The organism is Bacillus sp. SD088, assembly GCF_017355205.1.
Lineage (GTDB): Bacteria > Bacillota > Bacilli > Bacillales > Bacillaceae_C > Lederbergia.
On record NZ_JADIJK010000033.1, the window covers coordinates 1 to 55470 of the forward strand.

Consider the following 55470-nt stretch of genomic DNA (forward strand, 5'->3'; position numbering starts at 1 on the left):
GCCACACTACTCGCCGTCACCCTTTTTCCGCTTTTCCATCAAAAAGGGCACAGCCACACTACTCGCCGTCACCCTTTTTTCGCTTTTCCATCAAAAAGGGTACGGCCACACTACTCGCCGTCACCCTTTTTCGCTTTTTCATCAAAAAGGGTACGGCCACACTACTCGCCGTCACCCTTTTTCGCTTTTTCACGAAAACGGGCACGGTCAACCTGCTCACCGTTACCAAGTTGATTCACTCTCCAACTCCTTATAAATATTAATCCCCGAGGCTGGGACAAAAGTATTTTCACCAAAGAAAAAACGAACTAGTATGGTGCATGTACTCGCTCCGGAAATATACTTCGCTAAGAAAATATATCGTTCGTTCTTGGAGCTTAACATTTTAATTATGTCCAAGCCTCTGCAACTTCTAGCAACTCCCTGCCTGATTTATTATCGAAGGTCATCAATAACAATCCAGTGGAGACACATTGCAAAAATCCCCATTCCCAAATGGCTTGTTTATCCACTCCTGTTAAAAGACTCAACTGTTCACAACGTTCGATACCTTTTGTCACGGGATTGTGCTGATATTCTTCACGCCACTCTCGCATTAGCACACCTAGATCATAAGCTTTTTCATAAAAGGTACCGTCTGGATCAATCAATTTGTATTGATTGTTTGCGGATAAATCTTGTAAAATATTTGCGTTATGGGCATCACCATGAATGAGCACATGCTTTTCTGGCTGCTCATTCGCTTGCCTTGATTGGAGAAAACGATAGGCTTGTTTGATCGTTTTTTCAGAACATGGCCGATCTAACGATTTCCAAGTAGGTTCGATAAACCCAGCAAACCAGGAGAAAACCTCTTTGCTATTGTGCAATGTGGAATGGCTGTCAGGAATAAACCATGTTTTTTGTAAGGTCGAACAAATAATATTGATCTGCTCGGGAATAGCAATACTGGTCTCTTTTAAAGGCTTTCCAAGACGTTCTAACAGAGCAGCCTTCTTCTCATGGTCGCTGGCAAACAGTTTTACATACCCATTGCCGTTTACCAATTCTAAAGCCTTGATCGCCATGGTAAAATCAATTTGCCCAACGCTATCAGGCATCTCCAGTTTTAGCGCATACTTTTTCCCTTGCTTATCGCTTGCGTTTGCTACAAAAGCAGTCGAACCGCCAAATAAGGATTGGCCCACCGTAATTTCCCACTGCTTTTCAATTTCCAAAATAGTATCATCCAGTTTCGCCAGCCACTCTTTCCCTGCTTCACCAGCGGCAGTGGCTCTACTTATAACAAATGGTGGAACCTCTCTTTTATACATCATATTGGTTTATTTAATGTAGATGATAAAACGCTATAGAAAGCTTCTTTATCCACTGTTCTTGCAATGTCTACATTTCCTTTTCTATTTGTTGTAAAGGTGGTGGCTCCCATTAAAGATTTCTCATTTGTTTCAACCGTTACAAATCCTTTTTCAAATTGGCATATTTCCGGGTGGAAAGTGGAAAAGCCCACTAAAGGATCATGTAACGTTAATTGATTCGAGCTTTCTAACCAAGCATTTCCAAAGTCGAGGACTGCTCTGTTTAGCTTTGATTTTGTGTGAAACAATTCGTTTGCTCTCTCTGCATCAATCGTCAGCAGCTCGGTAACCTCAAGCGGTATTGCTTTGTGAACGTTCACATCAGAAGCAAATACCATTTTTGAAGCCAGTGGATCTGCCCAAGCGTTGCAATTATACCAAGGCTCTGGCAGTGGTTCCTTTGCAAAATAACCATTCATCACATAAAGGCCTTTTAATAGATTAGGTGTGTCTGGATATTCGCGAAATAAGGTAGCAATATTCGTCATATTGCCAATACCGATTAAGACAATTTCGTGAGGGTGCTCTTTAATCATTTGATACATGAATGCTGGTGCGTCCGATTTTTGGTAGATGTCATGCTCCCAAGCTTGTAATCCCGCAGCTCCGTCTGGGGTCGGATATACGGGCACAGGTTGTAACGTTGTATCTAAGCCCGCAACAATTGGCACTTTCCGACCAACCGTTTTGCAGATCGCATCAGCAACCTCAGCCCTTTTTTCTGGTTCCCCGCACACCGCTGTAATTTCCATTAAGTTACACTGAGGTTCCTTTAGTAAGTACGCCAAACAGATTGCATCATCAATGTCGCCACCAATATCCTTATCAAGTAATATCTTTTCCATTCCTTTTACCTCCTGTAATTTACAAGAGTTCTTTGCAAATTCCCATGCTGCACCTCCTTTATATGGTCAAGAACACTTTTTTCAGTGAGGAATATATTATCCTTTTACATCGAAAAATGTATATGTTTCTTTCAAAACGGCTGCTAAATTGTCTAACAATAAAGTGTGTTCAGCATTTATTGCTGTATAGCGAAAGTCAATTCCAGCCTGCTTTAAATCCTCCACTATTTCTAACGTCATCTCTTCCGATACAACCAAATCATTTTTTCCCCAGATTACTAGAATAGGAACATTAAGATTACGTATTTCCCCAGTCCCATCAACCACACCATTTGACACGGTACTTATATTAAACACATTCGCAGCATACGCCACGTCTAAGATATTCCTTTGCTGCGCTGCACTTGTTAAATACTTTTGATACTGTTCTTTATTTGGCTGGTTAGTGGAATAAAGCGTTTGGTCCATCTAGTAGCATGTTTAATCCAGCATCTTCTACTAATTGCTCTCTTGAATGAATCCTTTCACTATCGATACTCAAAGCTGGATAACCTCGCGTAGACATAGATGAGAGTAAAACAATTTTATTGACATGTTCTGGATAATCAGCAGCAAATTGCATGGCTACACCACCACCATTGGACCAGCCTATTAAATAAACCTTCTTCAAATCTAGTTGATCAACAAATTGTTTTATATCATCTGAAAAATCTTTGATTGAATTTATCGGCTGATGGTAGGTCGACTGTCCATATCCACGTAAATCAACTGCATAAACTGTAAAGACTGGATCTATTTCTTCAAGCAGCAAATCCCATTGAGTGGAAGATGCCATATTTCCATGAATTAATAATAAAACATGCTCTCCACCGTCTTTTTTCACATAAAAAAGGTTCTCGCCATTCCTTAAAGTAATATTCATAGACATCCTCCTTTTTGTTCAAACTTGCTATGGCATATTGTGTTTCCGCTTTCTGAATCCTCATGTTAGGCTTAACCATTTGAAATAGCTCCATCATGTTTTGAAAGTTCTCTCATATGTTGTCCCCTTCATACAATGCATAATAAATTCAAACCATTCAATCTTTTTGTTAACTTTTATAATAAATGATATTAATTATCTTTGCCATATACATTCTCTGGATGATCCAAGTTGATTCACTTCCCCAACTCCCTATAAATATTAATAATGTTATTAATCCCCGCCAATAGTCATATGGGAAATTCTACTAAATGAATACTTTAAAGAGAGAAAAGAGAGTATTAAATAGGCTTGAAGTTATTATGTATGTAAAAAAATGATTCACTCCTTTCCCTTTAATCTCTCTACCTTACAGCGGAAATTGGACCATGTAAGATGATTGGACAAGGAGGTATACGTTAATGACAAGTCAGATGAAGCGTTTCGAAGGGAGAGTAGCATTGGTGACAGGAGGGCGCTCGGGGATCGGGAAGGCCATCGCTCGACGTCTGCACGAAGAGGGGGCGACCGTCATTACTGCACAGCGTGGCAATCTTTGTCAGTCCCAACATAGAAGTTAGCACAAACATGCGCAAGTATACTGATCAAAACTATGCTTCTCCAACCGTCGATGTACAGGACATCAGCGCCTTTTAGCCGACTTAGTCCTTTTTATCCTCCTTTTCGAACACACACTACAAATATTTCTCTTCGTTATTTGATATTCCCTCCAGGAACCATCTGCTTGTTTTTTATAACTTGAATATATGCCTGTACAGGTATTTTTGGAGAAGAAAGGTCATCCGGCAACACCACAAGATTTTCTAAATCAGACAGAGCTTTTTATTGTTGACGACTTCCATAGAAACATGCTTGAACAATGGCAAGTGGGTTACGTTTTTATTTTCTAAACAAGGTTGTTGGGCATTATTTGGAAAATATTAATTAGTGAATAGACATTCTTCAGAGTTTCAAACATTGACTTTTATCCCTGCCCTTGAAAATGGGAATCTAGCTAAGAAAAGCGCAAGCGCCTTGCTCAGCCCCGACAAGCAAATGTTCTGAGACAAGAAAAGTCCGGTTTTGACTTTTATTGGCTCAGGTTATTTGACCTCGAGGGGCTAGGCGCTGGAGCTAGATCAAAACACTAGCCAAAATTTTATACTTTCTTATCTAAATAAAAACAGAACATGATTTAAAACTCAGGCTCTGCTTTTCCTTCCATTTAATGGCTATGACTATGATGGTGATGATGATCTTCTGCCATATACTCTTTTTGACACATAATCGAGTCTTCATGAGGGTGTTCCTCTGTCTCTACTTGAATGGTAACATGACCGATGTTTTTATGTTCTAGGTCATGTTCAATCGTGCGAAGCAATTGTTGACTTTCTTCTATTGTCATCTGACCATCGACAATAATATGGCAGGAAAGTACATTCTGTCCGCTCGTAACACTCCATACATGTAGGTCATGGATATTCTGAACGCCTTCTACATTTTTCATCGTTTTAATCACTTCATCCAGATTCACATTAGCAGGTGTTCCCTCCATCAAAACATGAATGGAAGCTTTGGTTACGCGCCATCCACTGACCAAAATAAGCACTGCTACAAGAACACTTGCCACCGTATCTGCCCATGCCCAGTTAAAGAGAATCATAAGAAGCGCCGCAATAATTGCTCCGACAGATCCCAATAAGTCTCCTAAAACATGCAGAAATGCTGCACGCATATTCAAATTATTTTCTGTGTCTCCCCCACGTAACATGATAAATGCGACAATAATATTTACGAGCAGGCCAATAGCAGCTATAATGAGCATTCCAGTTGAAGCCACTTCTGGTGGGTCAAACAATCGTTGATAAGCCTCATAAAAGATGTATATAGATACAACCAGTAATGTTGCTCCATTAATGACTGCTGCCAGTATTTCAAACCGCTTATATCCATAAGTCTTCCCGTAGTTTGCAGCTCTCTCTCCCAGTTTAAAAGCAATCAATGCAATACATAACGAAATCGAATCACTCAGCATATGTCCTGCATCTGCCAAGAGAGCTAAGCTATTTGTAAGCAATCCCCCCACTACTTCTACAATCATAAATACCGTAATAACAAGAAAACTAATAAACAATACTTTTTTGTTTGCTCCATGTGTATGGTCATGGCCGTGATGATCGTGTCCCATGTGAAACCTCCCCTTTATGTTTATATTTATATGTACGCATATAATAAACTGCAAACATCCATTCACAACATACAGCAAGTATGTCAATTTTTTATACTGCTTACGATGGGTCCTAAATTCCACTTTATTTATGCTTATATTCACATGTACGCATATAAAATTTGTTCGAAAATCACCTACATACTATAAGTGATTTTCAACTAACTATGACATGCATGATCGATCATTTGTTTCAATATAAGCATCACATGCTCATCATCATGGGAATAATAAAGTGTTGTGCCGGCACGACGATATTTCACCAAACGTAAATTCTTTAGAAAACGCAATTGGTGCGACACCGTAGATTGGCGGATATCCAATGTTTCTGCAATCTCATTAACGGAGCATTCTTTTTTAAAAAGCAAATGGAGAATTCGCACCCTTGTTGGATCACCTAACGCTTTAAATGTTTGTGTAACAATAAATAGTGTTTCCTCGTCAATTTCATCTGAAGGACCATTTTCAAATTCAAATTCTTCCAATGTTTTCCCTCCTTTATTCACACCTGTCAAACCCTTATATGAATAAATTAACATATACGCATTTATATTACAATATTTATTTTTGCTAATCTATAATAACATGTCCCAACAAACCCTCAGCTAATTAATAAATAAAAAAGCATTCCGTAGGAGGAAATCAAAACTCCCATGGAATGCAGTTTCGGGTTAGAGTATTTTTACCATCCTGTTATTCTGGCTTTGTGGCAAAAACAGGCATGTCACTTGCCTCTCCATAATCTTCAATCCGTTCAACATTTTTCAAGAATTCCATATCCTCATCTGAAATGGTAAAGTCCACTTCAGCATTATTTTTCATATGTTCCGGATTTGCCGTTTTAGGTAATGGAAGTAAATCAAGCTGCAAAGTATAGCGAATACTTAATTGCGGAATGGAAACACCATATTTCTCCACGATAGCTTTCACTTTTTGATTTTTAAACAATTCTCCATGAGCAATTGGTGAATATGCCTCAACGAGAACACCATGCTCTTGAGTATATGCAATCAAATCAAATGGCGTATTGCTAATATGTGCTAAAATCTGATTTACCATTGGTTTGACTGTGCAATGATCAAAAATATTTTCCAAATCCTCTTTTTGATAATTAGATACACCAATTGCACGAAGTTTTCCTGCTTGATAGGCCTCTTCAAGAGCGCGCCATGCTTCCCTGTTTCCTTCAAAAAAGCGATCCTCTTCCGCAAACTCTGCCCATGGTTGTGGACTGTGAATAATCATCAAATCAAGATATTCAAGCCCCATTGTCTCCAAGGATTGATCAATCGAGGAAACAGCTTCTTCATATGACTTCACTTCTGCAGCAAGTTTTGTCGTAATAAATAAATCTTCCCTGTTCACTCCACACTTTTTAATTCCTTGACCAACCCCACTTTCATTTCCATATGCCTGTGCCGTATCAATGTGGCGATACCCAATTTTCACAGCCTCTACTACTGCTTATGCGACATCTCCATTATCTATGAACCATGTTCCCAGACCTAATTTAGGAATTTCCACTCCATTGGCCAACCGGAAATTTTCAGTTAAAATCATTTGAGCATCTCCTTTTGATAAAATGAATAAACTATTATTTTGTGCAGCTCCATTTTGAAATTCATTATAATACCTAGAGTTAACTCTAAGTCAACAGCTTTTGCTTAAATTGAATTACATATTTTTTCAATTTCTTGCCAGAAATCCAGTTTTCCCTATTCCAAGCTTTTTCATCCCATTCATATAAACGCTATATTCATAAAGAATTTATCCCAGAGATTAATTTCTTATAGTTATATTTGAATTTATGTATCTTCTAATACCTTTTAGCTAAAGAAATAAGACGTATTTTATTTTCCCTGCTATAAAATCGATGAAACCTCATATGGCTAATATAAGTGTTCTTCTGACAGTACAATCTTCTCCTAGTAGCTTTATCAAACATTCATATCATTTAACTAGCATACAAAAATACCAAGTCACATTTTTTTATAGTGACTTGGTATTTTTGAGAAATTCTATAGATAGTAATGAGGCTCTCATCTTGTATTGTGCAGCAATCAACTTATAATCATCATGATAACTACAATAAACAAGAGAATTAAGTAGATTTTTGAAAAGAGTTTGTCAGATAACTTTTGAGCCCAGGACCTTCCAATTGGTACACCAATAAATCCTCCGGCTGTAAACCCAATAAGCGCTGGTATGTATATAAACCCTAGAGTGGACGAAGGCATTGCATCGATCTGCATCCCTGTAATTAAATAAGCAAAAGCTCCTACAATAGCAATTGGCAGACCTAATGGAGTAGCTAGAGCTACAGCATGTATCATGCGCATACCTCTATTTCTCAGGTAAGGAATTGTCATAGTACTTCCGCCAATACCTAATAAAGTTGAAAGAAATCCAATGCCTATCCCAATAAAAGATGCGGAACTTTGCTTAGGCAGACGAAATGCTTGTTCTTCCATTTCTGTAGTGAATGTTTTCTTGAATATGTTCGTGATCAAAATGTAAGCTAATAGTCCAATAAAGGCAAACCTAAGAAAATCACTCTCTATGTAGACTGCAAGCACGCCGCCTATTAAAGAACCAATTGCAATATACCCTACGAATATCTTAAAAACTGACCATGTTACATTGCCTTTTTTCGCATGATTATAGGTTGAATTAAATGAATTTATAATCATAACTGCTAATGATGTACCAATAGCGGTATGCATTAGATATTCACTTGGAATAGAATCTGGTAAAAATGCGAATAAGATCGGTACGACTACGATACCGCCCCCGAAACCAAACATGCTTGATAGAACGCCAATAATAATACCGATTAATAAAAACATAACAAAAGAAAATCCCACTCAAAACATCTCTCTTTACTAAAATTAATTAAGAATCATTTCCTAGATCTATTAAATCATATATTGAACAGTGTTGCCATAAAGCATAGTGTCGTTTGACTAGTTCAAACGATACGGATTGAGTTTGTACTAGAAATACAGAATCAAAAATTGTGGGGTACTAGCATACATAAAAACCCTTTGGGACAAAGTTGTTAGTCACTGGTCCAAAGGGGTTTTATGTATGCTGTTTTTACAAAAGAAAACCGAATTAATAGGGGATATACTCCTTAATCTCAATAAATAGGGAAACCCCAAAATTAAAAACTTTAGCTAACTTAAGGTTCCATAAGTAAGCTTCTTAATTTCTGTTTCACTTAGCCCTTTAATTGAAATGGTATCTCCCTTTTCTTTTTGATAGGAAATAAAACTTAATACCTTTTCACCGGAATTTACAAATACTTCAATAGAATGAAGATCGAGGAAAACTTCAATTTTCAGCTCATCATCCGAATTATGAAAACAATCAGGAATAGCAATCAGATTACCATCCTCATAATCTGATTCAAGTGAAATGGTATTTTGACGAACGTTCACTGTTATCCGAGTTGATTTACCCCCTTCTTTATTTACTTCTATATTAAAACGATCATTATTGATTGCAGAGAAATTCAGTTGCAAGTAGGCAACTTTCGAATTTCCTAACACAGCTTCTTCTTTCACACCCAATTTAACATCATCATAAATTGACATTTTATTAAAGGTTTTTGACATATCTTGGTAAGGCTGTTGAACTAAATTATTGTCTTTGAGTCTTAATTCCCTTGGAATTGACATCATTCCATTAAAACCATAGTCTTTCGGTTGCCGCTCTTGATTAAATTGTTGGAGCCACCCAATCACTAATCTTTCGCCATTCTTTCCTTCAGTCGATTGAGGTGCATAAAAGTTTCGCCCATAATCGAGCAGCCCCTCTGTTTCGGCAAAGAAATCTCCTTTCTCATAATCGATCTTTCCAACAGCATAAGCTGTTTTATTATATATTTCTCCAGCATATTCTGGTCCGCACGGCATAATTGAGAAGGTTAGTACATCCTTTCCATCAATTTGGAATAAATCCGGACATTCCAACATAATATTCTCTTCATATTTAGTTTGATATAATGACGAATGGAATGTCCAATCAAACAAATTTGCGGACTTATACATAATAATTTCTCCACGTCTATCCTTATTCCTTACTGCAAGAACACAGTAATATACACCATCAATTTCAATTACTTTTGGATCTCTAAAATCACATATCATGTATCCCACAGGTAATTCTTTCTCCGCTATTACAGGATTTTTTTGATGCTTAGTAAAATGAATACCATCCTCAGAAAAAGCGATACATTGATACTGTTTTATTTGAGTCACATCCCCTTGATATCCTAAATTGGGATCAATATGTCCTGTGTACATCAAATATAAATTTCCATCTTTTTCAATAGCACTGCCTGAGAAGCAACCATTGGCATCATATATTTTATCGTTCGCTAATGCTATTGGTTGGTACTCCCAATTGATAAAATCATTTGTTGTTGCATGCCCCCAATGCATATTATTCCAGACTATATCATAGGGATTATGTTGATAGAACAGATGATATTTTCCATCGTAAAATGTAAAACCATTTGGATCATTCAACCAACCTATTTGAGCAGTGAAATGAAAAAATGGTCGATTGTTTACCGTTCCTTTATTTTCTTCTATGTAATGGTCTGCTGCTTGTAACTTATTCAATGCACTTAACCTCCTCTATATACTTCAACTCATGTATTACTTGCTTGACGTCTTAAGCGTCTTACTAATAAGCTTTCAAAACAACAAAAAAGTCTCTCGTTTCATATTAAAATTATGCCCGTTAATTCTTTGCATGTCTGTTTTAGTTTACTATTTTAGGTTGGTAATCTATTGACAACATCGAATCGTGGACTAAACAAACTTAGGGCCTCCGCTTTGTTTGTTGAAACCAAATTAAATTATATGAGACTATTTTCGCCAAAGGAAAAGCGAACTGCTAGGGTGCATATCCCTACGGAATAATAGGCAAAAATTTGATAAACAATTACCTGCGATTATCTAAAAAAGACAGGCTGGGATCATAACTAATATGTTAAGCTCCAAAGGCAAACGATGTATTACCTTAGCGAAGTATATTTCCGCGGCGAGTATATACACCATACTAGTTCGTTTTTTTCTTTGGTGAAGGCACTATTGTCCCAGCCTCCTTTTTCGCCTTCTCCTCTGCAAGAAGAACTTAATATAAAAGGCAGGCTTCCAGAAAAGAAGAGCAAGAAATAAAGCCTTTTTTGGCTTAATGGTCCATTATAGAATAAGCAGGGATTAAACAAGCGAAGGAGGCAATTATAGTGGCTCTAGGTAAGGGGATTTATATTGTAACAGGGATAATGGCTTCAGGAAAATCTACAATCGGCCAAATTTTGGCAGAACAATTTGAGAAGGGTGTTCATGTACATGGGGATATTTTTCGGAAAATGATAGCAACAGGAAACATTGATATGACACCTGATTATTCAAAAGATGCGGTAGAGCAATTGATACTTCGCTACAATATGGCGGCAAAAGTAGCTGACATGTATTACACTGCTGGTTTTTCTGTTGTGGTGCAGGACACTTATTTGGGGAAAGAGGTGCATTCCTTTCTTCAGGCATTTGAATCAAAGCCAGTTTATTTCATTACGTTAAATCCAAATATTAAAGCGATTGCGGAAAGAGAGAAAAAACGTAATAAAACAGGTTATACCACATGGGAGTTTGAACCCCTTTATGAAGTATTGATAAATGAAAATCCGCGGATAGGTCTCTGGATAGATTCATCAGATATGACTCCTGAAGAAACGCTCTCTGAGATTATTAAACGTGCAGAATCTGAAGCACGCATTTTAGTGTAAAAATAAGCATAATCTTTAGAGACCATATTTATTTCTGCCTTCAATTATAGGGACTTTAATAAGAGCTCAACCCTGAATTTCCCCCTCACAAAGGAACTTCAGGGTCTATTAATAATGTCTTAGTGTTGTGCTCTGTTAAATATTAGAAAGTCTCAACCCCCATAATACAATTTTAACTTACAAAACCATCTAGAAATTTACTCGCTTCACTATTAAACTTCCACATTACACCAAACTTATCGATTAACATTCCAAAACTAGCTGACCATGGAGTAGAAGATAACGGCATGATCACAGTACCACCTTCTGAAAGCTTTTCGAAAATTGGTTGATTTATTTCTGGATCGGCATCAATGATACTAATTAAGAGAGCATTCCCCTTTACAACTTCACCTGTCACAGCTTGCATAGAGGGCAGAACATCAGAAAGCATCAAAATATTTCCTGAAAACTCGATACAAGATTCCATAATCATGTTTTGTTCTTCTGCCGTTAATGGAGCGTTTGGGTCTTGACCAAAAGTACCGAACCTCACCTTTTTTACACTTGTTGCTTGTAACGCCTTTTCATAAAAGGCTAACGCTTCTTCTGCTTTTCCAGCAAATTGTAGATAAGTTATTGCTTTCATCATTTATTTCCTCCTTTTCATATTTGCAGTATAATAGCACATAGGTGACAACTGTATGTCGTATATAGGAGGGAAATATGAAAAAAATTGAGCGACTTATCTCGATCGTGATGATCTTGTTACAAAAAGAAGTTGTTTCGGCATCAGAGTTTAGTCGACTTTTTCATGTAACAAGACGAACAATTCAGCGTGATATGGAAACACTAAGTTATGCAAACATCCCTATTTATGCGAAATATGGTGCTGAAGGCGGATATACAATAATGGAAGAGTATAAATTCGATAAACGATTATTAGCTAACAAAGATATTGAAAATATACTCATAGCTTTAGGTGGTTTTGAGCAACTGATTACAAATCAAGAAATTCAAACGACTCTTCAAAAAATCAAAGGCATGACCAGCACAAATATAGCTCCAAAACTTGATTTATCTTTTTATGATTGGGCAGGAAGAAGTCAAATTAAAGAAGATATTTTATTTATTAAACAAGCCATTGAAAATAACTGGTTGTTAAAGTTTGAGTATGTAGATCAAAAAGGTAACATCACAGATAGAGTTGTAGAACCCTATATGATGCATGTAAGTGAAATGCATTGGTATCTTTATGGTTATAGTTTAGAACGGAAAGATTACCGAACCTTTAAATTGACGAGGATAACAAATATCGAAAAAGATGGTTTTTTTGTTCCAAGACCTGATAAGGTATTGGAGGAAGAAAAGCAACATAATCAACAGCCGAATATGGTTAGTGTACAGCTATTGATAGATGTTGCTGTAAGAGATCAATTTATCGAGAGATACGGAAAAAGTGTCATTACAAAAGTGACCCCAAGAAGTTATCTTGCGACCATTGAATTACCTGAGAATCAATTTGCCTACCAGTTTTTAGCGGGATTCGGCAATACCGTTAAAATTAAAGAGCCAAAAGGCTTTATTGCTAAATATGTAAATTTTTTGGAGGAGACAGTGAAAATTTACAAATAGAAGATCATAGTTGGTTTCTCTATTTAGTATGGATATACCCTGATTTCACCCCTCTTTCACTGTCTCCCCCATCAAAACTTTTTTATTATCCGCTCTCCTATTTTCACTATGATGTCAGCGGAGTCCTTACAATAGTCTCGACAGATTCCATCATGAAAGCATTGTGCAAAAGAATCATCTACACACACTGACGGAATCGATACACATGGATCAAACGCTGGGTTCTTCAACACTTCATAGGGCCGCATCATATCATGATCTTCATGTTCAAGCATATGGCAATGCCATGGGTAGATTCCGGTGTAAGGACCAAAGCGAGCAATAATCCGTGTGACCATTCCTGGATCAACACGTACCGTGTCTTTCCAGCCACGTTCATTTGGCAGTGGCGGGATTCGCTTTCCTATTACCAGCGGTTCTTTTGGGTTTTCTGGATGAAGTGGATTTCCACTAAATGTTGCTTGGTCAAGGATTTGAAAATGGATGAGATGCAGATGAATCGGATGCGAATCATTAGTCGTGTTGTAAAACTCCCAAATTTCAATTTTACCGTTTGAAGGTGTCTCTGTGATCGGCTGCTCTCCCCACATCATTTTATTGAGCAATTGGATTGGACGGCCATATTCATCCGTATCCTCATCTAATGTGTTCACTCGAGTATAAGAAGATTCTATAGGATTTAATATTTCCATACAGCTTAATTTTGAGGGAATTATACTTGAATCATCAATTTTCTGATTCTCTCTAACTCGGAACTCGATAATTTGTGAGGTATCAGCTATCGGTGCATCACCACTTCCTCCCGGAAAAGGCGCATTCGCACTATTGGTCAGAATAATATGGTCACCTTTATTTTTAGAAAAGTCAATTATAATATCGACACGCTCTGCAGGAGAAAGCAGAATCGTATTTACTTCGATTGGGGACTCTAGTAAGCCACCATCTGTACCAATTTGAATAAGCTTTTGCCCATTGCTTAACCCTAGGTTATAAAAACGAGCATTAGAGCCATTTAAAATGCGAAAACGATATTTACGAGGTTCTACTTCGAGATAAGGCCAGACCTTGCCATTAACTAAAATGGTATCACCAAAAAACTCTGGGACAATTGAGGGATTGGGCATAGGTGGTGAATTGGGTGCAGGTGTCGGTGGTTCATCTGGTTTAGCAGGATAATAAAGTTCACCATTAGGATAAAAAGACTTGTCTTGAATCAGCAAAGGGATTTCATACTCGCCGCTTGGCAGATTCAAGGCCCCTTCTTGCTGATCACGGAGGACATAAAAACCAGATAATCCGGCATAGACATTCAGACGTGTGATCCCCAGGGCATGATCATGATACCAAAGAGTTGCAGGACGCTGACAATTTGGATAATAGTAGATTTCTTTAACAAAATTCGGCCCTTTTTTTCCAAAGTCATGGGTAAACCATGCATCAGGTGAACCATCATTTCCAGGTCGATTACGTCCCCCGTGTAAATGAACAACCGTACGAACGGAAGGCTGGTCGGTTCCAGCACCCATTATACTTCGATCAACAGGTAAGAGATGCTCAAAGGGAAGCTTATTCTTCCATTTCACATAGATTGGCTGATTCCTGATTGCTTCGAATGTTGGACCAGGGTAGATACCGTTATATCCCCAAACAGTCGTCGGCGGCAAATCACGATGCAGTTTCTGCTGTATCTGTCGCATAGACACCTCATAATATGGAATCCCTTCATACGTTCCAATTGGTTTATGTATTGGAATAATCGGCAGTTTATCCACAAACTTTGTTAAAGCCATCTCCCCAGCTCCTTTCCGCATTCCCTATATAGAATGCGGAAAGACTGTACGATGTGTGGAAAGTTTATTGAAATACGATGGTTATTTTCATTGCATGAATTAAATACATGTTTGCTACGCTTGATGGGACATTTAGATACCAATCTTTATCTGTAACATTCCCAAATTTTAATTTTATCGAAGGTTTGTTTATCATAATATTTAGTTAGAGGTTATTGTATATGGCTACTACAAAACAATAACTGATAAACCTATTAAAACGGGCTTCAATTTTCACAAATGAATGGAGGATTATAATGTTTAAAATAAGGGAACTTGCAAATAAAATGGATTTTGACTTTTTAACGGATATGTTATACGAATCGATCTATATTTCATCGAATAAGCCATCTAAACAAGTATTGCTTCAAACACAGCCTTTACGTAAGTATCATCGGGACTGGGGACGAGCAGGAGATATAGCATTGATTGCAGATAATCAGGACCAGGAGCCAGTTGGAGCCGTTTGGTATCGAGTATTTGGCGAACAAGAAAAAGGGTATGGTTTTGTCAGCAGTGAGATTCCAGAGCTTGGAATAGCGATTAAGAGCGCGGAACGGGGAAAGGGGTTAGGAAAGCAATTGATGCAGGCAATTTTGCAAGAAGCAAATGAGGCAGAATACCCCGGATTATCTTTGAGTGTCGATTTAGATAATCACGGAGCGATTACACTTTATCACAAGCTGGGCTTTAAAGACGTGGAAATAGTAGGAACATCGAAAACGATGATATATTTATTTAAACAATAATTAAAACGTTAAGCTCCAAGAACGAACAAGGCATTACCTTAGCGGAGGAGATTGCGTAGATTCATGCGGGAAGCAGGGGTAATGCCCTTAGTAGTTCGATCTTTCTTTGGTGAAAATACTTTTTAGGAATCAACATAAGTCGGATTAAAAATTTCATGCTACTCTTAAAAATAAATATGAGATAATCCCATTAATTGGCTGAATTTTCATAAAGCCTTTTCGTCAACCAATCGCAGCATCCCTTTTCCAACAGATATAACATCTTCCTGATTAAAAATAATACAAGCCGTTCCTCCGACATACTTCTCACATTCAAACTCACCAAGAACAGTCACATACCCTTTTTCAAAAAAATAAATAAGTTCACCGTCATGTTCCTCAACAGCACTTAATTCGTTATGCAAATATGCCTTAATTGGTTTATCGTATAGCCTCATATCGCTCACATCCTTTTTAACACGTGAACAACCCCTCCTTACCAGTCCTTACAGACTGCTTGAAGAAGGGGCTTCCTGATTCACAGATCTTTGCGCAATGGAGGAATCCCCCTTCCGTCTTACATGATCTCCACAGGCGTTGTTTATACTGTTCGGACATGACCTTGCCCTACAGTTTTATTGGATTAGGCTATCTGAAGTTGTTCTAGACCTTTTGCTAAGATATTCAGAGCGGCATTATGGTCTCTGCCTAATACAGCACCACATCCCGTACAGATATGGGTGCGTACAGACAGGGACTTTTTCACACGGTTTCCGCAGGAAGAACAGTCCTGTGTTGTGTATTCAGGCATCACCTTCACAAGGAGTCCGCCATTCCGTCAGCATTTGTAACCAAGCATATTCCGGAACATGCCCCAGCCTGCATCCGAAATAGACTTCGAGAGTTTACGGTTTCTGATCATCTGACGAATGTTTAGGTCTTCTACACAAACAACAGAGTGATTGATCGCAATCCGGTAACTTTTCTTGTGAAGAAAATCCTTCCGTTGATTGGCAACCTTCATGTGAAGCTTCTCCACTTTGGCCGCCTGCTGTTTGTAGTTCGCAGAACCACGGGTCATGCGGGATAATTTCTTTTGCGCCCTGCGTAATTGCTTTTCAGCCTGCCGGAGATAGCGTGGGTTCTCAATTTCCGTCCCATCGGAAAGAACCGCATACTTATTCAGGCCAACATCGATGCCGACAGCCTCTACAATACGAAGGGTCTGTGGTTTCACTTGTCCTTCGACACTAAAAATAGCGAACCACCGACCGCCTTTCCGCTTGATGACAACCTGTTTGATGGCTCCTTCGATGGGACGATGCATCTTGATGTCAACGCTTCCAAGTTTCCCATTGAAAAGCTTCCCATCTTCCGTGAACGATAAAGCCATCCGATTTCCTTTCTTGTTGTAACCGAACTGAGTAAAGGTAAGGCTATTGTAGTCCTTGTATTTCTTGATTTTTGGATACTTAGACCGTTGGCCAAAAAATCCATTGAATGCTTTTTCCAGCCGCACGAAAACCTCCTGAAGGGGTTGAGAAGGGACTTCGCTTAAGAAAGGGAATTTTTTCTTATCTACAACCAATTGCTTCTGCATGTCGTAACGGGAATAGTTTGTCTTGTCTTCCTGATATATGCGATTCTTATCGATCAAGGCAGAGTTATAAAGATGGCGACAATAATGAATCCAATTATCGAGTTTTTCCCTTTGCTCTTCGTTTGGATAGATTTCATATTGATAGTTCACAAGTATCTTTGTTTCCGAAGCGAACTTCTCTCCAACCTTCTTTTTCATGATCGTCACCTCTCCACCCCTATACATTATGTATAGTATACCAAACGTATATTCTCTATAACAAGTGGAAATAGAAAGAAAATAGGAAGAATCGGTTTACACCGACCGACATTCATCACCTCCCTGTTCGCTTAGCTCCCTGAGGAAGAGGACTTCTTTCGGAGGGCTGTTAAATAGACCGATAAAGCAGCGATGATATGGAGGGTAGCTGCTTTTTCAATATGATATTTACTATGAAGATTGTTTATTCTTCTCGATAAATTCCTCATGAGTAAAACCCCATGCACACATATCTCGTAAAATATGTTCCAATGATTTTCCATGGGTTGATAAAGAATATTCTACTTTTGGTGGAATTTCCTGATAAACAACTCGAGTGACTAGTCCGTCTTTTTCCAGCTCCCTAAGTTGTTGTGTTAGTACCCCCTGCGTTATTTCAGGCATTAAACTTCTTAATTCCCCAAAGCGTTTTGTACCTTTTTCTAAAAGGATAAATAATACATGCGGCTTCCATTTACCACCAATTGCTCGAAGTGCGGAAACAATTCCGAATTTTGATAGATCTTCCAAAACAATCTTCCTCCTTTAAAGTACGAGCTAATGGTCACTATTTCATACTAAGTATGTTAATCATACCATGGAAAGGATAAAAAGTAATAAAAAATAAGAAGCTGTACACCAGGTGGGGGTTCATTTGTACCTTTTACCATACTAAGTATGAAAAATATGTCTACTTTTCAAGTGGAATCCTGGCCTCCATAATGAAAGGTATCGACATAATCAGAGGAGGATAAATCAATGACTTCAACGTTAAAAAATAAAGTCGCTCTTGTTACTGGTGGAAGTCGAGGGATTGGAGCGGCAATTGTAAAAAAATTGGCTGTGGAAGGGGCAAACGTGGCCTTTACTTATGTGCATGCAGAAGAAAAAGCGCAGGAGGTATTAGCGGAAATTAGTGCACTAGGTCGGCAAGGAATAGCTATACAAGCGGATAGTGGGAATCCAAAGGCTATCAAAGCGGCGGTCGAACAAACTGTAACAGAATTAAATCAGCTTGATATTCTAGTCAATAATGCAGGTGTGTTTCCAGCTGGCTCACCAGAAGATGTTACGCTGGAAGAGTTAAATCGTACACTGGAAGTGAATGTACGAGGAGTGTTTTTAGCTTCACAAACAGCACTAAAACACTTAAAAGCAGGCGGACGAATTATTTCGATTGGTTCTTGCTTTGCCCATCACGTGCCTAAACCGGGGCTCAGTCTTTATGCCATGAGTAAATCAGCGTTGATTGGTTTTACGAAAGGACTTGCGCGTGACGCGGGTTCCCGTGATATAACCGTCAATATTGTCGATCCAGGCTCCACCAATACAGATATGAACCCAGCCGACAGTCCCAATGCAGAGGATAAGATAAAATTACTTGCACTAGATTATTACGGGGAAGGGATAGATATTGCTGAAATGGTCGCTTTTTTAGCCAGTGATAGAGGACGATTTATTACAGGAGCAAACATAGCAGTGGATGGAGGATTTGGCGCATAAAATTTTGGTGTATTTCATGCGTAATTGGTATTCCAAGGAGACCAAAGACAAGCAATGCACTACCTTATATGTATTTTTTCGGTTTGAAAATGAAGTTTATCGCACCGTTTACTTTTACACTATTCAGTAAATAACGAACTTAAATTTGGAGTTGATACAATTGCCTTTTGTAGTTTTCATCCTAGGTTTTCTTATTTTTTCACAAACGACATCCGAATTTATGGTAGCTGGAATAATGCCTTCTTTATCAGAGGAATTTGGCGTATCTATTGCTGCAATTGGTTACCTTATTTCAGCTTATGCAATAGGGATGATTGTAGGTGGACCAATCCTAACCATTGCTTTACTAAAAGTTCCATTAAAGAAAGGATTAATGGCTTTAACGCTCGTATTTCTCATTGGACAGACAATTGCTGCCATCTCCCCTAATTATGAAGTGATGGTGGTAGCACGCGTTATACAAGGAATTGCTTCTTCCGCAACGTTTGGAACAGCCATGTCACTCGCCTATCAACTCGTCCCTGCTCATTTACGCGCACGAGCAGCCTCTGTTGTATTAGGCGGTTTAATGATCGCTACTGCTGCGGGAGTCCCATTTGCTATGGCATTTAATTTGTATCTAGGCTGGCGTGCTAGCTTTTGGGCTGTAGTTGCCTTGGTATTTGTAGCAGCAGTATTTGTACAATTCTTTCTTCCCACTCTTGAATCACAGGAAAAAGAAAGTATTAGTGTCAAGAAAGAGCTTAGTTCCTTTAAAAACTATCATTTATGGGCTGCCTATACGACGAATGTCTTTATTATAGGTGCTACCTTTGCCGCATTTAGCTATTTTACGCCAATCTTGACCGACGTCACAGGATTTAGTCCAGGGGTCGTTCCCTTTATTTTGGGAATCTATGGTGTAGCAACCGTTATTGGTAATATTACTGTTGGCAGATTTGCAGACTTGTATATGATGCCTACCATGACAGTTGGATTATTCATTCTGACAGCTGCTTTAATTCTATTTGGACTCTTTGCAGAAATTCCAGTCATCGCTGTTGTCGCTGTTATGATCATCGGTTTAGTTGGCGTGTCCTTGAATCCGGCTATGGCAAAGCGGGTTATCACTGTTTCTAATACCGGAACATTAGTAGCCACGGTGAATAATTCCATGATTAATCTTGGTCTGATGATTGGTTCCTCTGTCGGTGGGGTGACAATTGATGCAGGGTTCGGACTCACTTCCCCTTTATGGGTCGGTGTTATACTAGCAATGATCGGTCTCGTTACCTTGCTTCCGGCTATTCGGGGTAATATACAGCAGAAGGCATAGTAGCGAAGAAAAATATACGTAGACTCCTGCGGGAAGTAAGAGCTAGGCAAGACCCCAGAAGCCTAAGGGGGCTTGCCACTCACCCGCGAAAAGCAAAGTATGTTTCCGGAGCGGATATATGCACCCTAGCAGTTATGTCCCAGCCTCTTCCCTATCCACTGTCGGTTATTCTTTATCTTCATCCGGGACCGTATCTGCCAACTTGCGAAAGGCCTCGTTTAAGGTAACCATTCTTTTTTCTACTTTTTTAATCGCTGCATCCAATGTAAAACCTTCGTCAATCATTTCCTGAATGAGAAGCATTTTTTTCACGTTTAAATAATTATATCTGCGTGTCGAACCTTCCGTAGCAGATTCAGATTGAATGGCTCCCTTTTCCTCCCAATAACGAATTTTGCGTGTTGGAATCCCCGTAATTTCGGATACTTCCCCAATTCCTACTACTAACTTTTTCAATAAATCAAAATCCAATAGAGCACTTAACTTTTGCGCATCTTCATTCAATTCCATTCTCCTCGCTCCATCTTAGAAATTGTTTCAACTCATGCAATCAACGCATATCATTAATGCAAACAGCAGTCTTTTTTCTTGTTACCTAATGACTAAACTTCCCCTCATTCAGTGAGATCAAGGCAACCTGAAGTTTAATCATATCCACATCTTCTATTGTAACCATTTTACAATAGAAGTAGTTAACCTACAAATAAACGATTGACTTTTAATTGTAAATAAATTACAATCTATATAAATATTTTACAAACAAGGAAAATAAACTTCACAAAGGAGATTAATTTATGGATTTGAATAAAGAAATTAGTAGTCCACAGCCGAAATACTCCTTATTAACTGCTGTTTTATTTTGGTGTGGATTAGTAGTCGTAGCCAGCAATTATTTAACCATTCCACTCATGTCGATATTTAGTGAAGATTTTCATACCAGCATGACAAATGTAGCTTGGACAGGAAGTGCTTTCTCTCTATGCTATGCAATCGGAAGCTTGTTTACTGGTCCCCTGTCTGATCGTTATGGTAGAAAACAAGTTATCGTAACCGGTTTGTTATTGTTGACGTTGGTGACTTTTATATTACCTATCTTTAGCTCCTTGGCTTGGGTCATTGTCTGGCGTTCTTTTCAAGGGTTTGCCGCGGCATGCTTTGCACCAGTTGCCATTGCTTATGTAGTGGATAAGTTTCCTCCTGTAAAAAGAGTGACCACCATCGGATTTATCAGCTCTAGTTTTTTAATCTCTGCGATTGTTGGTCAAATATTCAGTAGTTACATTAGCCAACAATTTAATTGGCAAAGTGTTTTTTATTACTTTGGTGGGATCTATCTCATAACGACTTTATTGGTACTTTCTCTGCTTCCAAAGACAGCTATCGGGCAAGCTGAAAACAACCTGAAGCTCATGCTCACCCAATTTTATCGTTTATTAACCGATAAAAGCTTGATCCAGGTATACAGTATCGCTATTACTCTACTACTCACTTTTGTGGCTTTTTATACGATTCTCGGTGAATATTTGACAGAGGAATTTACAATGAGTTCGGATGGGATTCTTTATGTTCGGATCATCGGAATCATTGGAATGCTATTTGCTCCATTTGCAGGAAAGTTGACCAATCAATTTGGCTTAATGAACATTTTACGCGGAGCGCTGATTATTGCAGTGCTAGGTTCTTTAATCATTGGAATCAGTTCCCATTTAGTATTCTTAGTTTTAATGAGTATCGTCTTTGTGACTGGGATTGCGTTAACCGTGCCAACCCTTATCTCTTTAGTAGGCCAACTTGGCGGGAAAAATCATGGAGCAGCTGTTTCACTTTACACATTTATTTTATTTATCGGTGCGAGTCTTGGTCCGATAATTGCTGTATTTCTATTAAAGATCGCAAGTTACGGGATGGCTTTTGTATGCCTGGCCTTGCTGCTTGGTATCAGCTTGATCATCTCGTTTTGTATAAAAAATGAACGTCTAGTTTAAGGAGTGGAGTATTGATGACAAACGTACTTATTTTAGGGGCAACTGGACGTACAGGTGTCTCCGTCTTACAGCAATTATTAGAATATAAGGATATTCAAATTATTGCAGGATTGCGTCAGGCTAGTGATATGTCGAGACTGCCAAAGACGAGATACCCTATTCAGACAAGCGTTGTAGATATCAATAATATCTCTAGCTTGCAACATGCCGCAGAGAAAGCTGATGTTATTGTCAATGCCATCCGAATGCGTGGAGATATTCCTGAAACCGCCTTGGTTGACCTTGACAAACGGATTCGAAAAGCTGTTTCTTGCAGAAAAAACTTGCTAACTATTACGGTTGGTGGAGCCGGCAGTCTAAAAATGAAGAATGGCAAACGATTTTGGCAAGACATTACTTTTCCGCAACGCACATTACCAAGAGGAAGAGCGCATACTAGATTACGTGATTACTTGGAAGTATTACCTGTCTCGGCATCATGGGCTTACTTAATTCCACCACCAGCCTATATTCCTGACGGATTACGTGTTGGAGCTTACCAGCGCTGGGAAGCTGCAAACGATGAAACGAAGTTTTTGCAGAAAAATATCAGCTATGAAGACTTTGCAACGGCAGTATGTGATGCGGTCATAGAGCGTTGGAAAGGGGTATACCTTGTTGCAGAGGGCAAACAATAATATTAGAGGCAATTTATTATCGTTCATGCTTTCAATACTTGTCCACTTAAAAATACCAAGTTACTCACAGTGAGAGTAATTTGGTATTTTTTAACCTCATTCAAAAACAGCTTTTGCCACATGGAGAAATTCCTTTACTGCGGGGGAAGCATTCGCAATCGATTGGCAAGCAAGTGCTACTTCACGACTGTTTTCAATATTTAGTTTGCTGATTTTTATATTTTGCTGTGTCTTTAAAAATAGTTCTGGACCAATCGTAACACCAAGTCCTTCCTGTACCATATTGGCAATCGTTGTGCAGTCATGCACTTCAAAGCGGACAGAGGGTTTTATTTGTGCTTCTTCAAATAATTCTTCTACGTGCGATTGATACATCCCTGTCGGCATAATAAAAGATTCATCCAATAAATCACCCATTTCCACTGTCTCTTTAGAATGAAATCGATGTTCCGGATGATAAGCGACCACCATCTTGTCTTTAATCAAAGGAACCAAGTCAAAACTCGGGTTTAATTTTCCCTTTACAACAAACCCGATATCAATAATCCCTGAACTTAGCCACTCTATTATTTCTTCATAGGTTCCTTCGTAAAACTTGAATTCTATTTTAGGATGTTTCTTCTGAAACTTAGCTAACAGTTTAGGTAATAAGCAGGAAGAAGCACTTGCAAATGTACCAATACGAATGATTCCAGTTTCTAAATTAGTTGCTAAGGCAATTTCTTGATGAATACTTTCCGTTCTTCTTAGTATTTCTCTTATATGTGGAAGGACTTTTTGACCTATTTCTGTTAGTGTTATTCCTTTTCTACGATCTCTTATTAACAGGGGAACATCTAATTCAGATTCTAAACTAGCCACAGCATGACTTACTGCTGATTGTGTCATATTTAACTTTTCAGCTGTTGCTGTAAAGCTCCCTAGTTCAACTACTTTTGCGATGATTTCAAAGCGAACAATACTCATGAGTAATTGCTCATCCCCTTCATTAAAAATATCAATTTTACTTATGTTAACACAGATCTTAAAATAAAGACAACGTTCTATCTTTGAAGGGAGATACACAAAATGAAAAATAATATAAATCAGCTAACCATTATCCTGTTAGCTTTAGGGGCCTTTGTAACAGGAACAGCAGAGTTTGTTGTATCTGGAATTTTAGAACTGATCTCTTTTGAATTAGATGTTTCTATTTCAATAGCCGGTCAGTTGATTACAATTTATTCTTTATCTTATGCCATTGGAGCATTGGTATTGGTCATGCTAACATCTAAATTTGACCGTAAGAAAGTACTTTTATATGCCATCTCTATATTTATCCTTGGAAATCTAGTTGCATTTTTCAGCTATAATTTTGTCCTCCTTATGTTATCCAGAGTCATTATGGCGATGAGTGGCGGGCTATATATTGTTGTTGCCACCAATTATGCTGCTCAAATTGCAGCACCAGAAAAAAGAGGCAGCGCCATGGCAACAGTGATTACGGGTTTTACTGTTTCCTTAGTACTTGGCGTACCGATCGGAACATTGTTAGCCGGATATTTTGATTGGCATTACATTTTCTTGATCATTGCACTAGGTACAGTTCTTTTATTAGTAGGTCTGTACAAATTATTACCGGCTATAAAAGGAAACCACGCCCTGTCATTTAGACAACAGTTACAATTGATGAAAGATAAACGAGTTCTTACTGGTTTATTGACGACGATTTTTTGGATTCTAGGATATACTATGGTATTTGCCTATATTGCTCCATTATTAAGTCATACTGCTGGTTTTTCTATAAAAATGACAAGTATCGCATTATTTGTTTTAGGCTCATTTGCTTTTATTGGCTCACGTTTTGGAGGTTATGCGGTAGATAAATGGGGACCAAATCGAACAATATCTCTTAGTTTATCCATTCATATCGTTGCCTTGTTTGTGTTAACATTTACACAATACTCAACGATCGGTGTATTTATCACCTTAGCTGTTTGGGGAATAGCTACATGGACAACAACACCTGCAAAACAATTTTATTTAGTTTCACTAAAGCCACAATCATCGGAAACAGTATTAAGTTTTAACACCGCATTAATGAATGTCGGAATGATGTTGGGTTCTGGCTTGGGAGGAATTATTATCCAGTATATTAGTATTGTCCATTTAAGCTGGATTGCTGGTCTATTTGTAGTCATCGCACTTATTTTTATCAGATACTCTCTATATTTAGGAAAGAAAAAGGAATAATAAAGCTACTCTACCACCCTCATGAATTCCAATATAGACGCAACGAAACCATGGATTTTACAGCGGCAGAGACTGTTTGTTTTTATGAAGTAGTGTTCCCTGTATAAATGTTACAGTAAAATCCCGTATACTCCCATTAAACCTGCTGAAGCTTTTAATTGTTTTGTTTTTTAAAAAGCCTTCTTCGATTCCAAACTTAAAGGCTTCTAATAAGTTTTTATTTCTTCTTTTTGAGGCACAATTGTTGATAAAAAAACGGTTGTGCCTTTTAATGGTTGGACAAAGCTATTAAAAAAAGGATTGGATAAAGGATGAAATTAAGTGTGTTAGACCAAGCGCCTGTATCAAAAGGAGATAGCCCTGAACAGACATTACAACATACATTAGAGTTAGCCCAATGGACTGAAAAGCTTGGCTATCATCGCTATTGGGTTGCAGAACATCATAACAGCAATGGACTTGCCAGTTCCTCACCTGAAATTATGATGACAAGAATTGCCTCAGTAACAAATCAGATTCGTGTCGGCTCTGGCGGTATCCTTCTACCACAGTATAGCCCATATAAAATTGCTGAAAATGCAAAAACTTTAGCCGCATTTTTTCCAAACCGTATTGATATTGGTGTAGGTAGTTCCCCAGGTGGTTCTCCACTAACAAGATCCGCATTAACAGATAACCAAAATAAAAGCCTTCATGATTTCCCCAGGCAGGTTGCTGATTTACAGGGATTTTTACATAATTCTTTACCACGTGATCATGCATTTCGGCTGGTAAAAGCGGGACCACGAATAGAAAATGTTCCCCCTCTTTGGCTGTTAGGATTATCGGAACGTTCAGCGAAAAATGCAGCAGACATGGGACTTGGCTTTGTTTTTGGTCATTTTATTGACCCAACATATGGAAGAGAAGCATTAAAAACGTATCGTGGGCATTTTTCCCCTTCTGTAAGTATGAAAGAAGCTCAATCGATCGTATGCATTTTTGTTGTTTGTGCGGAAACAGAAGAAGAAGCGGAAGAATTGGCATTAACACAAGATAAATGGTTGTTAAATGTTGGGAAAGGCTTAGGTACGAAGGTATTGCCAAAAGAAGATATTCGTAAGCATGCATTTAATGATGAAGAATTAACCATTATAAAGCAGAACCGCAATCGTTGTATTGTCGGACCACCTGAAACAGTCAAGGAACAATTAACTGTTTTACAAGACGAGTATCAAACAGATGAATTTATGATCATTACAAATATCTTTGACTTTGAAGCAAAGAAAAAATCGTATCGTTTACTGGCAGAAATGATACTTTAATAAAAAGTATGCAAATTACAGCATCCATTAATAAGATATTGCTTAAATCATTAGCCTTTGTATTACTCAAACATAATATGCTTTTCATACATTAAGTAACTGAATTTAATCCTAATAGTCATGTATCAAAAAGATCAATTATGTATATACTACTATATATACAAAGTCAAGAAGGTGTGATATCATGGAGACAAATAGTCATAAAGGGGATTTGAAAATGACCACAAAAGCAACGAAATGGGGAAATAGTGTTGGTGTTCGTATTCCGCATAGAATAGCCCAAAAATACGATGTTCATGATGGAACGGAAATCCAAATAGAAGCTGACGGAGAAAATGGAATTATTTTAAAGCCAATCGTGGAGAAAGACCCAACACTTGAGGAATTGTTAGATAGAATCACTGACGAAAACAGGCATGAAGAATATTTCAAGCGACCAATGGGAAGGGAATTGTTGTAATGGTATCATTGAAAAAGGGTGATATTGTGTTTATGCAATTTGATCCACAATCAGGTCATGAACAAGCAGGATATCGCCCTGCAATCGTATTATCAAAAGAAATATTTAATAGCCGTACTCATTTTGCTGTTGTTTGTCCGATCACCAGACAAAAGAAGGGGTATCCTTTTGAAGTTGAATTGCCAGAAGGGTTGGAAGTTGAAGGTGTTATTTTAACTGACCAACCGAAGAGCATGGATTGTCATTCCCGAAATGTCAGAGTAGTTGGACAGGCACCAGAAAGCACTGTTCATACGTGTATCAAACGAATCCATACTTTTTTATCTTTAGATTAGAACTACAGTTTGAATTACACTTATCTTTCTAAATAATAGATAAACATACTACATAAAGCAGCCGATTAATCTAAGGTGAAAAAAGAACTCGAAAGACCGAGATCAAAAGTCGGATATTTCAAGACGATACGGCTGTTGTTGTCGCCTTCAATTCTTCCCCTGCCCTCATATTCATTTTTCTGTATAGCCTCCACCAAACTGAATCATTAGTATGGTAGTGCCTTCATAGTCGTTATATATATATATTCTAATGTTGATCCGCTCATGCTTGAAGACGAATCCGTTAAATGTCTTCGTTTATATAGCCGGGCTTATTATCCTCTTACAATCCATAATTAAAGACAAGCTTCATTTTGGATGCTTCTAAAACTGCTTATGCCATGTTCTCGACCGTTTTCGCTTTTTATATAGGGAGGAATCGAAAAAAGGATATCTTGAATACCAATGCTGTTGCCCGATTGTTGTGCAGTAACAGTCATTATATATACCCCTGTGTGTTTATTTGTCTCCATCCCAACACCCCCTCAAATAGAATGTATACTCTAGTTATACATTCTCAAATGAAATGATACATATTTTTCGAATAAAATTCGTTCACTACATATTCAGGAACCTTATCTTCCTTACCACAATCCAAACATCCATCAAAATGCCACCAAATCAACGTTGTCACTTCAAATGTGCTTAGTGAATTATTCCCTTTATTTAGATGTCTCACTCAAGCATTGATTTGCTTTCTTTATATGCAATCTTTTCATTTCCACAATAATGCATAATAGCTTGATGGACAAATTCATTCAACCTATGGTCTCCAAATTGATTTATATATTCTTTAAAGCCTGCATCGTCCTTATAGGTATAAGCAATACATTGCAGAATTTCTGTATCACAAACCATAAATGGTTCTAAGTAACTTTTCCATTCACTGACAAGCTTTTGTACCTCTTCGGTAGCAGGTGTTTCCTTTGAAAGCTTGGCAAACTGCTTAAATACATGCTGCATATTTTGATCAAACGTTTCAAATATAGCACGTCTTTTCTCTTCAGGGATTTGTTCGATATTCCCTTCAAATTCTTTATATTTTCCTGTATCTCCGTACACATATTTGGCTTCCATTAGATACTGTTCTTTTACTGGTAAGACATTGCCTTCATGAAAAATATCTAGATTATTAATATCTTTTCCTGCAATAAAGTCGTTTAAATTGGTTAATATTCGTTCGAGTTTTTGCTTTTTTATTTGCATCGCTTCATAATGTCCAGCTAAAACAGCCCTTTGTTCTTGTTTTGGCATCTGGATAATGGCTGCTATTTCTTTTAAGGGCAAGTCTAATTCTTTTAACAACAAAATCGTCCGCAACTTTTTTAAATCCTCTTGATTATATAGCCGATAGCCTTTATTTGAATAACTCTCCGGCTTTAATAAATTGATTTCATCATAATAATGGAGTGTTCTTTTCGTTACTCCCGTTATGACAATCATATCTTTAACAGTGTAATACTGTTTCTTCATTCCAATATTCTTCCACCTCGCTTAATATCTCCTCGGCCGGGAGTATCGTTGCTTCCACAATCGTTTTTCCTGTTTTTTGCAGATAATATTTCACTAAATGATACCCGCACGCATAACCAGCACTGTGTGGCACTCCTGCAACTGGCAACCCCTGTAATCTAGCAACTTCATCTCCATAAAGATATGGCATGATTTGCTGTAATCCAGTTACTTCTATATATTCTCTCAATATTGGTTTAATAATATGATTCAGTGTGTTTGCATCTGTTTTGCTGACCCAAGGCCCAATTAGATCTTCGCCATACAAAGCAGTCGCAAAGTTTTCTGCCAAGCCTTCACTGACAATCAATTCCCCAAGGTTAATTTTCTCATTCCATTCAATAAATTGGTAACGTACATTATGGTTACACTCATGAGCTAAAGCAGGTTTTAATCGCTTTAGTGTGTACTCATTTGGAATTAAACTGCAAAAAATATAGCCGGGAATCCCTCCTTCTCCGCTGTAGCCTTCACTCAGCTGCAGAATTTCACTATCAGGATTTCCTAATAAAATTGTAATTAAATAATCCGATACAGGCAAGTGAATGCCATGTTGTGTAAATTGGTTTAAGCAATGTTCCATTGTCTGCTTTAACTCATCCCATAATGTATCAGAGGAAATTAGTTTTAAATCTGGTTCTATTTCAGGCGTTATCATTTCCGGCGATAGATGAGCCATATTATTTATCGTCATCACATCAAATCCACTTTCTTCTTTCGCTCGAAATGGAATCTGCTGTATTTCCCACTTTCTCATGTATGGCGCCAGCATCTCCTGACGATACAATTCCTTTTTTTCCTCTTGTGGACAAGCAATAACCTTTTTATAAATCTTATCAGACCGTAATAGATTGATATTCATTTTATCACCCTTTTCATTTCTTATTTTTAACTTACAGTATCACGTAACGTGACGGTCAAGTAAAAAATGAAACAAAATCAGATAAAGCGAGACTTATCGGGGCGTTACGGCTGGTTGCACCGGGATAAAATGATGCCTTTTATAGAAAGGTTCCTAAGCAACAAAAATAGCGTACCAATTTACTAGTACGCTATCTCTCCATTTATTTTTATAGAAGTTATTTTCTAGCTTCTTCATCCTCTATCATCCACAGAAAATCATTGTGTGTGCCGTTGGTTACAACACCCGGATTTGGTCTGAAATAATATTCATCAGAAGTTTTTACATCAGCAATAAATTGTGCTTGTTTTTCTTCACCTGGAGCTATTTCTCCCTCAAAGACCTGGATACTTTCAAAGTGTTCCGCATTATTTGAGGTATTTGAACCTTCCAGTGAAGTTGTGATTCCTAGATTATACATTAAGTCCTCTGCAACTAATGTATCATCACTTGTATTTTTAAAAGTAAGGTCTAGGACGATTAATTCATCTAATAAACTAGCTTCGCCATCTAATTCTGAACCAACTATTTCCGCTGAATCAACTGTAAGTTCATAAGTTCCAATGGATGTTTGTACTACAGCAGTATCTCCTATTTTTAAGTCCGTTTGGTCTGCTTCTGTCACTTCAGAATTATCACTGTTTGAATCTGAAGAACTATCACTATTTACTTCTTCTTCGTCTGATTTATTATCTTCTTCTGCATTATTTTCAATATCTTGTTCTTCTCCATCAGTTTTGTTTCCATCATCACTACAGGCAATTAAAAGCGTACCTGTAAATAGTAGAATAATCATTGTTAATAGGATCTGTTTCATCTTCGGATCTCTCACTTTCATTTTAATAAGCATTCTACTATTCACTTTACAATTTTTCTTTGTTGCTTTCCAGAAAAACTAAGCTTTAATTGGGAGAGTATCAATTTTTGAGTTGGAAATCCTTTTGTTCATTACAAACAAATATATACCTAGAATTACATTGACAGCTAAGACGATACCACTGCCTTCAATCCCATAGTCGCCACCTGATATTAACGGATTTCCTTGAAACGTGGTCTTTAAAAGACTTGGATAATCGCTTGCCAAGGAAACCCCGCCAAGGATAATCGCTCCAATTGTATTCCAAATAAAATGAGCAATGATTGGCGCTATGATTGTACCTGTGTATTCTAGCAATAAGGTTATAAATATACTCATTGAAACCACATTAAGCACTGGAATAATTCCTGCTTCAAATGCACCGCCGTGCATTGCAGTGAATAAAATTGTAGTTAACACAGTTGCCGCTATCATATTGTATTTTTGCTTCATTAACTGATATAGATAGCCCCTCACTAACAATTCTTGCATTGCAACGTTCAACAGTGATGCCAGTATCCAAATCCATATAGAAGCAATATTATTTTGGCCCTGTATATCCATTGTTTTTGTAAGAAAAAGGACAGCTACTACGCTCCCCAACCATAAGGTCCCCATAGCAACGCCCGTTAGTGAATTTTTAAAGAAGCTTGAAGCTACTGGTATCTTAATTTTACCTTTCTCTATTACTAAAACAAAAACAACAGAAAGTAAAATTACTACAGCGAGTGGTGTGAATTCCCACCATAATCGTAGATATGCCTGGTTATTTGTTTTGATTTCAGGCGTAAAAGAGATTAAAATTGCCCACCCCATAAAAAAGATAACTACTTTTAAAACTGTACTTATCAACTTTTTCATTACTGCTCCCTCTCTAATAACAATGCAATTTATTGAGTGTATTTCGCTTATAATCCGTCAGGACAAGATAAAGATTCATTATAACTTAAAATAAATCTTTTTAACTTTCTTCATAACTCATAGCTAAAACTATTTCTATACTGTTGAGGTGAATACTGTGTCTGTTTTTGAAAAGCATGATAAAAACTGGAGTAACTCTGAAATCCTACTTCATAACAAATGTCCATAATGGATAGATCCGTGTTTTTTAAAAGATGGATGGCTTGACTCACACGTATATTCTCTAAGTAGGAACGTGGTGTTCTTGATGTATGTTTTTTAAAAATCCGTCCTAAGTGATATGGGCTTATGCCAATATTCTGCGCTATTTGTTTCAATGTAAGCTTTTCTGTGTAATGTCTTTGAATATATGCTTTTGTGTCATTAATGATATCCATTATTGGATCGAACTTGATCATATCCGGTTGGCATCTTTTGCAGGGACGAAAACCTGCTATTTTTGCGTCTTCAGCTGTTTGAAAAAAGGTGATATTTTCTTTATTTGGACTTCTCGACTTACAAGATGGCCGGCAAAAAATACCTGTTGTTTTCACTGCGTAGAAAAATAGACCATCATATGAATCGTCACAGTTATTAGCGATTTTCATCATTTCGTTGAAAGAAAACTTTGTATGAGCAACCATCCCGTTCATCTCCTGTCTCGGCTTTTCTTATAAAAAAACATATAAGCAATATATAGAAAAATAACGATCAATGGAACAATGATATATGAGCGAAAAAACGGAAGAACAAGTATGCATAAAACCAAGGCAGCTAATGAACACCACCAAGGTAATGTTCCTTTTTTAAACAGTTTAACACCTGCCGCCATCGAAAGAATATAAACAAGTATTCCCAGGGATGTTGGAATAAATAAAATATCGTTAAAAGTAAGAGAAAGAGTATTTGTAATAAAAACCCCTGTTCCAGCAAATATAACAACAAACAAAACCATGCGTCTTGATATGTGGATTTTTGGGTGTAGCTTAGAAAAACAAGCAGGAAACGCCCCATCTCTGCTTAGCGAATAGCCAAGCTGGGTAAGGCTTGCGACAAATGCGTTTGCTGTTCCAGTACAAATGATAAAAGCAAGAATACCAGTAAGCAATTGTGCATTTAATCCAAGTGTATCATTCATAATAATGGCAATTGGAGATAAATTACTCTCCTCATCACCGTATGTTCCAGTTCCAATGGTGATAAAGCTAAGTGCCAGAAAAAGCACACCGATAATGATGACACTAATAATAGTACTTCTTACAATATTTTGTTTAGGCTGCTTAAAATTACTTGCAAGATTGCAAATCGCCTCCCAACCAAAAAATGCCCAGAAAATAACGGTTATAGCGGATCCGATGGAACTACTTCCACTAGGGAAAAATGGGACGAATTGATTCCAGCTTATACTAGGAATAGCCAATACAATCGCAGTTACTAACAAAAGAAATAAACAACCACTTAATAATAACGCTATTTTGCCACTTACTTGAATGCCAAAATAATTAGTGATCCCGGCAATTGCCAATATGAATAAGGCGGAAAATGATATTTGAATCTGAGAAAAACCAAGAGCATTCCCTAAATAATAGGCTCCTGTTAAAGCAACGATGGTCTGTCCAACGGCTGCTGTAACAAAATAGAACCACCCGATAATATTCCCTAGATGTTTACCAAATGAATAACGTACAAAAGTGGCAGCTCCTCCAGCGTCTGGGTATTCTCTTGCTAAGCAAGCAAAGGAGTATGCGAGTGGAAAACTAATAATGATCACGATCAGCCAAGCTACTATGGAAGCTGGCCCTGCTATGGAAGCCGTCACACCCGATAAAAAAAGCACACCTGATCCTAAAACCGTTGCAATATATAAAGCAATACCTTGAAAAAATCCAATCGATTTATAAGACATGTAGTCACCTCATTTCTACATGCATTATACTAATGAAGGATTGCCATACACATTCGGATTTTTGCTTTTTAATTTTAAAAGATAAAGTGAAACTTCAATCAGTGGGGGTTTTCTTTCATCCCCCACTGATTGGTAGTTGAACAAATCGGGCTTTTACTGGCTGTTGATCCCCACTTACAATTCTAGGTTTTCCACAAATTCTTGAAGTGGGGGTCTTACAGCCAGTTAATGCGGGATAAAATAATGTATTACTTACTTTTTATTCTTTTTTACATTCCGCACAATACAAAAATATGAACTGCCCCCAATTGTTAGACAACATCTAACAATTGCGGGCAGTTCAAAGTGTAGTCAATCAATTAATAGTGTGAAATTGACTCTTCCTAACAACGCCTTCGTTTGTTGAAGCCCTATCATTACTAAGATTAACCTTGATATGTATAAGGTGTTTATTTAACATAATCCGAATATCCGAGTTTTCCTAAATGTGGTGGCCTATTACTGTATTGAGAGGCTGGAACAAAAGTGTTTTCACTCACAAAACCGAACTACTTGGTGATATACCTCGCTCCGGAAATATACTTCGCTAAGGCAATTCATTATTCGTCTTTGAAGCTTAGCGTTTTAGTTATGTCCCAGCCTCTTCAAAACCTCTTCATTTCTTAGTTATTCAATCCGGAATTTGTATTAGACAGAGCTACAAGGTCAGATTCCTCATAGCGATTATGCCCTTTTATAGGATCCAACATTTCTAAAAAAGGCAATTTTCTTTGCAGCCAAATTCTCAATTTTGATTAACATGTTTACCCCCTCCTTGAACTTAGCGTAGAATGATTTAAAATAATTTTCCAGCCAAATTTTTAAATATTAGAAAACTTTTTTAAATGATGATATCATCACTTGTTTGCAGTCTATCTCTTAAAGAGAAGATCAAACTTTTAGCTGCATTACTATTAACTTTTTACCGCATGGATGTAATGAATTGTTTCGAATGCAGACAAATAATCTGTACGATCGCGAAAGAATTTTTCATTAATCGTAGAAGGAGATAAATGTTCAGCGGTGAGCAAACTTAAATCTCCTAACATTCTCTCTACTTCATCATAAGTAAAACATGATTTCATTGGTTCACCACTAGCTGAAGCCATTTGAACTATATTTTGAACTCGATTAGACAACCCCTTTTCCTTAAAAAGGTTCTCATCAGCATAATCAAAAACGATAGAGCTTCCTGATGGCACTTCGGTAAATAATGTATTAATTAAGTTGGCTATTTCCTCTTTTGCTAAATAATAAGAAACACCTAAAAGACTAAATAAAGTTTTTTTGTCCGTCTTAAAACCTTCTTCCACAAGATTTTGAGCGGTAAAATTTTTGGTGAAATCACCTGAAACAAAATGAAGATTATCTGGAAGTTGATAATGAGCATTTGCTAATCTTTTCTTTTTGAATTCTTGTGTTGCAGGATGATCAACTTCAAATATTTCTAAGCCATCGTTTAATTCTGGATGGCGGAAGCAAAAGGTATCTAAGCCAGCGCCTAAAATGACATACTGGTTTACCCCTTGCGACATTTCTTGAAATAATACATTTTCACAATAGGCAGCACGCGCTAAAGGAGTTGGAGAAAGCTGGACTTGTGTGATCCATCTTAAGATTTCTTCTGGATGATTTTGAAACTCGCTTGCAACTTGCTTATTAAAGAATTGAATTCCATTAACCATGTTCTCGCGAATAGCTAAAAACTCTTTTTGGGTAATGAAATCTTTTGCAATAAAATCATCAAATATTTTAGGTGTGTCATTTTGACTGTGGTATGCTCGACCAAAAGCTGAGATTAAGGAAGTTAAGCTTGATTCATTTTCCTTCATAGAAAATCCTCCCTATAACAAAAATAAGATTCCCCTGGCCAGAGAACCTCATTATACACACAAATATTTTAATTGTAAATTATAGCACAAATAAAAATTTTTGTCAATTAAAACAACTTGTTTTAACAAGAATTACTCCTGTTCTATCGCTCCTAATTAGGAAGAAAATAGCAATCGATAAGAAATCTTTTTTTGCGTGCATGTTAAAATAAAACTAGAATCAAACTACTGGTATGATTAGTTTACATTATCAATTAGAAAAAACTAATATAACGAGGAGATGTTTTAATGATTGTGAATATTTATCCGTATTTGACAATGAACGGTAATGGGCAAGAAGCTATTAAATTTTATGAGAATGCGTTGAATGCAACCGTTTTAAATGTACAGACATTTGGCGATATGCCAGAAAATCCTGGATCACCACTAATGACTGATGAGGCAAAAAATCGAGTCTTAAATGCTCATTTGAAAATAGGGGATACAGATTTAATGATTTCAGATACTTTTCCTGGTCCGCATGAAGAATCTTATCAGCTAGGATCACAAGTATCGATCGCTATTACCATTAATAATGCTGAGACATCAAAAGAAGTATTTACAAAACTATTAGAAGATGGGCAAGAAATTATGGCGCTACAAGAAACCTTCTGGAGTCCATTATATGGACAAGTAACAGATAAATTTGGCGTGACATGGCAAATCTCAACAAACCTGCAGGAATAATTAAACGAATACTTTTTTATTGCGCTAGGTAAGCACTCAAAAATGGGATTTGGCTTTAGGCCCTGTTTTCGAGTGCTTATTTAATTATGGATTCCTCCGATATGGACAAGTGAAATTGAGCAAGCATCTGAATTTATAATTAATTCGGGGGATGCACTCTATATATTGTAAAAATCATTAATGGCGTTTTTACTGCTATGTTCATTCATATATAGTGAAACTTCAATCAGTGGGGGTTTCCTTCAGTTTCCTTCATCCCCCACTGATTTCAGAAGATCAAAGGCTAAATTCGCGACGTCCTGTCGGCAGGCTCAAAGCACGACATCCTGTCGTTTCGCCCGCACTAGTACGTCCTGTACGTCGCAACGCCTTTGTGACCAACTTCCTGTCGGCCGAACCAAATCGGGGTTTTACAGCCAGTTAAATACTGAAGATACTTCAAAAATACGGGATTATTGTAACATACTCTCCAATTTATTCTTCACTAATGCCCATTCTCGGTCGATTACACTATAAAACACTGAGTCTCTTAAATAACCATCAGGCATAATAACATGATTCCGAAGCACTCCTTCTTTTACCGCACCCAGTCGTTCAATTGCCTGCTGAGACCGCATATTACGACCATCCGTTTTTAATTGAACACGAATCGCCCCAAGTGTCTCAAAGCAGTGCTTTAAAAGAAGATACTTACATTCTGTATTTATTCTAGTTCGCCAAACAGTTGGAGCCAGCCATGTCCAACCAATTTCCAAGTTACGGTTTGGGATGGATATATTAAGTAAACGAGTACTTCCCACAATTTTCCCCGACTCCTTATCGAAGATAACAAAAGGAAATTCACTTCCTTTTTCTCTCGCTTGAAGTGCTCCATCCACAAGGAACCTTATATCTTCAATCGATTGAATCTTCATTGGCATATAAGCCCATATATCTGGATTATTTCCCGCCTCAAATAATGCCTGTACGTGATGATCCTCCATAGGTTGTATCTTGACTCTATCTCCTATTAATACTACTGGTGTTATTTCCATCACTCTTCTCCTTTTTTCTTTAGTATGATTATATAAACAAACTGATCTATATTAAAGTGATAGTTGTTTATTTTTATAAAGGAAAGATCCGGATTTTTCCTTACGTAAGTGAGTCTCTATAAAGATTTAGTTCATACTCATTTTTTAAATTCAGCATGAACAGAATTTTTTATCATACTTTATTATAAGTGGCAATTTTCATTTCAAAATTAAAACCAATAAGGATATGAATGTGAGCCTTCCCTCACAAATATATTTTGGAGGTGAGAAAATGGGAAGAGTTGCTTACCGAAATGCAGACGTTGACTTAATGGCAAGGATGATGAGAGCAGAGGCTGAGGGTGAAGGAAAACAAGGAATGCTATATGTGGGAAACGTAATTGTTAACCGTGTTGTAGCAGATTGTAGTGATTTTAATGATTTGAGAACAGTTGAACAGGTCATTTTTCAAGTACAAGGAGGAAATTACTCATTTGAAGCTGTTCAAAAAGGGAATGCATTCTATCAAAGAGCAAGAGAGTCAGAAAGAAAATTAGCAAGGCAAACTTTGGAGCATTGGAGAGATCACCCAGCAAAATATGCCCTTTGGTACTTTAATCCATATGCTCCGTGCCCTCCAACATGGTATGATCAACCTTTTACTGGTCAATTCAAACAGCATTGTTTTTATGAACCAGCACCTGGAACATGTGAGAGTGTTTATAATGGTTGATGATTTTGCAAATATAAGCTGATAAGACTCATCCATACTATAAAGTTTTTGGCAGGAAACTACAGTATGTTGGATTATTTACAATCTGTTAATCATAATTATTTACTAACATCAAGCTTATTAGATAGCATTGTAATTTAATAAAGCTAGGGCAGGTTCATGAAAAGATGAACCTGCCCCTCTTTAATACAGTAAAATTTACATTTCCAACGAAAGGTAAATCATTTATCTTTTTTTAAAATGTAACCTTTTAAAGAATTTCGACATTCTTCAACACATCGCATCTCGTTTATAAAGTAAGAGTAAGCTTATTAAAAGCATAATAACCCCTAGTGCTAAAAAATATAGTGGCATCGCAAGGACTGTTTCATTATGGAAAATGCTCATACCATAGATTATAGCGCTGACGAGTAAATAATAACCTAAACTAAATAGCGCACTTGCAGAACCAATAACGTCTTGAAAATCAGTGAGCGCTAAACTTAAACAGTTTGGTAAAGCAGTACCTGTACCAAATAAAATAATGAACACACTAACAATCATGGTTGGCATTTGTAATGAAATCGATAAAAAATGTACCGATGTAGCAAGCAATGTACCGATGAGCATAATGGCTAACCCGGCTAAGATAATCTTCTCAGGTTTTGTGTGGCTAACGAGTCGTTTAGATAGCAACGCACCTGCGATAGAAGCGAGTGCAACGATAATGCCTAAAAAACCATACATCGCACTTGTTAGTTTAAAGTATTGTGTAAAAATAAATGGTGCTTCGGTATAATAGCTAAATAATACACCGTTAATACAGCCAATTAATACGCCATAACACCATAGACGCGCATTTGTAAATATGCGCTTCACTATTGGTAATAAAGGCTTCATTTCGATTGTAGTAAGGGCTGTTTCAGGCAGGCGTAAAAAAGCATAGCAAAATACAATAATACTCATAGTGACTAACACCAAAAATACAACTTTAAAGCCAAAATAATAATCGGTAAAGCCACCGATTAACGGGCCAATAGCAGGTGTAAAGGCTATTGCAGCTGAAATTTGAGCGAACAGTTTATGACGCTCAACGCCTGAAAAGCTTTCGCGTAAAATCGTTTGTGTCACGACAGAGCCAACACTTGCACCAAACGCTTGAATAAAGCGTGCGACTAATAAAACCGCCATTTCATTAGCTACTAAACAAAGTACGTTACCAACAAAATATATAAACACCCCATAAAGCATCGCCTTGCGACGACCAATTTTATCGGATAAACGCCCAAAGAAAAATACTCCGAAAGCAAAAGCGATAAAGTACACACTCATCGTAAGTTGTGCATCACTCATAGAAGTTTCCAACGCTTCTGCGATAGAAGGTAATGATGGGCTAAAAATTGTTTCACTAATTTGTGGAAAGCCTACTAATATAATCAATAATAATAAGCTTGGTGTTTTGTTTCCGATGTTTTTCCTCAAAATAATCCTCCCCTAGGTAATTATAGGTTTGAAAGAAAAACATCATAGCTTGGGAAATGGGGGTTTCACGAGTTTAATCTTTTCTAATTCACTCATGAATTCACTTCCTTTTAATAAAAAATACATAGAAGATTATACAATTGAAAGGAATAAAAGTAAAACAGCGCTACTTTGGTAGATTTGGAATAAAGTTCAATCAAAAATAGGTAGCAAACCCATTTTTACTCGACAGATTTAAGTATCGATTTTGTAAAAAAGCTTAATCATTCTATCATTGATCTTCTGTTTCAATTCCCTTTTCAGCAAAATAGAGTCTAATTTTCTCCCGTCCATCACGAGTCCAAAATCCGAAATCCAATATCACATTGGTATTTGCTGCTATGATTTGCTCCCTGGTCACAGGAAGGATGAGACAGCAATCGAAAAGAAATGTTAAAGAAATGACTATGATACGATTGAATTACGTTAAAACCAAGGAGGGAAAAATGGCAGTAAAAGTTGCCCCGTATTTGATGTTGGATGGAAATGCTAAGGAAGCCATTCAGTATATTTCTAATTGATACGGAAAGACAAGGCTATACTAGTGAAGGCGATTTTAACCAACGACAATACCTTTATTCGTTTAATTAGTGAGTTTTCAACTTGATGATTTAGATGAAAAATTCCAGGGAGCACATGAAAAAAGGCTAGTGTAAAGTGACTGGAAATACCGTAAAAGAAGGAGATATTGATATGATTACACAGATTGCACAAGTACCTATTCTCGTTAAGGACCTTGAGGAAGCAAAACAATTCTATACTGAAGCATTAGGTTTTGTTGTTCGGGAAGAAATAGAGTTTTCTCCGGGCTGGAAATATCTTACGGTTTCTCCAACGGAAACTAGTGAGACACAATTGGAATTAATGAAGGCCGAGACACCAGAGCAAGAACAAATGATTGGTAGACAACTGGTAGGACGAGCGGCGCTGATGTTTTTAAGCGAAGACATTGAAACAGACTATCATGAAATGAAAGCAAAGGGTGTGGTCTTCCACAGCGAACCTAAGTCAGTTCCCGGAGGAAAAGGCGCAGGTTTCGAAGATTTGTATGGTAATGCCTTTGACCTGTATCAGCTAGATATAAAAGAAGAATAGAATACCGTCAAAGACGAACAATGTATTGCCTTAGCCGACGCAGACTCCCACGGGAAGTGAGAGTAAGATAAGTGACGGGGCTTTCCGCAGGCGGCTGGTGAGCTTCCTCATGCTGTCGCACTCCGGGATTTCACCGATGCCTTTGCGACGAACACGATGTTCTAGTGTCGGTGTTGGTCACTGGACGTGACCGTCATTAGCCGACCTCCCGCAGGAGTCTTCGTATATTTCTACGCTAAGGTAATACATTGTTCGGTTTTAGAGCTCGATTTTTTAGTTTTGTCTCAGCCTCTTTAAATATTTTTCAATCAATGGAGCAGATTGACCATAAGCACCAAAACTATATCCAATGCATAATTTCCAACTGGTCTTAAATCATTTCCATTTTGAGGTACTGACCTTTTTTTTATTAATTTAAAAAACAAGAAACCTCTATTACCTATGGAATAACCACACAAGTAGAGGCTTCTTTTACCGTTTAAATTTATTTCCCTTTTTTTCTAAATTCTTATGTCCGCTATTTTTTATATCTTTTTTTACATCAGAAGTAGTATCAAGTCCTGCAAAGTAATGATTTCTTGATTTATCATTGATGACTTCTTGAAGCATTGTTACACGTTCACAAAAAGCAAAGCAAATAGCATCGGTTCGTGCCTCATCAACAAATAGAGAATCCTTTACAATTTCTCTATACTCTTCCTCTATATTTTTAAGAGAAGATAAATCAACCCAATCAAAATCTGTTACAAGTTTGATCTGATCCTCATGGTTATTTTTAAATGGTTTACAGTTTATTTTGCCATCTGCATGAATGAGAGACACTGGTTTCGAATACCATAAGGAAGTTCCACTATCAAATACAGGTGAAGCACCTAACCATTCCAAGTTTTCTGCATTGCGAATAACGCCAAAATTGTATTGATGTCTGTCCTCATTCATAACTAAATAATCAAGCACTAACATTTGGTTTATAGATTCTTCTATGTTAGGTATTCCTAAATCGTTACAACAGTTTAAATAATGCTGATAAACAGATACATGATTTTGTTTTTTCTCTGTTTGCATGACATACCACGCACTAATTAATTCTGTATTTGAAGTAACAAAATTTTCGCAAACACTATAGGGATACTCTTCTTGCTTCATTAAAGAATACGGTATATGATGAATACCTAATCGCTCGCATATTTTACTAGCAAACACTTCATTATAAGGTTCTTGTTGAGTTGCTCCACTTCCACCTTTTATCAAACAACGCTTACCATTAACGATTGTCCATTTCTTTTTCAGCCATCCATCTGATGTATTGTCAGGAGACATTAAACTTATTTCTTCACTTTCTGTATGAAAACCAATTAGAATATTACCTACATCCTCAGAAAATGTATTGTCAAAAAAGTTCACATCAACCCATTTTATATCAGATCCTTTAGGACAAATCCAATATTGATCTGAAAGACTTAAACCTAAAGATTTCTCTAATAGCTTTTCGGTTTCTATTATATTCAATTTTTCTAAGGCTTCCCGAATACCATCCCTACTTGCTGGTATTGATCTTGATCTCCACCATTCATTTAATGAAGCTCGATTAACCTTCCCCTTCTTAACTTCTATACCAATTGGCACATGTTTTCCATCATGTATCTCACCTATTTTGGCAATAGATGATGTTTGTTCGTCTAGGTTTATTTCAACTACTGGTGTTTGTTTATGCATCAAAGTATACTTCAATTTTTACACCTTCTTTTAATTGATGATTAAAACTTTGATTTGTTTATAGCTTTTTCTTAGTAAACATTCTAACCTAGCTAAATAATAACACAAATACACTATTCACGTCCTTCAAGCATTCGATCATATTCACTAATATTCCTATCCTTTTGATGTTCAAGATATGTTCTCCGGATCGCATAATGCATTTCACTTCCTGCGACTCATTTATAATCAATCAAATGTTCTGTTTGCAGAAGCTTAAAGTGAATACAGTTCTATTATTTTTTCTAAGGGTAATTTATTCGAGTTACACATATCAACAAAATAGGGAAGCTGCCATTTTTGAGTTTTCAGCGCTTGTTTACTGCTTGGACAATCCCAGCTAGGATAAACTCTTATTGCCATTCTCCCCTTTGTTGAGGCAGATCTAAGAATGTTCTGTTTTAAAAGAATTTCTTTCGGGAAAATAAATTGCCCAAACTCATGTTCATTTTTAATGGTAGTTATAACTAATAAATCCGGGGCTTCATCATATGGGTAAGGTTGATTTTTATTATCTTTATCTTTTTCCCATAATGCTACAAACTGCCCTACTTTAGTAGGTGTTACATTCGCAACTCTGAACCGAACTGTTTTAGAAGATAATTGAAATGTTCCAGCACCATACTTTGCATTTTGCTTTTCTTCTTGAACTGCCTTTACAGTTAAGTGATTCGGCTTGTAAATCATTTTATTTACATAAGATAATGCTGTTAAAAAATTATTCATTTCTTCACTCCTAAATTCCAAACAAAATGGGCTGTTTGTTGCATTCTCTCAAAATCCAGCTTGTTAACGCTATTGTATCAAACCCTTTTAACACATATCGAACTTTATTATAAAGCCATAATAAATACTAAAAAAATCCCTACCAAATTTTATTTTTTTAAAACAGTTTAAGTAAATACCGTTACATGGAAACACTTTGTAGAGCGCTTACTAACTACTTGGACTTTAAGCTATTATCCTTGCCGCTTTGTATTATATCGTTCCAATTTTTCATGAGGGTCCACCAATGGTATCTACCGATGAAGAAAAATGTCTCTCAGTCGAGCAAATACAATATGCCACTAGCCGTAATTCTGTAAATTTTTCGAGGCGGACGATAAGACTCTTGTTCAATAGCTTGCAATTCAATAAATCCAGGTTTTTCCAATTTCGATAGAGATGGATAATTTTGCTGTTGATTTGCTGCTTTATTTCATATCCGCTTAACGGTTCTCATGCTAATAATCCTAATAAGGTGTATTGGATATTATTCATAAAGTTCTCCTCTTTCAAGCTCTGGATTTATACACATTGATTTAGATAGGTTAATTTTAACATAAAATAATAATTGACACGCAAAATCACATAGGTTAATATTAACATAGATTAAAATTAACCTAATATAAGGAGTGTGTTTATTGTGAAACTTATTTTTAAAGATCAGACTTTTTCATTCGAATTGCTTCGGACAATGGGTTACACTGCTTTTGGAGGGGCGGACATAGGTGAATGCCTATCTACTGCCTATCGAATTGAAGAAGGTAATTTTGAAAGCTGGTATGAGGAATGGCTAAAGACTGCAATCAGGGTTCATCGGGAAGCTGACGAAAGCAGCAAGCATGGCAATAAGAGTAGTGCGAGAGACTTCTATTTACGTGCATCGAATTACTACCGTACAGCCGAATTTTTTCTCCATGGCAATCCGGAGGATAAACGTATTCTGGAAACGTGGAGATTGAGCCGAAGCACGTTCAGACACGCGCTTACTTTACTCGATCATCATTGGGAGATTGTTACTATTCCTTATGAAAACACGGATTTGCCCGGTTACTTGTATTTAGCAGGAGATCAGCCTGCTCCTACACTAATTGTTCACGGTGGATATGATTCCACCGCAGAAGAGCTTTATTTCCAAGTTGTTATCTCTGCTTTAGAAAAAGGGTATCATTGCTTGGTGTTCGAGGGGCCAGGACAAGGAGCTGTTATACGTGAGCAACGAATTCCATTCAGACATGACTGGGAGGCTACCGTAACACCAGTGGTCGATTACCTGACCAAGCGTCCAGAAGTTATCTCTGACAAAATCGCATTAATGGGGATCAGTTTAGGTGGTTATTTGGCTCCGCGCGCAGCTGCTTATGAACACAGGCTTGCTGCATGCATAGCAAATGACGGCCTATTCTCCTTCCAAGTGGGGGAAATAGCTGCGGCATTAGGCGGAAAAGAAAATGGAGAACTCAAGTTTAATTCACCAGAGATGGATAATTTTATTGCGTCGATTATGGCACAAAATACAAGTATTCGATGGGGAATTGAAAATGGACAGTTCACTTTTTCAGCAACTAATCTGGAAGAGCTGGTACACAAAACGGAACCTTTTACCTTAGAAGGCGTTGCTGGGAAAATCAAGTGTCCGGTACTCGTTTGCGAAGCTGAACATGATCATGCCTTTGCAGGACAACCCGAACAATTGTACAAATCTTTAAGAAGTTCCAAAACGTATATGAAGTTTACTGCTGAAGATTCTGCTGAAGAGCATTGCCATTTTGGAGCATTAAAATTGGCTAACCACCGCATATTCACCTGGTTAGATCATGTTTTGAATAATTCGCCAACATCAGAAAAAGTCATTTCAAGATTTGCAAGCCTAGAAAGATAGAGTAGGTAATTCTTTCGCTCATTTTTCATAGCAAGCATACAGATATAATCAGACTGATATTCAATCCTTGTTTGAAAAAAAGATGGTTTCATTTTACTTACCCCCTTTCGTGTCATGAAAGGAAGTGAGCCTTGCTCTTTTATTTCCTTTCAAAGTTACCCTCAATGTGAAAAAGAGGATTTGTTGCATTTCTGGAAAAAATATAAAAAATATCTTTCCATACAAAAAAACACATAAGACGGTGGTTCCCCCTAAAAATTAGAGTTTTATTATGCAGCTGATTGGCTGGATTGAGTTCGATATTCGACTGAACTCAATCCAACCAATTTTTCTTTTGCTCCCTTCATGATTATACCAGTAGAATTATTTTTTTATTTCTTCATAAAAAAGAGTAAGGTGGGCTAACTACCTTTCAGTTTGATGTCCCCGCTCCCCAAAACTTACTACTTTTGACGGTACTGAGAGAAAGGAAATTAATAAAGAAATTCTCAGCATAAAAGAAAACACCTAAAAGACTAAACAGCCACTTAGTGAATATGCTGAGTGGTTGTTTAGTCTTTCATTAGTCTACTGTTAACTTATTTCCCTTTATTCAACAATAGTCAGCAATAGGTGAGCGTTTGAAGTAATCTCTGACTTGCCCCTACTCCATACGCGTTCCATCTAACTTCATATACTAGACTATAAGTTCCTCGTTACTCTTAAACAAGGAGATACTTGATTTCTAAGAGCCCGCACTGCGGAAATCCCCACATTAGGCGCTTCCTGATTCAAAAAATATGAAGCACCATTTCTGCAATATAGAGCGTTTTTGAGTAAGTAGAACGTTTTGTTTGTAATCCTTTTAATTTCCCAACAATCAAAATAATCCACCACTTTCATTCACTATTAACTTCGACCAAAAATCCTCCAGGAGCATTGACATAAAAGGTATAACCATGGGCGTGCCGCGGAGGATCTACATCATACCCATCCTCTTTCAAATGCTGATTGATTTGGTCTACCTGGTCTCTACTTTCCTGAGGGAATCCAATATGGAAACTTTTCGGATAATGGACTTCCTTTCCCTGCATTAAAGTCAGCACGAAACCATCATCATCAAGCATTGCTACAAATCCGTTTCCTAGACTTCCCCCTAATGTCATACCAAAATAATTTTCTAAAAATCTTCGAGCAGCAGCCACATCGGTAACAGTAAGATTGAGGTGGTTAAGTTTCATTTTTTACCATCCTTTCTTCATCATGTACTACATTGCATTGATATTATCTTTATATTACAATCAATTGTATATTAATAAAAATATATATTTCGGAATATGTATATTCCTTCAAGTATATCAACGAAGGAGTTATATCCTATGGAGTTATTACAGCTACATTATTTTCGTACCGTCGCTAGACTGGAACACATGTCAAAGGCAGCTGAAGAGCTTCGAGTTGCGCAACCTGCCCTTAGCAAAACCATCTCTAGGTTAGAAAAGGACCTGGGGGTCCCGTTATTTGATCGACAAGGAAGAAAAATTCGACTAAATAAGTTCGGTAAGGCCTATTTGAAGAAAACCGAAGCAGCATTAGCCGCTCTTGAAGAAGGTCGTAGGGAACTCTCTGATCTTTCGGGGGCGGAACGGGGAAGTATTTATTTGGCAACCACTACCCTAGATCGTCTTTCCGAACCGGTGGGTAGGTTTCGTTCCCTTTATCCCAAAGTCAGCTTTCGTATTACTCAGACCCCAATGGAAGAAATGGAACTATTGCTGGAAACTGGCGAGGTCGATTTCTGCTTTACTTCCATGCCAATCAAACGTCCAGGAATTCGCGAATTTCCTTTACTGGAGGAAGAAATCTTTTTGGCCATACCACCGGAACATCGATTTAGGAACAAAACAAGCATTTCCTTAAGTGAACTAAGAAGTGAGCCATTTATTTCTTTCAAAAAGGGCACCCATTTCCGTAAGATAAATGATAGCCTTTGCCAAGAGGCGGGCTTTGAGCCGAATGTCGTGTGCGAGGTTGACGAACCCTTAGCCATCATTAGCCTTGTACGCGCTGGTCTTGGGGTGGCGTTTGTAGGGACATGCAAATCGCGTGATGACTCACCGATTTCTTCTACAATGTCTCACCAATCAATGCCCATTGCCCCCTGTAAAACGGATGACGGTTCACCGATTTTACTGCATATCATCACCCCCCTTTGTCAGCGTATCTTTCAGCTGGCTTGGACTGAAAATCGTTACCAATCAAGGGCAGCATCTAACTTTCGAGATTTTCTTGTTCGGTATTTCGAAAAATAATAGAAGATTTCATTATCACATAAAGAGCTCTTTCTGCCTGATTACCTCCTCAGCAGTAGAAATATCAAACCTCTTCTCCCATCAGTGCCCCTTACAAAAACTGTTCGAGGTTAGTGCAAAACAGCCTTGATGCAAGGTTTGTAAAAAAGCTTGGTCAAAGTGGCGGGCTTATGGAGCTTGGTTCAGAAAAAGTTTAGGGCATGTTTTGAGATTCTTCAAAACACGCCCTAAAATAGTGAGGAATTCTTGTAAAAAGGTTTGATCATTTTCTGCTTGTGTTATTCAATAGTGCTTATTCCGCAACTACGCCCTTTTCTTGAATAAAGATTACTGCACAGGTTTTCGACCTATTACAATTTTCACAGGAGGAAACATGAGATAATGTGGACCAACTAGCTTTACATCCGTGGCTTCAAATTCCTTAAAGATTTGCAAATATTCCTTAACGTGTTGAAAATCGAGAATAGCAAATTGACCACCAGGCTTTAATACCCGAAGAACCTCTCCCAACGTTTGACATCTTTCTTCCCGATCATAAATATTATGGATTGCAAGACTTGATACAACCACATCAAATGTTTCTTTGTCAAACGGCATTCTACGGGCATCACCAGTTACTATTTCGATTTTTTCAGCGACGCCTTCTATTTTTGCGTTTTTCCGTGTAACATCTGGATGATTACCAGATTGATCATACGAATTCCAAATATCCATACCAAACACTCTACCCGTTATTAGTCTTCTAGCGGTAGCGTTCATTACTAACCCTCGACCACATCCGATATCAAGTACCTTCTCATTACCTTGAAATGTTATTAAATCCAATAATCTTTCTCGTTCACGCAATTTCCCAACCTTACTACTCCAATACATATAAATTCCTTCCAGTAATCCAATCAAAAATGTAATTCCGAAAATCACACTCAGTGTCAGACCTAACCAACGCCAAGTACCTTGGAAAAGCCAAAAAGAAACGATACTTAAAATAAGCATCACAACACTAAGAATGGATAAATACCGTATTACAACTGGTGCATCAACTCCGTAATTAGGTTTAATCGCAATTTTTCTCATCTTATCCCCCACACTTTGTAAATTCCCAAGCTTGCCTTATTAAATCACCATTCGTTTATTCAATCTGAGCCGATAGCCAAAGTTCAATAACCAATTTTAGTATACTTCCTATTGAAAGGTTACCAGCTTGTTTTTAAAAGACAGGAGAATCGATAACAAGATTTTTAATCAATCTTTTTTCCAATCCGGCACTCTAATATCGGAAATTCAATTTACCTTACTCATTCTCTTTAATAAGAATCGCTTTAAGACGCTCACTAGTCTTTGGTTGTTCTTTCTTCATTGATTGAGTCATAAAAAACTCTGCAACCTTCGGGACACCACCAACCTCAATAGTGAAATATACGCGACAAGTGTTCCCAGAGAGCGGTTCAATCCGGTAGGTTTCGCGGAATGATTCGCGCACCTCGGGAGGAGTTGCCAAGGTGAGTAGATAATCCTGTTCATATTCCGTCACATACATTGTTTTTTCGCTCTTGTAACCGGAGTATTTGCCAGCTTCAAAGTAGCTCGACCCCAGTTGAGCCGGTCCTTCTGGTATAACCCGCGACTCAAGGATACCTTTTACCCATTTATTTCGTGCTTCTAGATCGGAAATATAGGCAAAAACGGTTGCTGAAGAAAATTCAAATGTATCAATATATTCAAAGATGGCCACTTCTATCTGCCTCCCTTTATTTTATGTTCACTACGAAAGAGTAGTTTGGAAAGCGCCTGTGACAATTCTTTTTCACTTTCCTGCGCATTTCCTTCTGAACCTTTGCTTCGCCACCCGACGAATCCGTCAGGGCGCACAAGTACAGCCCCGGTACGAGTAATTCCATATGCATCACAAAACGCGTTCTCCTGATCGATGAGATCTCCTTCAGGGGTGCCAATCCAATAAACGTCTAAAAGGAAGCGTAATTCATCACTCATGCATTTTGCAGCATCTAGCCAGTTCTGCCCCTCGGGTCCTACAAGTAAGACGAAGCAAGACCCGAACAAATCCAGTATCGAAATCTTTTCACCTTGATGTTGAAGCGCAACGTGGGGTGCCCGTGTCCCCGGCTGTCCCGTCCAAAACTCCGGTCGCTGGACAAGCGGCAGGTTCTCATCATTTTCCTGTACGATTGCTCCTACGTTATACCGGAAACCCATATTAATTGCTAAAGTGTCAACCGTGATCCCTTCTGACCCTTCATTAAAGCGTTGCTGGGAAAGCTGGGTCACCTGTTCCACTGTAAAGTCCGCCAACGGACGACGTTCCATATCATAGGTATCGAGTAATTTTTCTTTAGCCTCACCACGTAGGACAGCAGCAAGTTTCCAAGCGAGATTTTGCGCCTCGGCGATTCCGGTATTCCCTCCCAGTGCGCCTGTAGGTGGCTGAGCACGTGCGGCATCACCAACAAGGAACACACGTCCTTGCTGAAAGCGATCGGAAATCCGTGCGACCATCTCCCAAGGGAGAATTGTTTTGACTTGCACCGGGAAATTAGGAATCCCGATGGCTGCCTGAATAAGGGGCAGGCAACGGTCCTTGGTAAAGTCATCAACAGTCTCTTCATCGGGATCATAGGGAACGTCTAGCCGGAAAACATCGGGACGCACGATTGACCCCGGATAAGCAGTAAGCGCACCGGCCACGGTGTCGTTAGCTAGAAAGCACATGACAGCCTCCCGCTTGCGAAATTCTTCCATTAATCCAGTCGCTCCGAAGAGAATACTGATGTTATGTCCAAGGCCATCTGCGCCATGGTGACCGATTCCAAGCTTCTTCCTAATCCTGCTCCGACTACCATCGGCTGCGATCAGATACTGTGCTCGCACCCGTCGTTTTGTTCCGCTAACTATGTCCTGAATAGTGGCTGAAACGCCATCCACATCTTGCTTAAAATCGACAAGCTTAGTTTCATAGCAAAGTTTCCCCCCAGCCTCTGCTGCAAGCTCAGGCAGAACTGATTCCAATACGTCCTGAGCGATAAGGCTCCCTTTTACTGGACTGGCATCGGTAAAGTATGCACTGAAGTCTTCCATAAGATTATCGATTGGCTCCCCTACTAGACTCTCGGCAAGTGGGACATTGCTGCCCAGCGAGAACGCTGGTTCAACTCGACGAATGGCGGATTCAGCCCCAACAGTACGGAAAATTTCCATGGTCCGTGCAGTCAGACTAGCCACACGCGGATGAATCGCAGTGCCGGGATGGCGCTCGACAAGCAGCGTATCAATTCCCTGCCGAGAGAGCAATAGAGACATAGAAAGCCCTATCAAACTTCCCCCGACAATAAGGACAGGGATTGCCTCATCGTATTGAGAGGAATTACTAATGTTACTGTTCATAGAAAACCCTTCCTTCATTAGTAGTCATTTTAAATAAAATCCGATAGACCATATAAACAAATATCTTTTATCTGGTTAAACAGCAAGTTGGTATCTGATCCCATGCATAGGTTAGGCACACAAATACCTACTTTTTTAGTCTCTCTAAGCCAAAGACTTCCCAACCCTCTGTCAATAATCACAACATGAAACTTTTAATTAGGCTCTTCTCTCTTCCTCTTTCCTGAAAAACAAGGTTTTTTGCTGGAATTCCTCCTTCTTATCTGTTATTATTCATAATAAGTCTTATTCCATTGATTAACGAATAAGTAAATATCTTAGTTACTAAGATATTTAGATTGTAAGGTAGGTGTTCTCAAATGTCAACCCAATTTTTTAAACGCGACGAATTAATTTACGACTTGCTCAATCAAGCGAAGATTTCAAGTACATCAACTATTTTTTTTCACCAAGCTATCGCTAAACATCTCGGACTGAATCAAACAGATCACAAATGTTTGGAACTATTACATCGAAGAGGATCATTGACTGCTGGTGAGCTTGCTGAAGAAAGCAACCTGACCACTGGTGCGATTACGGGAGTGATTGACAGATTGGAGCAAGCCGGATTCGCCCGCCGGGTTAAAGATCCCAATGACCGAAGACGCTTGCTGGTTGAGCTTGTTCCAGAAAATATAAAGGTGATTGAGGAGCTATTCGAATCAATCTCGCAGTGGACAGTACAACTTTTGGATAAATACACTGACGAAGAACTAAGTATTATTCTCGATTATGTTTCCCGGAGCACAAAGATGACTATGGAGTGGACAAAAACACTCCAAAAAAAAGAGTAATATCTTCGTCGATTGACCGATTTTGCCACGATTAGATCAGAAATTCATGATTCTCTCTAATCTGGCATCCAGTGAAGCCAGATTAACAATTAAAAAATTTGAACATCAGATCCTCAATAAGAATCCATTTTTAAAATGGATTCTTTGTATTTGCCATTTAATCTGGCCAATGCTGTAATTTTGGTCAAACTTTATAGAAAGCTGTGCCTCAAGCATATATCAGTGCTGTGGAAAATACGTGCTACATTTGTATGCATAGTTAACGCTTTCTGAGATATGATTAGCTACTAAGATAGCACATAATTAATGAGTGCTATCACTTCGGAGTTCAGTCCTTTCCACCGCTCGATTAATAGTTCTTCTCTTATTGGCACCGTTTCATCAGCTTGATGAACCAATTTCCCATATTCAAGCAACAATTCGATAGACATCCCTGCTTCACGCATATACAAAATGACTTGAATCATTCACTCTGTGTTGTTCTTAGGTTCTATAGGTGATTCGCTCATAATAACGCGAGGTATCAGCCGATATACCAAAATTTTGCTCTCACTTCTGAAATCATCATAACAATAATGCCCTTATTAAAGTAAATCGGTTTAGCTGGAATTTTCCCTAATCTTTAGAATTATTTTATATTCTAATTCAGCTCGAGTTCGTCATCTTACGTACATTTCTTCATAATTACATTTCTACATTAGATATATTTCCAAATTAGTTTTATGTAATGGGTATTTTCCCGCCCTCTCCAGGAGGTATTCATTGGGATAATGGATCCATTTGTCACAATCTAAATTTCCAGATAAGTCCGCTCTTTGTTTCGTTAACGGAAAATGAATATCACTATTTTTATTCAAAAATAAATTTTATCTAATAAAGTGAAACTTCAATCAGTGGGGGTTTTACAGCCAGTTAATGCGGGATAAACCCCATCGTTTCCCACAACCCTTACAAACAGCCATCAAAAGGTTTCCTTAATGCTGCTTTATTCATATCACTAAATTATCTTCTTTCGAAGCACCAGAGCCGAAATAGCGAATATAACGAAAGCTGTTAATGAACCAGCAGTAACTATCTTCAATACATTTCCTATCGGATTGTTGAAGAATAGAGGAACCGAGATGATTAAGACGGCACCAGTTAACCCCATCCCTAAAATTGAGAACGCCAACACTTTATTCATTCAATCACCTCCATTGTTATTCTTTTAGATACTTATAGATACGATTTAGATTATATAAAGTTTCATTTTAAAAGATCAACGAGTAAGTAAACTATAAAATAGTTTGTTTCCAAAAATCAAATAAACAATAAAATTTAACTGTAGCTGGGCTACCTAGACCCTTGCTACCACTGCTTTTAGCTTAACTCCTCTCCCATATGGCAGGGTTTTGGCAGGAACCAACTCCATTCTCGTGTCCTGATTTCCATTGAAATCCATATAAGTTTCCTTAGAAAAATTAAACTTAATATTCCCTGCCATTTTTTCAGCAAGTGGTTCATCATTTCTACTCCATAAGTATGCATAATGTTTTAAAGTTATTTCTGGTGAGCTACGTCCTAATCTTCGTAATCCAACTAAGACATCAGCATTAAACTCATCAATTGATTTACTGGACATAAAAATATCAAAAAGAGATTAGCACATTTAGTAATCTCTTTTTAAGATTTTGATAATAACAAAATAGTTTAATTTTTATTGTTAAATGGTAGAGTTTGCATAAGTTCAAAGAAATATTTAGAATCACCAGTATTAAAATAGTTATACCAAGATTCTAATGTGTTTGACTTAAAAACATCTAAGCACTCAATGATTTGTTTCGTCCATAGCAAAGCTTCAGTGGAACCAGCAGTAATAAGGTTATTAGATGCAATAGATGGTTGGTCTATATAAAAATCTTGTCCTTTATAATCAGAACAAACCATTTCAAGGAATCCCGGACCATTGCTAGTATGCGGACGGTTATCTAGTATCCCAAAATTAGCAAGTGCTGCGGTAGCTCCACAGATTGCACATACTGTAGCACCTACAGAGAGCAACTCGCTTGCTTTTACGAGAATAGCTTCATGCTTTGGATCATTCCATGTATCTGCACCTGGTAATAACAGCATGCTTGTTTCACTTACAATAATGTCATCAATTAAGTAGTCAGGAACTATTGTCATTCCGCCCATTGTACTGATTGATTGTTTGGAGTAACTGACTGTTTTAATCGATATTTGATTCGCGTCTTCTTTGAAAAATCTCCTAGAATTCAACTCCGAAGTAACATATCCTAGTTCCCAATCAGCTAAAGTATCAAGTACATAAATATAGATTGTTTTCATAATTTTCCTCCATTTGATTGTAATAGATTGATTGTTTCATTATGATTATACGTATCTATTGTTGACAACAATATGGCAACAATCTAGAATGAAGAAATTATTTTTGAAAGGCGGTTAACAGATGAAGATTAGCAGGCTTGTTAGCATTATTATGATACTACTCGATAAAGAACGGATAGGCGCACAGGAGTTAGCAGATATGTTTGAAGTTTCAACACGCACAATCTACCGTGATATAGATGCCATCAACATGGCAGGTATTCCGATTCGCTCAACATCGGGAGTAGGAGGTGGCTTTGAAATCATGACAAACTATAAAATTGATAGAAAAGTTTTTTCAACTACTGATATTTCTACTATTTTGACAGGACTTTCTAGTCTCTCCAACATGATACAAAGTGACGAACTGTTAAATGCCCTTGCGAAAGTAAAAAGTTTTATCCCAGTGGATAGAGTTGACGAGATTAAATTAAAAACTGATCAAATACATATCGATTTAAGTCAGTGGATAGGTTATAGGAATGTACAACCATATTTAGAAATCATAAAAATGGCTTTACAAGAAAACAAGCTACTTTCGTTTGAATATGCCGACCGTCATGGAAATAAAACGGAACGAGAAGCTGAAGCCCATCAAATTGTATTGAAGGGTAATCATTGGTATTTTCAAGGATACTGTTATAAAAGAAATGATTTTCGTCTGTTCAAATTAGCTCGTATATCAAACCTAAAATTAGAAAAGATCTTCTTTACGCCACGAGATTATCAAAAACCACTATTGGATTTTACTGATATTTTGGCAACTATACAAACAAAGATCAAACTTCGTATTCATAAATCTGTCATGGATAGAGTACTTGATTATTGTAAGTATGAAGATTTTTCACCAGACGGTGATGAATACTACATTGTTACTTTCCCTTTTATAGAAAACGACTATTATTACAATATCCTTTTAAGTTTTGGTGATAAATGTGAATGCTTAGAGCCTTTACATATCCGAACAGAATTGAAACGGAAAATATATAATCTAGCTAACTTATATGAAAATTAAATCAAGAATTTCAATTTTATCCTTATACTGTTCTATTTAGTTAAATCTGTTGCTATCTATCAAGTTAAAATAGTGCCATTTAAAACTATAAATGAAACGTACATAATATTTGTCTTTTCTACCGAAAAATAAAATTCCCTATCAAAATGTTTTCTTGGTAGGGTTTTTGGTAGGGAACTATATTGTTTTTAGCTTATTTTGTCCATTTAATCTTAGGACAAATGCTGTTAAATAAATAGGCATTCCCATTTCAAATTAAGTTGTAGTCTTATTCCCATCCCATTGGAGAAAAACTTTAGATTTGCATCTATAGAACAGGCATTTTCCATCCAAGAGATGGAGAAGAAATAGAAATCATAAAAAGAGATATGATTATTTCCAAACCCGGCAAGTACCATGAAATGAAGGAAAAAAAGAGATGTAAAATTTATCTTTGTTGGAGCAGATTCAATGCCAATGAACTTAATCCATTATTAAGATTTTTGACCCTATTTATTGTTTACCTTGATTACTATTTTTAAAAACTAAATAATATTAATTTTTTCTTTGTTCAAAATATACCATTCTTTCTCTAACTTTAAAGTGAACGTTAAATACAAATTTCTTTAAGGAAAAAAGTTAATGACAAATGATCTGCTACTTTAATTTCTTTTATTATTGAAAACCCATTTTTTTGATAAAATCTTATAGCAGGTGTATTTTGAGATCCAGTTGATACAATGATTTGCTTAAAGCCTTCCTCGTTGACCTGAATAAAATCTAATAGTATCTGGGCAATTCCTTTTCTAAAATGTTTGGGATGTACAAATAATCGATGTATATCCATGACATCATTTTCTATTTTTATAGATATAACTCCACTTAATTCATCATCTACGAAATAGCCATAGAAAATTTCTCTACATTGCAGCAGCGTATCAATAGTATCTTTTAATAGTGGTATCTCATCTGAACCAATTAATATTACTTCCGTCTTGTAGGAAAGTATCTGAACATTCAATACTTCATTAGCCCATTTTGAATCAGTAATATCTGTTTATGGCAAACTAAAAATGTAGGTAATGGCATACCTTTTATGCATGGCCCGCAGGGCCATGCATAAAAAGC

At 37.5% G+C, this 55470-nt stretch carries 57 protein-coding genes and 2 pseudogenes; 20 read left to right on the top strand and 39 right to left on the bottom strand.

Translation table 11 applies throughout. From position 1 onward, the window contains the following. On the top strand, positions 1-263 hold a 263-nt coding region (locus tag IPU53_RS21590; RefSeq protein WP_207453073.1), incomplete at its 5' end, for a hypothetical protein. Between the two features lie 126 nt (positions 264-389). Here the strand turns inward: IPU53_RS21590 and IPU53_RS21595 are convergent. The 4 genes from IPU53_RS21595 to IPU53_RS25105 all read right to left on the bottom strand — a co-directional run bounded on the left by IPU53_RS21595 (position 390) and on the right by IPU53_RS25105 (position 3122). Next, a complete protein-coding gene (locus tag IPU53_RS21595; protein ID WP_207453074.1) occupies positions 390-1316 on the bottom strand; it encodes an aminoglycoside phosphotransferase family protein in 927 nt (308 codons plus the stop codon). Beyond that, positions 1313-2200: a nucleoside hydrolase gene (locus tag IPU53_RS21600; RefSeq protein ID WP_207453075.1), complete on the bottom strand. Its 888-nt coding sequence runs from the start codon at positions 2198-2200 to the stop codon at positions 1313-1315. Before IPU53_RS21600 ends, IPU53_RS21595 begins: the two co-directional genes overlap by 4 nt. A gap of 96 nt (positions 2201-2296) precedes the next feature. Further along, positions 2297-2668: a hypothetical protein gene (locus IPU53_RS25100; RefSeq protein ID WP_242698489.1), complete on the bottom strand. Its 372-nt coding sequence runs from the start codon at positions 2666-2668 to the stop codon at positions 2297-2299. Further along, positions 2643-3122 carry an alpha/beta fold hydrolase gene (locus IPU53_RS25105; protein ID WP_242698490.1) on the bottom strand — a complete coding sequence of 160 codons (480 nt, stop codon included), beginning with the start codon at positions 3120-3122 and terminating at the stop codon, positions 2643-2645. The genes IPU53_RS25100 and IPU53_RS25105 overlap by 26 nt, the downstream gene beginning before the upstream one ends. 473 nt (positions 3123-3595) lie before the next feature. On the opposite strand from IPU53_RS25105, the pseudogene IPU53_RS21610 reads away from it, so the two are divergent. After that, a pseudogene (locus IPU53_RS21610) lies at positions 3596-3709 on the top strand (SDR family NAD(P)-dependent oxidoreductase); the annotation flags it as partial. A gap of 677 nt (positions 3710-4386) precedes the next feature. On the opposite strand, the gene IPU53_RS21615 reads toward IPU53_RS21610, so the two are convergent. From IPU53_RS21615 to IPU53_RS21635, 5 genes are all read right to left on the bottom strand, one after another. Beyond that, a complete protein-coding gene (locus IPU53_RS21615) occupies positions 4387-5349 on the bottom strand; it encodes a cation diffusion facilitator family transporter (protein ID WP_207453076.1) in 963 nt (320 codons plus the stop codon). A 200-nt stretch (positions 5350-5549) separates the two neighbouring features. Then, a complete protein-coding gene (locus IPU53_RS21620; protein ID WP_242698491.1) occupies positions 5550-5873 on the bottom strand; it encodes an ArsR/SmtB family transcription factor in 324 nt (107 codons plus the stop codon). Between the two features lie 208 nt (positions 5874-6081). Next, positions 6082-6837 carry an aldo/keto reductase gene (locus tag IPU53_RS21625; RefSeq protein ID WP_313886544.1) on the bottom strand — a complete coding sequence of 252 codons (756 nt, stop codon included), beginning with the start codon at positions 6835-6837 and terminating at the stop codon, positions 6082-6084. 611 nt (positions 6838-7448) lie between these two features. Beyond that, entirely contained in the window at positions 7449-8252 is an 804-nt protein-coding gene (locus IPU53_RS21630) for a sulfite exporter TauE/SafE family protein (protein ID WP_207453078.1), read from the bottom strand. A 312-nt stretch (positions 8253-8564) separates the two neighbouring features. Beyond that, on the bottom strand, positions 8565-10016 hold the full coding sequence (locus tag IPU53_RS21635; protein ID WP_207453079.1) for a glycoside hydrolase family 32 protein: 1452 nt from the start codon (positions 10014-10016) through the stop codon (positions 8565-8567). A 629-nt stretch (positions 10017-10645) separates the two neighbouring features. On the opposite strand from IPU53_RS21635, the gene IPU53_RS21640 reads away from it, so the two are divergent. Further along, on the top strand, positions 10646-11188 hold the full coding sequence (locus IPU53_RS21640; protein ID WP_313886545.1) for an AAA family ATPase: 543 nt from the start codon (positions 10646-10648) through the stop codon (positions 11186-11188). Between the two features lie 172 nt (positions 11189-11360). On the opposite strand, the gene IPU53_RS21645 is transcribed toward IPU53_RS21640, so the two are convergent. After that, entirely contained in the window at positions 11361-11816 is a 456-nt protein-coding gene (locus IPU53_RS21645; protein WP_207453149.1) for a VOC family protein, read from the bottom strand. Positions 11817-11893: 77 nt separating this feature from the next. On the opposite strand from IPU53_RS21645, the gene IPU53_RS21650 reads away from it, so the two are divergent. Beyond that, complete coding sequence (locus IPU53_RS21650; RefSeq protein WP_207453080.1) at positions 11894-12802, top strand: helix-turn-helix transcriptional regulator; 909 nt, start codon at positions 11894-11896, stop codon at positions 12800-12802. A gap of 71 nt (positions 12803-12873) precedes the next feature. Here the strand turns inward: IPU53_RS21650 and IPU53_RS21655 are convergent, their stop codons facing one another. Then, positions 12874-14592, bottom strand: coding sequence for a multicopper oxidase family protein (locus tag IPU53_RS21655; protein ID WP_207453081.1), 1719 nt, complete (start codon positions 14590-14592; stop codon positions 12874-12876). Positions 14593-14888: 296 nt separating this feature from the next. On the opposite strand from IPU53_RS21655, the gene IPU53_RS21660 reads away from it, so the two are divergent. Further along, positions 14889-15380, top strand: a complete 492-nt coding sequence (locus IPU53_RS21660) for a GNAT family N-acetyltransferase (protein WP_207453082.1) — start codon at positions 14889-14891, stop codon at positions 15378-15380. A gap of 206 nt (positions 15381-15586) precedes the next feature. Here the strand turns inward: IPU53_RS21660 and IPU53_RS21665 are convergent, their stop codons facing one another. The 4 genes and pseudogenes from IPU53_RS21665 to IPU53_RS21675 all read right to left on the bottom strand — a co-directional run bounded on the left by IPU53_RS21665 (position 15587) and on the right by IPU53_RS21675 (position 17727). Further along, a complete protein-coding gene (locus IPU53_RS21665) occupies positions 15587-15817 on the bottom strand; it encodes a hypothetical protein (protein ID WP_207453083.1) in 231 nt (76 codons plus the stop codon). A 185-nt stretch (positions 15818-16002) separates the two neighbouring features. Further along, positions 16003-16182, bottom strand: a pseudogene (locus IPU53_RS25500) (zinc ribbon domain-containing protein); the annotation flags it as partial. Positions 16183-16197: 15 nt separating this feature from the next. Then, positions 16198-17157 carry an RNA-guided endonuclease InsQ/TnpB family protein gene (locus IPU53_RS21670; protein WP_313886547.1) on the bottom strand — a complete coding sequence of 320 codons (960 nt, stop codon included), beginning with the start codon at positions 17155-17157 and terminating at the stop codon, positions 16198-16200. Between the two features lie 231 nt (positions 17158-17388). Continuing rightward, the gene (locus IPU53_RS21675; RefSeq protein ID WP_207453084.1) at positions 17389-17727 is read right to left on the bottom strand and encodes a winged helix-turn-helix transcriptional regulator; all 339 of its coding nucleotides are present in this window, start codon (positions 17725-17727) and stop codon (positions 17389-17391) included. 228 nt (positions 17728-17955) lie between these two features. Between IPU53_RS21675 and IPU53_RS21680 the strand changes: the two genes are divergently transcribed. Together IPU53_RS21680 and IPU53_RS21685 are read left to right on the top strand one after the other, a co-directional pair. After that, complete coding sequence (locus tag IPU53_RS21680) at positions 17956-18699, top strand: 3-oxoacyl-ACP reductase family protein (protein ID WP_207453085.1); 744 nt, start codon at positions 17956-17958, stop codon at positions 18697-18699. Positions 18700-18859: 160 nt separating this feature from the next. After that, a complete protein-coding gene (locus IPU53_RS21685; RefSeq protein WP_207453086.1) occupies positions 18860-20014 on the top strand; it encodes an MFS transporter in 1155 nt (384 codons plus the stop codon). 165 nt (positions 20015-20179) lie between these two features. Here IPU53_RS21685 and IPU53_RS21690 read toward each other — a convergent pair whose 3' ends face one another. Next, on the bottom strand, positions 20180-20524 hold the full coding sequence (locus tag IPU53_RS21690) for a MerR family transcriptional regulator (protein ID WP_242698492.1): 345 nt from the start codon (positions 20522-20524) through the stop codon (positions 20180-20182). Between the two features lie 284 nt (positions 20525-20808). Between IPU53_RS21690 and IPU53_RS21695 the strand changes: the two genes are divergently transcribed. Next, positions 20809-21999: an MFS transporter gene (locus IPU53_RS21695; protein ID WP_207453087.1), complete on the top strand. Its 1191-nt coding sequence runs from the start codon at positions 20809-20811 to the stop codon at positions 21997-21999. Positions 22000-22013: 14 nt separating this feature from the next. After that, complete coding sequence (locus tag IPU53_RS21700) at positions 22014-22676, top strand: NAD(P)-dependent oxidoreductase (protein WP_207453088.1); 663 nt, start codon at positions 22014-22016, stop codon at positions 22674-22676. Positions 22677-22772: 96 nt separating this feature from the next. Here the strand turns inward: IPU53_RS21700 and IPU53_RS21705 are convergent, their stop codons facing one another. Next, on the bottom strand, positions 22773-23642 hold the full coding sequence (locus IPU53_RS21705) for a LysR family transcriptional regulator (protein WP_207453089.1): 870 nt from the start codon (positions 23640-23642) through the stop codon (positions 22773-22775). A 102-nt stretch (positions 23643-23744) separates the two neighbouring features. Between IPU53_RS21705 and IPU53_RS21710 the strand changes: the two genes are divergently transcribed. The 4 genes from IPU53_RS21710 to IPU53_RS21725 all read left to right on the top strand — a co-directional run bounded on the left by IPU53_RS21710 (position 23745) and on the right by IPU53_RS21725 (position 27007). Further along, entirely contained in the window at positions 23745-24908 is a 1164-nt protein-coding gene (locus IPU53_RS21710; RefSeq protein WP_207453091.1) for an MFS transporter, read from the top strand. A gap of 311 nt (positions 24909-25219) precedes the next feature. Then, the gene (locus IPU53_RS21715; protein WP_207453092.1) at positions 25220-26212 is read left to right on the top strand and encodes an LLM class flavin-dependent oxidoreductase; all 993 of its coding nucleotides are present in this window, start codon (positions 25220-25222) and stop codon (positions 26210-26212) included. Positions 26213-26396: 184 nt separating this feature from the next. Further along, positions 26397-26672, top strand: a complete 276-nt coding sequence (locus IPU53_RS21720; protein WP_242698493.1) for an AbrB/MazE/SpoVT family DNA-binding domain-containing protein — start codon at positions 26397-26399, stop codon at positions 26670-26672. Beyond that, positions 26672-27007: a type II toxin-antitoxin system PemK/MazF family toxin gene (locus IPU53_RS21725; RefSeq protein ID WP_207453104.1), complete on the top strand. Its 336-nt coding sequence runs from the start codon at positions 26672-26674 to the stop codon at positions 27005-27007. Before IPU53_RS21720 ends, IPU53_RS21725 begins: the two co-directional genes overlap by 1 nt. 335 nt (positions 27008-27342) lie before the next feature. Here IPU53_RS21725 and IPU53_RS21730 read toward each other — a convergent pair whose 3' ends face one another. The 8 genes from IPU53_RS21730 to IPU53_RS21765 all read right to left on the bottom strand — a co-directional run bounded on the left by IPU53_RS21730 (position 27343) and on the right by IPU53_RS21765 (position 34992). After that, complete coding sequence (locus tag IPU53_RS21730; protein ID WP_207453106.1) at positions 27343-27519, bottom strand: hypothetical protein; 177 nt, start codon at positions 27517-27519, stop codon at positions 27343-27345. Positions 27520-27721: 202 nt separating this feature from the next. Next, a complete protein-coding gene (locus tag IPU53_RS21735; protein WP_207453108.1) occupies positions 27722-28519 on the bottom strand; it encodes a MerR family transcriptional regulator in 798 nt (265 codons plus the stop codon). Further along, positions 28494-29420 carry a DUF2268 domain-containing protein gene (locus IPU53_RS21740; protein WP_207453110.1) on the bottom strand — a complete coding sequence of 309 codons (927 nt, stop codon included), beginning with the start codon at positions 29418-29420 and terminating at the stop codon, positions 28494-28496. Before IPU53_RS21740 ends, IPU53_RS21735 begins: the two co-directional genes overlap by 26 nt. Before the next feature lie 217 nt (positions 29421-29637). Further along, positions 29638-30276 carry a hypothetical protein gene (locus tag IPU53_RS21745; RefSeq protein WP_207453112.1) on the bottom strand — a complete coding sequence of 213 codons (639 nt, stop codon included), beginning with the start codon at positions 30274-30276 and terminating at the stop codon, positions 29638-29640. 78 nt (positions 30277-30354) lie between these two features. After that, positions 30355-31176 (bottom strand): CPBP family intramembrane glutamic endopeptidase, encoded by an 822-nt coding sequence (locus tag IPU53_RS21750; RefSeq protein WP_207453114.1) that lies wholly within the window; start codon positions 31174-31176, stop codon positions 30355-30357. A 110-nt stretch (positions 31177-31286) separates the two neighbouring features. Further along, the gene (locus IPU53_RS21755; protein WP_242698494.1) at positions 31287-31859 is read right to left on the bottom strand and encodes a bifunctional transcriptional activator/DNA repair enzyme AdaA; all 573 of its coding nucleotides are present in this window, start codon (positions 31857-31859) and stop codon (positions 31287-31289) included. A gap of 5 nt (positions 31860-31864) precedes the next feature. Beyond that, on the bottom strand, positions 31865-33121 hold the full coding sequence (locus IPU53_RS21760; protein WP_207453115.1) for an APC family permease: 1257 nt from the start codon (positions 33119-33121) through the stop codon (positions 31865-31867). A 953-nt stretch (positions 33122-34074) separates the two neighbouring features. Continuing rightward, positions 34075-34992, bottom strand: a complete 918-nt coding sequence (locus tag IPU53_RS21765) for a class I SAM-dependent methyltransferase (protein ID WP_207453117.1) — start codon at positions 34990-34992, stop codon at positions 34075-34077. Positions 34993-35280: 288 nt separating this feature from the next. On the opposite strand from IPU53_RS21765, the gene IPU53_RS21770 reads away from it, so the two are divergent. Further along, a complete protein-coding gene (locus IPU53_RS21770; RefSeq protein ID WP_207453119.1) occupies positions 35281-35718 on the top strand; it encodes a VOC family protein in 438 nt (145 codons plus the stop codon). Positions 35719-36170: 452 nt separating this feature from the next. Here the strand turns inward: IPU53_RS21770 and IPU53_RS21775 are convergent, their stop codons facing one another. Continuing rightward, entirely contained in the window at positions 36171-36752 is a 582-nt protein-coding gene (locus tag IPU53_RS21775) for a GNAT family N-acetyltransferase (protein WP_207453121.1), read from the bottom strand. Between the two features lie 271 nt (positions 36753-37023). Here IPU53_RS21775 and IPU53_RS21780 point away from each other — a divergent pair, with 271 nt between their 5' ends. Further along, the gene (locus tag IPU53_RS21780) at positions 37024-37464 is read left to right on the top strand and encodes a cell wall hydrolase (protein ID WP_207453123.1); all 441 of its coding nucleotides are present in this window, start codon (positions 37024-37026) and stop codon (positions 37462-37464) included. Between the two features lie 270 nt (positions 37465-37734). Here the strand turns inward: IPU53_RS21780 and IPU53_RS21785 are convergent, their stop codons facing one another. Beyond that, a complete protein-coding gene (locus IPU53_RS21785) occupies positions 37735-38925 on the bottom strand; it encodes a multidrug effflux MFS transporter (protein WP_207453125.1) in 1191 nt (396 codons plus the stop codon). Positions 38926-39657: 732 nt separating this feature from the next. On the opposite strand from IPU53_RS21785, the gene IPU53_RS21790 reads away from it, so the two are divergent. Beyond that, complete coding sequence (locus tag IPU53_RS21790) at positions 39658-40059, top strand: VOC family protein (RefSeq protein ID WP_207453127.1); 402 nt, start codon at positions 39658-39660, stop codon at positions 40057-40059. Positions 40060-40530: 471 nt separating this feature from the next. Here IPU53_RS21790 and IPU53_RS21795 read toward each other — a convergent pair whose 3' ends face one another. The 3 genes from IPU53_RS21795 to IPU53_RS25110 form a co-directional block, all read right to left on the bottom strand. After that, complete coding sequence (locus IPU53_RS21795) at positions 40531-41790, bottom strand: HipA domain-containing protein (RefSeq protein ID WP_242698495.1); 1260 nt, start codon at positions 41788-41790, stop codon at positions 40531-40533. A gap of 240 nt (positions 41791-42030) precedes the next feature. Continuing rightward, positions 42031-42540 carry a MepB family protein gene (locus IPU53_RS21800; protein WP_207453129.1) on the bottom strand — a complete coding sequence of 170 codons (510 nt, stop codon included), beginning with the start codon at positions 42538-42540 and terminating at the stop codon, positions 42031-42033. Between the two features lie 316 nt (positions 42541-42856). Continuing rightward, a complete protein-coding gene (locus tag IPU53_RS25110) occupies positions 42857-42967 on the bottom strand; it encodes a hypothetical protein (RefSeq protein ID WP_313886548.1) in 111 nt (36 codons plus the stop codon). A 252-nt stretch (positions 42968-43219) separates the two neighbouring features. Between IPU53_RS25110 and IPU53_RS21810 the strand changes: the two genes are divergently transcribed. Then, positions 43220-44458, top strand: coding sequence for an alpha/beta hydrolase family protein (locus IPU53_RS21810; protein ID WP_207453131.1), 1239 nt, complete (start codon positions 43220-43222; stop codon positions 44456-44458). An 878-nt stretch (positions 44459-45336) separates the two neighbouring features. Here IPU53_RS21810 and IPU53_RS21815 read toward each other — a convergent pair. Then, entirely contained in the window at positions 45337-45678 is a 342-nt protein-coding gene (locus tag IPU53_RS21815) for a VOC family protein (protein WP_207453132.1), read from the bottom strand. Between the two features lie 138 nt (positions 45679-45816). On the opposite strand from IPU53_RS21815, the gene IPU53_RS21820 reads away from it, so the two are divergent. Next, positions 45817-46749 (top strand): LysR family transcriptional regulator, encoded by a 933-nt coding sequence (locus tag IPU53_RS21820; protein ID WP_207453134.1) that lies wholly within the window; start codon positions 45817-45819, stop codon positions 46747-46749. Between the two features lie 327 nt (positions 46750-47076). Here the strand turns inward: IPU53_RS21820 and IPU53_RS21825 are convergent, their stop codons facing one another. The 3 genes from IPU53_RS21825 to IPU53_RS21835 all read right to left on the bottom strand — a co-directional run bounded on the left by IPU53_RS21825 (position 47077) and on the right by IPU53_RS21835 (position 50148). Beyond that, positions 47077-47823, bottom strand: coding sequence for a class I SAM-dependent methyltransferase (locus IPU53_RS21825; protein WP_207453135.1), 747 nt, complete (start codon positions 47821-47823; stop codon positions 47077-47079). 217 nt (positions 47824-48040) lie between these two features. After that, complete coding sequence (locus IPU53_RS21830; protein ID WP_207453136.1) at positions 48041-48481, bottom strand: SRPBCC family protein; 441 nt, start codon at positions 48479-48481, stop codon at positions 48041-48043. A 2-nt stretch (positions 48482-48483) separates the two neighbouring features. Then, the gene (locus IPU53_RS21835) at positions 48484-50148 is read right to left on the bottom strand and encodes an FAD-dependent monooxygenase (RefSeq protein ID WP_207453137.1); all 1665 of its coding nucleotides are present in this window, start codon (positions 50146-50148) and stop codon (positions 48484-48486) included. A 359-nt stretch (positions 50149-50507) separates the two neighbouring features. On the opposite strand from IPU53_RS21835, the gene IPU53_RS21840 reads away from it, so the two are divergent. Beyond that, positions 50508-50981, top strand: a complete 474-nt coding sequence (locus tag IPU53_RS21840) for a MarR family transcriptional regulator (protein WP_207453138.1) — start codon at positions 50508-50510, stop codon at positions 50979-50981. Between the two features lie 287 nt (positions 50982-51268). Here the strand turns inward: IPU53_RS21840 and IPU53_RS21845 are convergent, their stop codons facing one another. From IPU53_RS21845 to IPU53_RS21860, 4 genes are all read right to left on the bottom strand, one after another. Continuing rightward, positions 51269-51448 carry a hypothetical protein gene (locus IPU53_RS21845; RefSeq protein WP_207453139.1) on the bottom strand — a complete coding sequence of 60 codons (180 nt, stop codon included), beginning with the start codon at positions 51446-51448 and terminating at the stop codon, positions 51269-51271. Between the two features lie 530 nt (positions 51449-51978). Then, positions 51979-52164 (bottom strand): hypothetical protein, encoded by a 186-nt coding sequence (locus IPU53_RS21850; protein ID WP_207453140.1) that lies wholly within the window; start codon positions 52162-52164, stop codon positions 51979-51981. A 153-nt stretch (positions 52165-52317) separates the two neighbouring features. Beyond that, positions 52318-52602: a hypothetical protein gene (locus IPU53_RS21855; RefSeq protein WP_207453141.1), complete on the bottom strand. Its 285-nt coding sequence runs from the start codon at positions 52600-52602 to the stop codon at positions 52318-52320. Positions 52603-52670: 68 nt separating this feature from the next. Continuing rightward, positions 52671-53309, bottom strand: coding sequence for a type 1 glutamine amidotransferase family protein (locus tag IPU53_RS21860; RefSeq protein ID WP_207453143.1), 639 nt, complete (start codon positions 53307-53309; stop codon positions 52671-52673). A 121-nt stretch (positions 53310-53430) separates the two neighbouring features. Between IPU53_RS21860 and IPU53_RS21865 the strand changes: the two genes are divergently transcribed. Beyond that, the gene (locus IPU53_RS21865) at positions 53431-54363 is read left to right on the top strand and encodes a helix-turn-helix transcriptional regulator (protein ID WP_207453145.1); all 933 of its coding nucleotides are present in this window, start codon (positions 53431-53433) and stop codon (positions 54361-54363) included. Between the two features lie 589 nt (positions 54364-54952). On the opposite strand, the gene IPU53_RS21870 is transcribed toward IPU53_RS21865, so the two are convergent. Next, positions 54953-55363, bottom strand: coding sequence for a GNAT family N-acetyltransferase (locus IPU53_RS21870; protein WP_242698496.1), 411 nt, complete (start codon positions 55361-55363; stop codon positions 54953-54955). Between the last annotated feature and the right edge of the window lie 107 nt (positions 55364-55470).

Excerpts from the sequence above, each read along its gene's own strand:
- IPU53_RS21850 (WP_207453140.1), bottom strand. The coding sequence starts at position 52,164 with ATGAATAAAGTGTTGGCGTTCTCAATTTTAGGGATGGGGTTAACTGGT.
- IPU53_RS21660 (WP_207453082.1), top strand. The coding sequence starts at position 14,889 with ATGTTTAAAATAAGGGAACTTGCAAATAAAATGGATTTTGACTTTTTA.
- IPU53_RS21650 (WP_207453080.1), top strand. The coding sequence starts at position 11,894 with ATGAAAAAAATTGAGCGACTTATCTCGATCGTGATGATCTTGTTACAA.
- IPU53_RS21670 (WP_313886547.1), bottom strand. The coding sequence starts at position 17,157 with ATGAAAAAGAAGGTTGGAGAGAAGTTCGCTTCGGAAACAAAGATACTT.
- IPU53_RS21665 (WP_207453083.1), bottom strand. The coding sequence starts at position 15,817 with ATGAGGCTATACGATAAACCAATTAAGGCATATTTGCATAACGAATTA.
- IPU53_RS21840 (WP_207453138.1), top strand. The coding sequence starts at position 50,508 with ATGTCAACCCAATTTTTTAAACGCGACGAATTAATTTACGACTTGCTC.
- IPU53_RS21740 (WP_207453110.1), bottom strand. The coding sequence starts at position 29,420 with ATGAATATCAATCTATTACGGTCTGATAAGATTTATAAAAAGGTTATT.
- IPU53_RS21790 (WP_207453127.1), top strand. The coding sequence starts at position 39,658 with ATGATTACACAGATTGCACAAGTACCTATTCTCGTTAAGGACCTTGAG.
- IPU53_RS21775 (WP_207453121.1), bottom strand. The coding sequence starts at position 36,752 with ATGGAAATAACACCAGTAGTATTAATAGGAGATAGAGTCAAGATACAA.
- IPU53_RS21680 (WP_207453085.1), top strand. The coding sequence starts at position 17,956 with ATGACTTCAACGTTAAAAAATAAAGTCGCTCTTGTTACTGGTGGAAGT.
- IPU53_RS21855 (WP_207453141.1), bottom strand. The coding sequence starts at position 52,602 with ATGTCCAGTAAATCAATTGATGAGTTTAATGCTGATGTCTTAGTTGGA.
- IPU53_RS21705 (WP_207453089.1), bottom strand. The coding sequence starts at position 23,642 with ATGAGTATTGTTCGCTTTGAAATCATCGCAAAAGTAGTTGAACTAGGG.
- IPU53_RS21710 (WP_207453091.1), top strand. The coding sequence starts at position 23,745 with ATGAAAAATAATATAAATCAGCTAACCATTATCCTGTTAGCTTTAGGG.
- IPU53_RS21645 (WP_207453149.1), bottom strand. The coding sequence starts at position 11,816 with ATGAAAGCAATAACTTATCTACAATTTGCTGGAAAAGCAGAAGAAGCG.
- IPU53_RS21815 (WP_207453132.1), bottom strand. The coding sequence starts at position 45,678 with ATGAAACTTAACCACCTCAATCTTACTGTTACCGATGTGGCTGCTGCT.
- IPU53_RS21735 (WP_207453108.1), bottom strand. The coding sequence starts at position 28,519 with ATGAAGAAACAGTATTACACTGTTAAAGATATGATTGTCATAACGGGA.
- IPU53_RS21800 (WP_207453129.1), bottom strand. The coding sequence starts at position 42,540 with ATGAATAATTTTTTAACAGCATTATCTTATGTAAATAAAATGATTTAC.
- IPU53_RS21700 (WP_207453088.1), top strand. The coding sequence starts at position 22,014 with ATGACAAACGTACTTATTTTAGGGGCAACTGGACGTACAGGTGTCTCC.
- IPU53_RS21835 (WP_207453137.1), bottom strand. The coding sequence starts at position 50,148 with ATGAACAGTAACATTAGTAATTCCTCTCAATACGATGAGGCAATCCCT.
- IPU53_RS21765 (WP_207453117.1), bottom strand. The coding sequence starts at position 34,992 with ATGAAGGAAAATGAATCAAGCTTAACTTCCTTAATCTCAGCTTTTGGT.
- IPU53_RS21745 (WP_207453112.1), bottom strand. The coding sequence starts at position 30,276 with ATGAAACAGATCCTATTAACAATGATTATTCTACTATTTACAGGTACG.
- IPU53_RS21755 (WP_242698494.1), bottom strand. The coding sequence starts at position 31,859 with ATGGTTGCTCATACAAAGTTTTCTTTCAACGAAATGATGAAAATCGCT.
- IPU53_RS21600 (WP_207453075.1), bottom strand. The coding sequence starts at position 2,200 with ATGGAAAAGATATTACTTGATAAGGATATTGGTGGCGACATTGATGAT.
- IPU53_RS21720 (WP_242698493.1), top strand. The coding sequence starts at position 26,397 with ATGGAGACAAATAGTCATAAAGGGGATTTGAAAATGACCACAAAAGCA.
- IPU53_RS21750 (WP_207453114.1), bottom strand. The coding sequence starts at position 31,176 with ATGAAAAAGTTGATAAGTACAGTTTTAAAAGTAGTTATCTTTTTTATG.
- IPU53_RS21725 (WP_207453104.1), top strand. The coding sequence starts at position 26,672 with ATGGTATCATTGAAAAAGGGTGATATTGTGTTTATGCAATTTGATCCA.
- IPU53_RS21695 (WP_207453087.1), top strand. The coding sequence starts at position 20,809 with ATGGATTTGAATAAAGAAATTAGTAGTCCACAGCCGAAATACTCCTTA.
- IPU53_RS21615 (WP_207453076.1), bottom strand. The coding sequence starts at position 5,349 with ATGGGACACGATCATCACGGCCATGACCATACACATGGAGCAAACAAA.
- IPU53_RS21825 (WP_207453135.1), bottom strand. The coding sequence starts at position 47,823 with ATGAGAAAAATTGCGATTAAACCTAATTACGGAGTTGATGCACCAGTT.
- IPU53_RS21770 (WP_207453119.1), top strand. The coding sequence starts at position 35,281 with ATGATTGTGAATATTTATCCGTATTTGACAATGAACGGTAATGGGCAA.
- IPU53_RS21860 (WP_207453143.1), bottom strand. The coding sequence starts at position 53,309 with ATGAAAACAATCTATATTTATGTACTTGATACTTTAGCTGATTGGGAA.
- IPU53_RS21690 (WP_242698492.1), bottom strand. The coding sequence starts at position 20,524 with ATGGAATTGAATGAAGATGCGCAAAAGTTAAGTGCTCTATTGGATTTT.
- IPU53_RS25105 (WP_242698490.1), bottom strand. The coding sequence starts at position 3,122 with ATGAATATTACTTTAAGGAATGGCGAGAACCTTTTTTATGTGAAAAAA.
- IPU53_RS21595 (WP_207453074.1), bottom strand. The coding sequence starts at position 1,316 with ATGATGTATAAAAGAGAGGTTCCACCATTTGTTATAAGTAGAGCCACT.
- IPU53_RS21820 (WP_207453134.1), top strand. The coding sequence starts at position 45,817 with ATGGAGTTATTACAGCTACATTATTTTCGTACCGTCGCTAGACTGGAA.
- IPU53_RS21865 (WP_207453145.1), top strand. The coding sequence starts at position 53,431 with ATGAAGATTAGCAGGCTTGTTAGCATTATTATGATACTACTCGATAAA.
- IPU53_RS21760 (WP_207453115.1), bottom strand. The coding sequence starts at position 33,121 with ATGTCTTATAAATCGATTGGATTTTTTCAAGGTATTGCTTTATATATT.
- IPU53_RS21655 (WP_207453081.1), bottom strand. The coding sequence starts at position 14,592 with ATGGCTTTAACAAAGTTTGTGGATAAACTGCCGATTATTCCAATACAT.
- IPU53_RS21730 (WP_207453106.1), bottom strand. The coding sequence starts at position 27,519 with ATGGAGACAAATAAACACACAGGGGTATATATAATGACTGTTACTGCA.
- IPU53_RS21715 (WP_207453092.1), top strand. The coding sequence starts at position 25,220 with ATGAAATTAAGTGTGTTAGACCAAGCGCCTGTATCAAAAGGAGATAGC.
- IPU53_RS21845 (WP_207453139.1), bottom strand. The coding sequence starts at position 51,448 with ATGATTCAAGTCATTTTGTATATGCGTGAAGCAGGGATGTCTATCGAA.
- IPU53_RS21780 (WP_207453123.1), top strand. The coding sequence starts at position 37,024 with ATGGGAAGAGTTGCTTACCGAAATGCAGACGTTGACTTAATGGCAAGG.
- IPU53_RS25100 (WP_242698489.1), bottom strand. The coding sequence starts at position 2,668 with ATGGACCAAACGCTTTATTCCACTAACCAGCCAAATAAAGAACAGTAT.